Origin of the sequence: Nocardiopsis sp. MG754419 (genome assembly GCF_018207095.1) — a bacterium.
Classification (GTDB): domain Bacteria; phylum Actinomycetota; class Actinomycetes; order Streptosporangiales; family Streptosporangiaceae; genus Nocardiopsis.
In genome coordinates this window covers 1-51,594 of the sequence record NZ_QOCZ01000021.1, presented here as the reverse complement: position 1 = coordinate 51,594, position 51,594 = coordinate 1, and the positions used below count along the sequence as shown (strand labels likewise).

Sequence of the window (51,594 nt, the reverse complement as noted above, 5' to 3'; positions counted from 1 at the left end):
GGCGCGGACTGAGCGGGAGGGGCGTCCCACCCCGCGGGCTCGGCCGGGCGCGGCGCGGGCTGGGGGCGGCGCGCCTGCGCGAGACCGCCCGTACCTGCGGGGGCCACCCGCATCTCGGCGCCCAGCACCTGCTGGATCGCCCCCGCGACGACCTGATCGCTGCCGCTGTTGCTGAAACCCTTGGCCTCGTTGGGCTTGCTGAAGCCGAGCAGGACGGTGTTGCCCTCGACCCCGACCGGCTGCACGTCACTGCCGTGGAGCATCATCCAGGTGAACCGGCGACGGCCCTTGACCGCCTCCATGACCTGGTGCCAGGCACCCTGGAGCCGGCCGAGGTCCACCGGCCCACCGCCCCCACCGGAAGGCGCGCCCTGTTGGGGGGCCGTCCGGGATCGGGCGGGCGCCGGGGCGTCCCAGCCGGAGGGTTCGTTGCGGGAGGCCTGGCGCGGGGCCGGCTCGGCGGGCCGCGACGGCGCGGGCTGCGGCGCCTGTGCCTGACGCTCGGGCTCGGGTTCGGGCCGGGCAGGGGTCTGCGGAGCGGACGCCGGGGGCGCGGCGGGGGCCTGCGCCACCGGAGCCGCGGGCGCCGGGGCGGCCGGCGCCTGACGCCCGAGGTCGGCCGAGGCCACCGCACCGGAGGCCAGTCGGCGCTCCATCTGCTCCAGCCGGGCCAGCAGCGCGGTCTGGTCACCGTCGGTGGCGGGCAGGAGGATCCGCGAACACAGCAACTCCAGGAGCAGGCGCGGCGCGGTGGCGCCCCGCATCTCCGTGAGGCCGTGATTGAGGATCTCCGCCGCCCGGGACAGTTCCGCCGGACCCAGCCGGGAGGCCTGCTCCTTCATCTGGTCCACCGACTCCGGGGAGACGTTGACCAGACCCTTGTCGATGGCGTCCGGAACCGCGGCGAGCACCACCAGGTCACGGAAGCGCTCCAGGAGGTCGGTGGTGAAGCGGCGAGGATCGTGGCCGCCCTCCACCACTCGGTCGACCAGACCGAACACGGCGGCCCCGTCACGGGAGCCCAGGGCGTCGACCATGGCACCGAGCAGGCTGGAGTCGGTGTAGCCGAGCAGGGAGACGGCGCCCTCACGGGTGATGCCGCCCTCGTCCGAACCGGCGATGAGCTGGTCCAGGACGGACAGCGTGTCGCGCGCCGAACCCGCGCCCGCGCGCACCACCAACGGCAGCGCGGCCGGATCGTAGCTCACTTCCTCCTCCTTGAGGAGGTCCTCCATGAGCTCCTTGAGGGTGCTCGGCGGGATCAGCCGGAAGGGGTAGTGGTGGGTCCGCGAACGGATCGTGCCGATGACCTTCTCGGGTTCGGTGGTCGCGAACACGAACTTCAGGTGCGGCGGAGGTTCCTCGACGAGTTTGAGCAGCGCGTTGAAACCCTCGCGGGTCACCATGTGCGCCTCGTCGATGATGTAGATCTTGTAGCGCGAGCTGACCGGCGAGAAGAAGGCACGTTCGCGCAGGTCACGGGCGTCGTCCACGCCACCGTGCGAGGCGGCGTCGATCTCGATCACGTCGATGCTGCCGCCGCCGTCGGGGGCGAGCGACACACAGGAATCGCAGGTGCCGCAGGGGTCCGGGGTGGGTCCCTCGGCGCAGTTGAGGGAGCGCGCGAGGATGCGCGCGCTGGTGGTCTTGCCGCAGCCGCGCGGCCCACTGAAGAGGTAGGCGTGGTTGATGCGTCCGCTCCGCAGCGCCTGGCGCAGCGGGTCGGTCACGTGTTCCTGTCCGCGCACCTCACCGAACGTCGCGGGACGGTACTTGCGGTACAGCGCGATGCTCACGGCGTGATCACTCCCCTGGTCCCTGCCACGGTCCCATTCAACCCGCTGGGGGTGACAACTCGTGCCGGGTCCGGGAAACCGGGAGGGGCGGATCCGGGGCAAGTGCCCCCGAGAACAAGAAAGGACCCCCCGCGCACCCGCCAGAGCCTATTTATCCTTGCTGCCTTCCGGCCCTGGGGAGGTTCATAGGGTGACGCCGCACGAGGGGTCTGCCCCAGAGTGTATCCGACACCGGCACCGCCGCAACCTGGGAGCGACCCCGCCCATCGATCGCGCGGGACCCGTTCGAAGCACTCCCGAATGCCTGTAGAGTTGTTCGCGGAGGATTCGCCTAGTGGCCTAGGGCGCACGCTTGGAAAGCGTGTTGGGTGCAAGCCCTCAGGGGTTCGAATCCCCTATCCTCCGCCAGAGGAACGAAGGCCCCGATCGCACAGCGATCGGGGCCTTCGTCGTTGGTGGGGCCCTTCCGTCCGGGGTACCCCGTTCCCTCCGGGCCCGGGGACCGCCCCGGCTCCGCCGAACTTTTGGACGAGCGCACACGTCTACACGGACGTCCCCATCCGCTGACAGAAGAGCACCCGTGACCTCAGAGAAATCCCCCAGCCCCCCGGTCACCCCCCTGTGGAAGCCGATCCGTTACCGGTGGATCCTGGCCATCGGCCTCGTCACCGTCCTCGTCCTGGGGTGGGCGGTGCTCGGCGGCGACGAGGAGGAGTTGGATCCCCACAGTGCGACCCTGCTGAGGGAACTTCGGGAACACTGGCCCGACCCACAGCACCCCGAGGGCATGGACGACTTCCTCGACGACGCGCGGAGCGAGGTCTGCCCCGACGTGAGAAGCCTCTGCCACGTGCTGTGGGCGGACAGCGTGGAGTTCCGTTCGGGTGAGTACCCCCACCAGGAGATGTCAGCCGTCCTCATCAGCCTGGACGACGAGGGACAGACCCAGCAGACCTGGGTCGAGTGGAGCTACGAGGCCGAGGAGGGAGAGGAGGACGAGGAGAAGACCGATGTCCGTGGTCCGTTCCCCTTCGACCAGAATGTCGCGGCGGTGCGGGTGCGGCCGGTCAAGGAGGGTCACTTCGACAACGTCTGGCTCTTCCCGGAGGGCGCGGCGGACATCGAGGAGATCAGGTACGCCGACGGCGGGGTGGTCACCGAGGAGCTGGAACAGCCCGAGGGAGACCACTTCGAGCACGTGCGCTCCGTCCCCCGGAAATGGTGGGCGAGAAGGGAGTCGCCCGGGACCAGGCCGTTGATCCGCTACCGGGACGGCGCCAGAAACGTCTATTCGGTCGACGAAATCGCTCGCGTGTGCGTGGGCGAGTGGGACAGGGACTGCCACACGACTCTCCCCACGGAGGAGACGCTGGTCTCCTTGCGGCCGATGTGGGACAGCCAGTACAGGTCCGGCTGGCGGAGTTCGGATGAATTCCTCCTGGACGACTCCCTGGAGATCGCCCCGGATCTCGCGGGCGCCCTGGACGAACCGCTCAGCGGGGGCACCGGCCACGTCGCCCGGATCAGCTGGACCGGTCCGGAGACCGAGGACGGGGACGGGGACGGCGTGCCCGAGCAGCTGATCACCTACGCCGTGTACTTCGACGACGGTTCCCCGGCGCTCCTCAGCGCCTACCGGGGCCCGGAGAAGAACCCCGTCACCAGGTCGGCGCAGGCCGGGCCACCGGAGGGGGTCGACGGGATCACCCTCTTCCCGTACACCTCCGACGAGGACTCACCGCTCCTGGTGCCCGTCTTCTTCCACCCCTCAGGCCAGCGGATCCTGCTCGCCCCGGACGTCGAGGAGGCGGGCGGCGGTTCCGGTTACACCGTCTACGAACCGCTGGACGCGGAGGTGCCCCCGTCGGTGGCGTACGTGTTGACGGAGGGGGACGGCCAGCCCCTGGCGACGGGTTGGCTGGACAACGGCGACCTACGGCCGTGACCCGGTGACCGGGGGCCGGGGACCGGCCCCCCGGGGCCGCCCTACGGCCTCGGGATGTTCCGGAGGTTGGAGCGGGCGAGGTCGATCATCGACCCCACCCCGCCCCGGAGCACCGTGCGGCCCGCGGACAGGGCGAACCCGGTGACCTGGTCGGCGGTGATCCGGGAGGGAATCGACAGCGCGTTCGGGTCGGTGACCACGTCCACCAGCACCGGCGCGTCGGCCGCCAGGGCCTCCTCCAGCGCCGACCGCACCTCGCGGGGGTCCGTCACCCGGATCGCTCGCATGCCCACGGCCTCGGCCACCGCGGCGTAGTCCACCGGCGGGTGGTCGGTCTGGGTGGCCGGCATGCCGTCCACCATCATCTCCAGCCGCACCATGCCGAGCGAGGAGTTGTTGAACACCACCGTCGTGATCGGCAGGTGGTGCTGGCGGACGGTGATGAGTTCACCGAGCAGCATACTCAGCCCACCGTCCCCGGACAGGGAGACGATCTTGCGGTCCGGGGCGGCGTAGGCGGCCCCGATGGCGTGCGGCAGGGCGTTGGCCATGGTGCCGTGGGTGAAGGAGCCGATGACGCGGCGGCGGCCGTTGGGTGTGAGGTACCGGGCCGCCCACACGTTGTTCATGCCGGTGTCGACGGTGAAGACGGTGTCGTCGGGGGCCGCTTCGTCCAGGTGCCGGGCGACGTACTCGGGATGGATCGGGGTGTGGTGCTCGATGTCCTTGGTGTAGGCGTCCACCACCCGGGTCAGGGCCCGCTCGTGGCGCCGCAGCATCGCGTCGAGGAAGCGCACGTCGTTCTTGACCTGGACGGCCGGTCGCATGGCGCGCAGGGTGGCGGCGACGTCGCCCTGCACCCCGAGCTTCAGGGGAACGCGGCGGCCCAGACGCCGCGGATCACGGTCCACCTGGACGACGTTCTTCTTGGGCAGGAAGTCGTCGTAGGGGAAGTCGCAGCCCAGCAGGATCGTGAGGTCGGCCTCCTGGAGGGCGTCGTCACACGCCCCGTATCCGAGCAGACCGATCATGCCCACGTCATAGGGGTTCTCGTACTGGATCCACTCCTTGCCGCGCAGGGTGTGCCCGACCGGGGACTTGAGCTTCTCTGCGAGCGCGATGACCTCCTCGTGCGCGCCACGTACCCCCGCACCGCAGAACAGGGCGACCTTGTCGGCCTCGTTGATGCGCCGGGCGAGCTCGCGCACGTCGTCCGCGCCGGGCCAGACGGTGGCGTGCCCGGCGGTCACGGGGGTGGCGTCGGCGGGCCCGGTCGCCCTCTGACCCGCCACGTCGCCCGGCAGGACGAGGACGGCCACGCCGGGAGTGCCGAGGGCGTGTTGGACGGCCACCCGCGCCAGCCGCGGCATCTGGTCCGGGTGCGCGACCATCTCGCGGAACTCGGTGACGTCGCCGAAGAGCCGCTCGGGGTGCGTCTCCTGGAAGAAGCCGGTGCCGATCTGGTGCGAGGGGATGTGTGAGGCCAGGGCCAGCACGGGCACCCCACTGCGCTGTGCGTCGTAGAGCCCCTGGACCAGGTGGGTGTTGCCGGGGCCGCAGGAACCCGCGCACACCGCGAGACCACCGTCGATCTGGGCCTGTGCGGCGGCGGCGAAGGCGGCGGTCTCCTCGTTGCGGACGTGGATCCACTCGATGCCCTCGGTCTCGCGCACCGCGTCCACCACCGGGTTGAGGCTGTCCCCCACCACCCCGTAGATGCGGGTGACCCCGGCACCGATGAGGGTGCGGACGAGCTGTTCGGCGACGGTGTTCCTGCTCAAGTCGGATCCTCCCGGGGACACGGTGCGACCGGGGGCCGCGCGCCCCCGATCCACGCTAGGAGCGGTGCGCGCGGATGCACGGGAACGCCACACGGTCCGGTGGCCGATTCGCCCCGACACCCCCTGGGTAGCGTCCACCGGACGACGCTCTTGAGGGGACCACTGTGATCGGGACGTACACGCTGCTGGACGGGACCACGATGCCCGCCCTCGGATTCGGCACCTACAAGCTCAACGGTGCCCGGGGGGTGGACTCGATGGTCGGCGCGATCGAGCGGGGCTACCGCCTGCTGGACTCGGCGTTCAACTACGAGAACGAGGGCGCGGTGGGCGAGGCCGTGCGGCGCTCGCCGGTCCCGCGGGAGGAACTCCGGGTGGTCTCCAAGCTTCCGGGGCGCCACCACGCCTACGACCAGGCCGTCGCCACGGTCGAGGAGTCGCTGTACCGGGCCGGGCTGGAGTACTTCGACCTTTACCTGATCCACTGGCCCAACCCCCGGCAGGAAAGGTACGTGGAGGCCTGGCGGGCGCTGGTCGACCTGCGCGCTCGCGGCCTGATCCGTTCGGTGGGGGTGTGCAACTTCCTCCCCGAGCACCTGGAACGGGTCGCCGAGGAGACCGGGGTGATGCCGGCGGTCAACCAGGTGGAGCTGCACCCGTACTTCACCCAGTGGCGGCTGCGCGCGTTCCACGAACGCCATGGCGTGCGCACACAGTCGTGGAGTCCGCTGGGCCGGGCCAACGCGGTGCTCTCCGAGCCGGTGATCGCGCGCGTGGCCCAGGACCACGGTCGGAGCACCGCGCAGGTCATTCTGCGCTGGCACCACCAACTGGGGTCGGTTCCGCTGCCCAAGGCGACGGGTCCGGAGCACCAACGGGAGAACCAGGAGATCTTCGACTTCGAGCTCTCCCAGGACGAGATGGCCGCGATCAGCGCCCTGGGCAGGGAGGACGGTCGGACCAAGGGTCAGGACCCGGCGGTCTACGAGGAGTTCTGAGCTCCCACGTCCCGACGGAGGCCGTCCCCTCGGGGGCGGCCCGACGTGTGCCGGGGTGGTCGCACCGTGGCCTTTCCCCAGGGTCGGGAGCGCGGCGGACCGGTGGGGACGCTCGGGGACCGGAAGGGACGGGAATCCGCGCCGGGTCGTGCTCGGCGACGGCCGGACCACGGAGACCGGCGACGGCCGGGGCACCGCACGCCCCGCCCTTCTTCCCGTGGCCCCTCCGGCCACGCTCCCCTCCCCTGCGAGCCCGTGCGCACCTTCTCGGGTGGACTCTCGACTCCTTTTGCAACTTGTTGCATAATGAGGGCGGGTCGGCCGGACACCGACCCCGAGGCACCGCGCGAGGAGAAGCGATGAGCGACTACCCCCACCTTCTGGAACCCCTGGACCTGGGCTTCACCACCCTCAGGAACCGCGTGATCATGGGCTCCATGCACGTCGGTCTGGAGGAGGCCCCCCACGGTTTCGAGAGGATGGCCGCCTTCTACGCCGAGCGCGCCCGTGGCGGTGTCGGTCTGATCGTCACCGGCGGCATCGCCCCCAACCCGGAGGGCGCCACCTTCACCGGCAGCGCCAAACTCACCACGGAGGAGGAGGTGGAGGAGCACCGCGTCATCACGGAGGCCGTGCACCGCGACGGCGGCAGGATCGCCATGCAGATCCTGCACACCGGCCGCTACGCCTTCAGTGAGGAGTCCGTCTCCGCCAGCGCCCTCCAGGCCCCGATCAGCCCCTTCGTGCCGCACGCCCTCACCAATGAGGAGATCGAGCGCACCATCGAGGACTTCGCCCACTGCGCCGAACTCGCCCGACGCGCGGGGTACGACGGCGTCGAGATCATGGGCTCCGAGGGCTACCTCATCAACCAGTTCATCGCCCCCGCCACCAACAAGCGCGAGGACCGCTGGGGCGGCTCCTTCGACGGCCGGGTCCGCCTGCCCCTGGAGATCCTGCGGCGGGTGCGCGAGCGTGTGGGCACCGACTTCATCGTCATCTACCGGCTGTCGATGCTGGACCTGGTCCCCGACGGCTCCACCTTCGACGAGGTCGTCGAGCTCGGCCGCCGCGTGGAGGCCGCCGGCGCCGACATCGTCAACACCGGCATCGGTTGGCACGAGGCCAGGGTGCCCACCATCGCCACGTCCGTCCCCCGCGGCGCCTACACCTGGATCACCGAACGCCTCAAGAAGGAGCTGACCGTCCCGGTGGTGGCGGTCAACCGCATCAACACCCCCGAGGTCGCCGAGAGCATCATCGCCGAGGGCCGGGCCGACATGGTCTCCCTCGCCCGCCCGATGCTGGCCGACGCCGACTTCGTCGCCAAGGCCGCCGCCGGGAAGCCCGAGGAGATCAACACCTGCATCGGCTGCAACCAGGCCTGCCTCGACCACACCTTCAACCTCAAGATCACCTCCTGCCTGGTGAACCCGCGCGCCTGCCACGAGACCGAACTGGTGCTCTCCCCCACCAAGGTCCGCAAGAACGTCGCCGTGGTCGGCGCCGGCCCCGCCGGACTCGCCTTCTCGGTGTCCGCGGCGAGCATCGGCCACACCGTCACCCTGTTCGACGCCGCAGCCGAAATCGGCGGACAGCTCAACATGGCCCGCCGGGTGCCCGGCAAGCAGGAGTTCGACGAGACCCTCCGCTACTACCGCGTCCAGCTCGACCGCCACGGTGTCGACGTGCGTCTGGACACACACGTCACCGCCGCCGACCTCGACGGGTACGACGAGGTCGTGCTCGCCACCGGTGTCAGCCCCCGCACCCCCGCGATCCCCGGCGTCGACCACCCCAGCGTGGTCGGCTACGTCGACGTGCTGCGCGGCGGCGCCGAGGTCGGCGCGAAGGTCGCGATCATCGGCGCGGGCGGTATCGGCTTCGACGTCGCCGAGTTCCTGACCGACACCGGGGAGGAGGCGAGCAGTGAACCGGAGGTCTTCTTCCGGCAGTGGGGCGTGGACCTCGACTACCGGGAGCGTGGCGGCCTGCGCGCCCCCGAACGCGTCACACCGCCGCGCAGGGTCCACCTCCTCCAGCGCAAGACCAGCAAGGTCGGCAAGGACCTGGGCAAGACCACCGGATGGATCCACCGCCTGGAACTGCGCCACCGGGGCGTGGAGATGGTCGCCGGCGCCGACTACCGCCGGATCGACGACGAGGGCCTGCACGTCACCGTGGACGGCGAGGACCGGGTCCTGGACGTGGACACCGTCGTCCTGTGCGCCGGGCAGGACCCGCGCCGCGACCTCGCCGACGCGCTCACCGCGGCCGGGCGCACCGTGCACGTCATCGGCGGGGCCGACGTGGCCGCCGAACTCGACGCCAAGCGCGCCATCAAACAGGGGACCGAACTGGCCGCCTCACTGTGACCGCTCGCGGGTGCGGGCCGGACCACTCCGGCCCGGCCCGCACCCTTCCTAGAATGCGCTCATGTCCCTGCCCCACGCGATCCTCACCGCCCTGCTGGAGAAGCCCTCCTCGGGCCTGGAGCTGACCCGGCGCTTCGACCGTTCCATCGGGTACTTCTGGTCCGCCACCCACCAGCAGATCTATCGCGAGCTGGGCAAGCTGGAGAAGAACGCGTTCATCCGCGCCCTGCCGACCGACTCCCCCACCCGGGGGCGGCGCAAGGAGTACGAGGTGCTGCCCGCGGGCCGGGCCGAGCTGGAACGGTGGGTCGGCGAGAACGAACAGCCTCGCGCCCTGCGCGACACCCTCATGCTGCGGCTGCGCGCCACCGGGGTCGTGGGCGTGGACGCCGACTTCCTGGCCGAACTGCGCCGCCATCGCGCGTTGCACGGCGCCCGGCTCGCCGAGTACCGCGAGTTCCAGCGTCGGGACACGGCCCGCGGCCGGGGCACCGAACGCGACCGGGTCCAGGCACTGGTGCTGCAGGGCGGCGTCGACATGGAGCTCTTCTGGGTGAACTGGCTGGACCAGGCCATCGCCGAACTCGCGGACACCCCCGAGGACGCACCCGGCCCGGAGGACGACCGCGACCGGGCCTGAGGTCCGCGGGCACGAAAAAACCGCCCCCGGCGTACCGGGGGCGGCTGGTGGCGGTGGAGGAGGGATTTGAACCCTCGAAGGGTTGCCCCTTACCCGCTTTCGAGGCGGGCGCCATCGGCCACTAGGCGACTCCACCGAGAGGAACTCTACCGGATACGGCGGCGTGCGAAAAACCGACTGAGCAGGGACGAGCATCTTTCAGCGACGTTCTCGCTGATCAGGTCGGGTGGAATCACTTCCGGACGGTGGTTCTGCCGGGGGTCGCGGACCAGGTCCCACATCGATCCGACCGCGCCTGCCTTGGCGTCGCGCGCCCCGTAGACCAGGCGATCCACCCGGGCCAGCACGGTGGCGCCCGCGCACATCACACACGGCTCCAGGGTCACGACGAGCGTGCAGCCGCTCAGGCGCCACTCACCGCGCTCCTGGGCCGCCGCGCGCAGCGCCAGCACCTCCGCGTGCCCGGTCGGGTCGCCCGTGGCCTCACGTTCGTTGTGGCCGCGTCCCAGCACCGTTCCGTCCGGCCCCAGCACGACCGCGCCGACGGGGACGTCGTCCGTCTCCAGGGCGAGCCCGGCCTCGTCCAGGGCCAGGAGCATCGCCGCGTCGACCGCGGCGCGGTCGAGGGCGCCGGTCACAGGCGCATCGCGTCGAGAAGGTCGGCGAAACCGGAGCGTTCGGCCACCACCGCGAGCACGTCGCCGGGCAGTACGCCGCCACCGGCGGACAGAGACCTCAACTCGTCGGCCGGGACCCCGAAGTCGGCGAGCAGGTCGTCATCGCCGTCGGGACGCGGGTCCGGTCGACCGCTCGTGCTCTCGGAGGGCCGGGGACTGCCCAGGCCACCGGCCACGGACAGGATCTCGGCCATCGGATGGTCGTGGACGACCCGCCCGTCGGACAGGTAGACACGCGGGTCGGAACCCGTCTCGTCCACGCGCACGACGGCGAACCACTCGTCGTCCGCCTCGACGAAGAGCAGGGCCATGTCGCTGCCCCACTCCGTCTCGTAGTCCAGCATGAGGTCGGTGATGTCATCGATGACCTCGACGTCATCGAGATCGACCTCGGCTCCGCGCCAGGCTCTGCCGTTGGGTGCGAAGACAGCTGCGAAGGTCGACACGGACCACCCTCCCGTCTCTCCAGGTCGCTTCCGTGGCGTCCTTACCCCATACCGTCGAGGACACGCTGAAAGGCCTGGGCGAATCCGAGCCGCTCGGACACGCTGGCGAGCACCTCGTCGGGGTACAGGTCCAGATCACCCGCCAGGGCGCCCAGCTCCATCTCGTCCAGCCCCAGATCCGCGACCACCGACAGGTCGCCCGCGGGCAGGACCTGGTCGAGATCGTCGTCGTCGGGCAGGTCGATGTCCAGGTGGTCGAGGACGTCCCTGGCCACCTGCCAGTCCACCGAGGCGGTCACGTCGGACAGGAAGAGGGAGACGTCCTCCCCGTACACCCGGACGATGATGAAGAAGTCGTCACCGACGGACACCAGGCCGAGGGACCCACTGATGCTCGGCTGCTGCCGCAGGGCGTGGATCAGGCCCTTGAGGTCGTGGACCAACGCGATGGGGAGGAGATCGACATCCCAGTACTCCTCTTCCCTGTACGCGACGGCCGCAAAGTCACCCGAGTCGTCGTCACCATGATCGAGCACTGTCATCGTCACCCCAACCCGGACGGTGTATCGGTGCGGACGAGGGGAGCAGACCCGCCCGTGCGAGTGTCATGGTAGCGATCACTCACACCTCGCAGCCTCGTTCGTCCGCCGTGGATCGGACCACGTTCTCATGACAGGCGCCTCCCGCGCGCCCCCGCGTGCGATCCCACCCCTCTTCCCCCCGATCCGGACACTCCGTACGAGGGAGGGAGCCGATGGCGGCACGTCGCGGTTGCCCCGGTCCGGGGGATACGCGCGGTTAGACTCGTGCCGGTCCCTCCACCCATGCATCGTCCTGTTGTCCCAGCTCACCCGGAGAACGTTTTGGAAACCCTGGTCGTCGACCACCCCTTGGTCTCGCACAAACTGACCACCCTGCGCGACGTGCGGACCGACTCACCGACCTTCCGACGGCTGACCGACGAGCTGGTGACCCTGCTCGCCTACGAGGCGACGCGGGATGTCCGAGTGACAGAGGTCACCCTCGACACCCCGCTCGTGCAGACCACCGGAATCCAACTGTCGCGTCCGACCCCGCTCGTCGTGCCGATCCTGCGCGCGGGTCTCGGCATGCTCGACGGCATGACCCGTCTGCTGCCCACGGCCGAGGTCGGCTTCCTCGGCATGGCCCGCGACGAGGAGACCCTCCAGCCCGCGACCTACGCGGACCGGCTGCCCCAGGACCTGTCCGGGCGCCAGTGCTACGTGCTGGACCCCATGCTGGCCACCGGCGGCACCCTGGCCGCGGCCCTGAAGCTGCTGGTCGAGCGCGGCGCCGACCACATCACCGCGATCTGCCTGCTGGCGGCGCCCGAGGGTCTGGTCGCGGTGGAGCGCAAGCTGGAGGAGTCCCTGCCCGAGGACCACGGGGCCACGCTCCGCGTGGTGACCGCCGCCGTGGACGAGCGCCTGGACGAGAACGGGTTCATCCTCCCGGGGCTCGGCGACGCGGGCGACCGTCTCTACGGCTGCTCCTGACCCCAGGCCCCGCGGCGTCGCCGCACCCGCCCTGCGAGCGCCCGATCAGTGAACCGATCGGGCGCTTTTTCGGTTCCTTTGTGCGAGAGTGAATGAACGGCCGAAAATCGGGCATTAAGGCCTCAGGCCGTGCCCCCGACCCACGTCGCCCCAGGTCGACCCTGCTCGACCGACGCCCCAGAGACACGGTGCTGTATTAGCCGAATTCATTTCGAGATTGGAACGTAACAGATTAGGGTGATCATGGTTCCTGACCACCCGTAACCGGGTGGATGCACCAGACCGAAACCACCCCACAACGGGTGCCGGCCACCGATACCCGAGCGCACCGCCCCTTTTCGCGGCGGCGTTCGAGCGAACCCTCGGCGGCTACGCATAGCCCCCATGCGCACACGCCCCGTGCCGTTCACCCCGCAATCCAAAAGGAGTGAGATGCCCGAGAACCCCTCCCCCTCGAACACCCAGGCCGGCAGCGACCCCCACTTCAGTCCTGTCGTCAGTCGCCTCGCCTCGGAGTTCTCGGACGTGCACCACTCCGGCACCGTCTCCCGTTGCGTCGACGCCGCCCGACACGGCGCCCAGGACGTGACCGGCCGCGCCACCCCGGACCTCGTGGAACGGATCGCGCGCCAGCACCTCCAGGTCCTGGCCCTGGCCTTCGCCGAACAACGCTGACCGGGTTCGGCCCTTTTCGGCCACGCGGAATGCGCCACTCGGGAAGACCGGGAAGCGCCGCGAAGGCGGCTCCCCCGGACCGCTCTGCGGGCCCCGAAGGCGCACCGCGTCGCCCATCCGCCCATCAGGGGACACTCGACGGCCGTCCGCACCACGCCTGACCTGCTCGGGCGCGGAAGCACTTTCCGGACCGTCTTTCTCACGGATAACAACACCACCGGAACCGGACACAGACCGCAAGTGGCGAACGTCCGACATAACGCCACGCCGAGGGTGCGCCTCAGGCTTTACGGGCATGATGGTCAATGCAACAATCACTGCTGGGTCGGTGGGTCAGGTGGATTCCAAGGGGAGTCAGTCGTGGCGAAGTTGAAGAAATGGGGCGGCTACGCGCTCATCTTTTTCGTAGCGTTTTATCTGCTCACGCAGCCGGAAAGTGCGGCCGGGGTGATCCAGAGCGCCCTGGGCGGCCTGATGGGCGGCGCGGAGTCGATGTCCCGCTTCGTCAACGCACTGCTGCCGTAGGCGCGAGAGAGCGGGTGCCATGAAGCTCGTAGCCTCCAGCAACGCGGCACCGGCGTCGGTCAACCGCTACCTCCTGCCGCACGAGCAGGACGTGGTGACCATCCGTCGTCATCCCGCGGTCCTCATCGGTCCGGTGGCGATCGTGCTGGCAGCGTTGATCCTCGCGGGGATCCTCAGCCAGACGATCGGAAGCGGCCCGAGCGGGGGCGCGGTCCTCGCCGTCATCTGGTGGCTCTGGCTGCTGGTCCTGGTGTGGTTCGTCTGGCGGGTCGCGGAGTGGTCGGTGGACTACTTCGTCATCACGTCCGCACGGCTGCTGCTGACCACGGGCCTCATCACCCGCCAGGTGAACATGATGCCGCTGGGCAAGGTGACGGACATGCGGTTCGAGCGCACCCTGCTCGGACGGTTCCTCGGTTACGGAACCTTCGTCATGGAGTCCGCCGGTCAGGATCAGGCACTCAGCAGGATCGACTTCATTCCCTACCCCGAGCAGCTCTACCTCGAGGTCGTGGGACTGATCTTCAAGGAGTGACCGGCCCCGCGCCCGACGCTCAGAGCACCCGCCTCGGAGGCGGGTGCTTTTTCGTGTCCGGGTTCGGTCGACCCGCCTCCGGGTAGGGGGCGGTTACCCGTTCGTTCACCTTCTGTTCACTTTGGGCGCGAGGGTGACGGTGAAAGCGCCGCACAGCAGGGTGCGACACCGCGTACCGAATTGACTCCAAGGTGAACAAAGGGTTAACCTGGGTCATCCGCACAGGAAACGAGGAGGCTTCATGGCACGCAGGACCGACCCCGCGCCGCACCTCTCTCGCACGTTGAACTCCCGTCGGCGCAGTCGATCCGCGGCCGAGAGCCACCGTCTTTCCGGCCTGGCCCCCCAGCCCACGCAGGTCCCTCGACCGCGTGAGGACGCCGACGCGACCACATCGGAGCACCCGATCATGCACTGGGTTCTGATCACCGACGAGAACGGACGCACGCGACCCGAGGCGCGCTGGCTCTAGCCGCCGCCCGACACACGCGAAGAGGAGCCACCCGCACCACGCGGGTGGCTCCTCTTCGTCTGGGGCCGATCTCTTTGTCGACAAATCGGCAAGGCAATAAAGCAAGATACAGACGTCCGAATCCAGGGGCTCCGGGCGCGACCGAGAGTGACTCCGGTCTCACGAAAAAGCCCTTGCCCCCCAGTGAGACGAGACGTACCGTCTCATTCATGTTGCCGTAGATCCTTCCCGCACCGGACTCCCACGTTCCGAGCCCCGCGCGCCCACCGTCACCAAGGGGGGTCGCGGCTCCGTCGGCGTCCGTTCCTCGCGACCAGGGAAGGTCATCGCACCGGCGCTCATCGTCTTCCGGACAGCAACACCTCGCCATGCTGTTGTCCGAAACCGGGCCCGCTCCCGTCGCGCACCACGTTCTCGACCCCACCGACGCGACAGGAGGTCCCCATGTTCGGACCACGCCACCGCCGACAATCCCGGCTCACCCTCGAAGCGATCACCCTGCGATACGGGGACCACACCGTTCTGGACCGTGTCGACCTCACCATCGCGCCCGGCGAACGCGTCGGCGTCATCGGCGACAACGGCTCCGGCAAGAGCACCCTCCTCCGGTTGATCGCCGGAGAGGAGCGCCCCGACAACGGCGAACTCACCGTCCGAGCACCCGGAGGCATCGGCCACCTCGCCCAGTCCCTGGACGCGGTCCCCGGCGGTGTGCCCACCGGGACCGTCGACGACGTGATCGACACCGCGCTCCGGGACCTGCGGGACCTGGAGCGACGCATCCACTCCGCCGAGGTCGCACTCGCGGACGCCGACGAGCGGGAGATGGACGCCTACGCCGCGCTGGTCGCCCGGTTCGAGGCCCGGGGCGGCTACGACGCCGATACCCGGGTCGACACCGGCCTCCACGGGCTCGGACTCCCCGGCCTCGACCGGGACCGCCCGCTGGTCACCCTGTCCGGCGGGGAACGCTCGCGGCTGGCGTTGGCGGCGACGTTGGCCTCCGATCCGGAACTGCTCCTCCTGGACGAGCCCACCAACGACCTGGACGACCGCGCGGTCGTCTGGTTGGAGGAACGTCTGCGCCGGCATCGTGGGACCGTCGTCGCCGTCACCCACGACCGGACCTTCCTGGCCCGCGTGACCGACACTGTGCTGGAGGTGGACGCCGACACCCGTCGGATCCGGCGCCACGGCAACGGGTACCACGGGTACCTCGCCGCGCGGGCGGCGGCCCGCGCACGGTGGATCCGCGAGTACGAGGAATGGCGACAGGAGCTGTCCCGGCAGCGCCGCCTCGTGTCCGGCAACGCCCGTCGTCTGGACGCCATCCCGCGCCGGATGGCGAAGGCGGCGTTCGGACACGGCGCCTTCCGGCTGCGCGGCGCGGCCCACGGGACCATGGGGCGCATCCGCAACGCCAAGGAGAGGGAGCAGAGGTTGCTCCAGCACCCGGTGGCGCCCCCACCGGTGCCGCTGAGGATGACCGCGGAGTTCGCCGGCGGCGACGGGGACGCGGAGGGGACGGCCGCCGTCCTCGACGACGTCCGTGTGGCCGACCGACTGCACGTGCCCGGGCTCCGGATCGTTCGGGGCGAGCGCGTGCTGGTCACCGGACCGAACGGAGCGGGCAAGTCCACGCTGCTCGGGATCCTGGCCGGAGAGCTCGCACCCGACACGGGGACGGCCACCGTGTCCGGCCGCGTGGGGCTGTTGCGTCAGGAGGATCCACCCCCGGTGGCCGGGCACACGGTTCTGGGGGCCTACGCCGCGGGGAGGCCCGGGCACGCGGAGGAGTACCGGGACGAGTTGGCCGCGCTGGGACTGTTCCGGCACGGCGCGCTCGACCGACCGGTGGCGGCGCTCTCCGTGGGGCAGCGTCGACGGATCGAGGTGGCCCGTCTGACGTCGGGCGCCCATGACCTGCTGCTCTTGGACGAGCCCACCAACCACCTCTCCCCCGGCCTGGTGGAGGAGCTGGAGGAGGCGCTCGCCCACTACGCCGGGACTCTGGTGATCGTGAGCCACGATCGCCGAACGCGTGAGCGCTTCACCGGCCGCCGTCTTCGACTGGAGCAGGGGCGCCTGGTCGGCGACATGTCGACGAATCTCTTTGTCGACATTCCGGCCAGCACATAAGTCGACTTATGGATTGACCGTTACTACGGGGCGTGACCGAAGTGGTCACGCCCCGTAGAGGAACCGGCGACGACGACCGGTCCGCGGTCGGAAAGCGCCGGCCGTCGTGCGCGGTGCGCCGGTGGCCCCGGCACGCGGCCGGACCGAGGGCCCTCTAGCCGGGTGCCATGTCGACGAAGCGGCTGTAGTGGCCCTGGAAGGCCACGGTCACGTCGGCGGTCGGACCGTTACGGTGCTTGGCCACGATGATGTCCGCCTCACCGGCGCGCGGCGACTCCTTGTCGTGCACGTCCTCGCGGTAGAGCAGGATGACCATGTCCGCGTCCTGCTCGATCGATCCCGACTCACGCAGGTCGGAGACCTGGGGACGCTTGTCCGTACGCTGCTCGGGGCCACGGTTCAGCTGGGAGAGCGCGATCACCGGGACCTCCAGCTCCTTGGCCAGGAGCTTGAGCGAACGCGACATCTCCGAGACCTCCTGCTGGCGGCTCTCCACCCGGCCGGGTGAACTCATCAGCTGGAGGTAGTCGACGATCACGAGCTTGAGGTCGTGCTGCTGCTTGAGCCGGCGGCACTTGGCCCGGATCTCCATCATCGACATGTTCGGCGAGTCGTCGATGAACAGCGGGGCGCCGGCCACCTCGCCCATCCGTCGCGCCAGGCGGGCCCAGTCGTCGTCGGTCATCAGACCCGAGCGCATGGTGTGCAGGGGCACCCGCGCCTCGGCCGACAAAAGACGCATGACGATCTCGTTGCGCCCCATCTCCAGGCTGAAGAACACGGACGCCATCTCGTTCTTGATGGACGCCGCCCGTGCGAAGTCCAAGGCCAGGGTGCTCTTACCCACGGCCGGACGGGCGGCGATGATGACCATCTGGCCGGGGTGGAGCCCGTTGGTGAGCGCGTCGAAGTCGGCGAAGCCGGTGGGGACACCGGTCATGCTGCCGTCGTTGGCGCCGATGGCCTCGATCTCGTCCAGGGCGCCCGGCATGATGTCGCCGAGGACGACGTAGTCCTCGCCGGTGCGTTTCTCCGCGACCTTGTAGATCTCGGCCTGGGCGTGGTCGACCAGGTCGTCGACCTCACCGTCACCGGAGTAACCGATCTGCGCGATGCGCGTGCCCACCTCGACCAGGCGGCGCAGGACGGCACGGTCCGAGACGATCTTGGCGTAGTAGCCCGCGTTGGCCGCGGTGGGGATCGCCTCGGTGAGCGTGTGCAGGTACGGGGCGCCGCCCACACGGGTGGCCTCGCCGCGTTTGGTCAGTTCGGCGTTGACCGAGATGGCGTCGACCGGCTCACCACGGGAGAAGAGGTCGACGACGCTCTCGTAGATGATCTGGTGCGCGGGTCGGTAGAAGTCGGCCGAGCGGATGATCTCGACGACCTGGCTGATGGCGTCCTTGGACAGGAGCATGCCCCCCAGGACGCTCTGCTCCGCCTGAATGTCGTGCGGAGGGGTGCGCTCGTATCCGCCTTCTTCAGGTCGTTGCTCGGCGACACTCACGAACTACTCCCCCACACCCGACGCGTGCGTCGGCCCGGGCTCGGACCGACCCTCCCAGCATGCCGTATCCGGGTGACGGTGGATGCCGGGATCCACCCTTGGGGACACACCTTTACCATCACATCCCCAACCCTGCGGGGCATTGTGCACACAGGTTATGCACATCACCTGTGGATAACTATGCCACCAGTCCCCTATAGCCCATTTGAACTGCGAAAACAGGACTTGCTACAGGGACGTGCAAGATGCCTCACAGGGAGGCTTTCCACAGGTTATCCACAGGCTTCCGACGGCCTGTGGACAACCTCACCACGCCGCTCGAACGTCTGTCCGGTAATGTGGCTCCGCCATGGCCAGACTCCTCTCGGCGGCCCCCTTCCGACACCGCCACGACCGCGAGATCTTCGCGCTCGCCGTTCCCACGTTCTTCGCGCTCATCGCCGAGCCGCTCTTCCTGCTCACCGACGCCGCCATCGTCGGCCGTCTCGGCACCCAGGCGCTGGGCGGACTCGGTGTCGCCGGACAGGTGCTGTTGACCCTGGCCGCGGTGTGCATCTTCCTCGCCTACGGGACCACCGCCGCCGTGGCCCGCAAATTCGGCGCGGGGGACATCCCCGGCGGTGTGCGCGACGGCGTCGACGGTCTCTGGCTCGCCGTCCTGTTGGGCGTGGCCGCGATCGGCATCGGCTGGCCGCTCGGCCCCTGGATGATCGACGCCCTCGGCGCCTCCCCCGAGGTCGCCCCCTACGCCCTCACCTATCTGCGCATCAGCCTGCTGAGCACACCGTTCCTGTTGATCATCATGGCGGGCACCGGGGTGCTGCGCGGGCTCCAGGACGCCCGCACCCCGTTGGTGGTGGCGGTGGCCTCCTACATCGCCAACGCTGTCCTGTGCGCGACCTTCGTCCTGGTCCTGGACTGGGGCATCGCCGGCTCCGCCTGGTCGACCGTGCTCGCGCAGGGCGCGGGAGCGTTCTGGTACGTGGCCACCATCGCCCGCGCGGCACGGCGCGCGGGTGTCTCACCGCTGCCGAGCGTGGCCGGATTGCGTTCCTCGGCCTCGGCGGGTTTCGCGCTGTTCCTGCGCAGTGTGTCCATGCGGGTGGTGGCCCTGGTGACCACGGCGGTGGCGGCCCGTCTGGGAGACGAGTCGATCGCCGCACACCAGGTGAGCTACAACGTCTGGGCCCTGCTGGTGTTCGCGATGGACGCCATCGCCATCGCGGGGCAGTCGATCGTGGGCCGCTACCTGGGGGCGGGGGACGTCCGCGGCACCAAGGAGGCCACCCGCCGCATGGTCGAGTGGGGGGTGCTGGCCGGCCTCGTGTTCACCGTCCTGGTCTTCCTCATCCTGCCCTGGGCGCACCTGCCGTTCACCGCGGATCCCCGCGTGGCCGCGTTGATCACGGCGTCGCTGGTGGTCGTGGCACTGATGCAGCCGCTCAGCGGTGTGACCATGGTGCTCGACGGGGTGCTGATGGGCGCCGGGGACCAGCGTTACCTCGCGTGGGCCTCCCTGTGGACGATGCTGGCGTTCCTGCCGTTCGCCCTGGTCCTCCCGCACCTGGCGACCTCCCAGATGTGGGGGCTGGTGGGGCTGTGGGTGGCCTTCTCGGTGTGGATCCTGGCCCGCGCCATCACACTCGGCCTGCGAGCGCGGGGAACCGCCTGGCTCGTCACCGGCGCGACACGTCCCTAGCTCCCGGGTCCGCGACCAGCGGGCGGTTCGGTGGGCACCCGGCCCCCATGCCCCGGGGCGTGCGTTCGGAAGCCGTCGGACCGTGCTCTCCGCGCCACGGGGAGGAGCCGGAGGCGGGATCGCGAGGCACGCTCCTTCCCAGGCACCGAGGGATCCCGACCACTCGCTTCCCGAGCACCGACCGAAGCGCGGCGGAGTGGCCCCGGCGAACACGGCGACCGCCCCTGCGGCGGGGGCCGGGGGCGGTCGTGGTGCGTTCTCGAGCGGACTCCGGCCGGGGCGGGTGGGACCCGGAGGTGGGCACGCCCCCGGCCACCCCGACCTGCGATGTCCGAACGGCGGGCGGAGGCCGGATCGGCCAGGGGTCAGAAGGACGTGTCGAGGTCTCCGAGAGCGGGGCCGTGGAAGAAGGTGGCGACGCGCTCGGCCTCGGGCGCGTCCGGGTAACTCGGTAGCTGTTCCACGGTCAGTTCCTCTCCCGCGAAGTGGCTCAGGTGGCTGAGCTGTTCGCGCATGCGGCTCCCGACGTCGTCGCGGAGCTTCGGGAGCATGGAGTAGAGCTTGTCCCCGGGGCAGTTGGTGGCGTTGTAGTCGCGGTGACCCACGATCGCCTCCTGGGGGTCCAGGCGGTACACCAGGCACAGCCAGGTGCAGGTGTCCACCAGGGCGGACATCAGCGCCTTCGGTGGGGTCGCGGAGGTGTAGGTGCCCTCGCTCTCGATGCCGATGGTGTGCGAGTTGTGGTCAGCCGTGTGCGCGCCCAGGACGTGGCGCCCCTCGCGAATGGCCTGGAGGGACTTGTCCCGCCCCTCCATGATGTGCCCGCCGCGGCTGATGGTGAGCTGCTGGCCGGTGTCGATCCAGCCGTTGCTGTCCATGTGGTAGCCCTGGATGGACCGTGACAGACCGGCGGCGTGGCCGGTGGACGTGTCGGACACGTTCCCGGTCGCGGTGTGGTGGACGACGATGTGCGTGGGTCCCTTGGCCAGGACCTCGACCGCCCCCTTGGGTGAGCGGGCCTTCCAGTTCGATCGGGTGTACAGCTTGGGGGTCGCGGCGGCGGAGGCCTGGCCCACGGCGGAAACCCCCAGCGCACCACCGAGGAGCACTCCCCCGGCGGCCAGGACCGTCCCCCGCAGCATCAGCCTGCGGTCCACCGCCTTCGGGTGGTCGATCTCGGGTCGTTTCTCAGCGGCCATCGGTATGCTGTCCTCTCCGTGCGGAGCGTCGCGGGACACGACGCGACACAGAGATCACGATAGGTTACATAGCGTGTTCAAAGGGTGGTATTCCCAGGCCGGGCGTGTTCATCGGACGGCAAAGAACCCCGCCCCTCGGAGGAGGGGCGGGGTTCCGAGACCGGAAAGGTCGGCGACTAGACGCCGGCGATGTCCAGCTTGATCGGCGCGGTGACCTCGGGGTGCAGGCGGACCTGGACCTTGTGGGCACCGACCGACTTGATCGGGTTCTTGATCTCGATCCGGCGCTTGTCCAGCTCCGGGCCACCGGCGACCTTGACGGCCTCGACGATGTCCGCGGGCGTGACCGAGCCGAACAGACGACCACCCTGACCGGCGCGCTGCTTGAGACGCACGTTCAGAGCGCTGACCCGACCGGCGACCTGCTGGGCCTCGTCCAGGGTGCGGATGTCGCGCGCCTTGCGGGCACGCTGGATCAGGTCGATCTGCTTCTGACCGCCACGGGTCCACCGGATGGCGAACCCACGGGGCAGCAGGTAGTTGCGGCCGTAACCGTTCTTCACCTCGACGACATCGCCGGGGGCTCCGAGACCGTTGACCTCGTGGGTCAAAATCAGCTTCACGTCAAAAACCTCCCTCGGATATCGCCGCTAGCGAGCGGTGCTGGTGTAGGGCAGCAGGGCCACCTCGCGCGCGTTCTTGATCGCGGTCGCGACGTCGCGCTGGTGCTGGGTGCAGTTGCCGGTCACCCGACGAGCACGGATCTTGCCGCGCTCGGAGATGAACTTACGGAGAAGCGTGGTGTCCTTGTAGTCGATGTAGGACTGCTTCTCCTGGCAGAAGAGGCAAACCTTCTTCTTGGGCTTGCGCGCTGCCGGCTTAGCCATCGTGGTGCTCCTTCGCAAGAGCCCCGGGGTCCTCCCGGGGATGGGCTGGGACATGGAAAGGGTGACGCGGCGCCGTCCACGGCGCCGTGTCGGGTGTTACGCGGGGTGTGGGGTCGCCCTAGAACGGGGGCTCGTCGGAGAAACCTCCGCCGCCGCCACCGCCACCGAAGCCACCGCCACCGCCGCCTCCGTTGGTCGCCCACGGGTCGTCGGCGGGAGGACCACTGCGGCCGCCCTGGCCGCCCTGCGATCCGCCGAAGCCGCCGCCCTGGTTCCCGTAGCCGCCGCCCTGCTGGGGCTGACCGCCACCGAAACCGCCGCCACCGCCACCACCGAAGCCGCCGCCGCCCTGACGCTGCGTCTTGGTCACCTTCGCGGTGGCACTACGCAGAGCCGGGCCGACCTCCTCGACGTCGATCTCGAAGACGGTGCGCTTCTCGCCCTCACGGGTCTCGTAGGAGCGCTGCTTCAGACGGCCCTGCACGATGACGCGCATGCCCCGCTGAAGGCTCTCCGCCACGTTCTCCGCGTACTGCCGCCAGACGCTGCAGGTGAGGAACATGGACTCGCCGTCCTTCCACTCCCCCGACTGACGGTCGAAGGTGCGGGGCGTCGAGGCCACACGGAAGCTGGCGACCGCGGCTCCACTGTTCGTGAAGCGCAGTTCAGGGTCGTCGACGAGGTTTCCGACGAGCGTGATCTGGGTTTCGCCTGCCATGGATCGGCTCCGGTTCGAGATAGTTCGGATCAGGCGGTTACGCCTGGTCCCCGCATCATCCACGTCACCAAGGACAAAACGAACGGGCGGGGAACAGGGGGACGGGCACGGAGGTGCCTAGTGAACCTCGGGACGCAGAACCTTGGTGCGGAGCACGGCCTCGGCGATGCCGAGCTGACGGTCGAGCTCCTTGACCGTCTCGGGCTTGGCGGTCAGGTCGATGACCGCGTAGATGCCCTCGGAGTTCTTGTCGATGTCGTAGGCGAGCCGACGCTTGCCCCAGATCTCCGTCTTCTCGACCGAGCCGCCTTCGTTGCGGATGACACCGAGGAAGTTCTCCAGCGACGGAGCGACGGTGCGCTCGTCGAGGTTCGGGTCGAGGATGACCATGATTTCGTAACGACGCATAGGCGTACGTTCCTCCTCTGGACTGTTGCGGCCATGGAATCTCCATGGCAGGAGGGCAGGAGCCCGGGGTCTCGTCGTCTCGGTCGGGCCGGGACGCACCACTCGGGCTCTGAGCCATACAGCCTCCGAGCTTACCAGCAGCGCACCACCACCGGTGCGGAAGCGGGGAGGTTCCGGACACGCTCACACCCTCGGGACCGCCCCCGCACACGAACGGGGCCGGTGCCCGAGAGATCCTCGGACACCGGCCCCGTGAACCGGCGGTGGGCCGCCCGTTCAGTCCGGGATCACTCCCTGGGCCTGATCAGACTGTTGTTGTTGCCCTGGTTCTGATCGTTCCCGTCACCCGGCTGTCCCGGGATACCGGGCGGGTCCTCGTCCTCACAGTCCGGCTGGAACCAGTTGTCACCGCAGTCCTCCGGGTCCTCAGGACCCTCGCTCTGATCGCATCCGGGCTGCCCGGGCTCGCAGTCCTCGGGGCTCTCCTCGGTCTCGCAGTCCGGCTCGCGCGGGTCGCACTCCGTCTCGGACTCCTCCTCGGTGGGCTCCTCGGTGGGCTCCTCTTCCTCTTCCGGCGTCTCGCTCGGGGTGGGTGTCGGCAGGTAGCTCAGCTCCTCACCGACCCACTGGGGTTCGGGGAACTGCTGGTGCTCCCGCCCCTCCATGGCGGTCTCCATGAAGTCCTTCCAGACCATCGCGGAGGTCGTACCACCGAAGACGTCACCGACCTGGGCGCCGAAGTCCAGCGGTTCACCGCTGAAGCGGCTCAGACCCACCGCGGTCGAGAGTTGCGGCGTGTAGCCCACGAACCAGGCCGAGACCGCGTCCGAGGAGGTACCCGTCTTACCGGCCACCGGGCGACCGTCGTCCAGGGCCGCGTTGCTGGCGCCGCCCTCCAGGACCGCCTGCTGCATGGCGTAGGTGGAGTCGGCGGCGACCCCCTGGTTGATGATCTCCTCGCCCGACTCGATCTCGTCGGCGTCATCGGGGGTGATGACCTCGCCGCCGGCCGTCTGGAGCTCGGTGACCATGTGGGCCGGGAAGTGGCGCCCCTCGGCGGCGAAGGTGGAGTACCCGCTCGCCATGTCGAGGGTGTTCACCTGGTGGGTGCCCAGAGCGATGAGCGGCCCCACGGTGGAGGTGGTCTGTCGGTCCGGGTGCACGCCCATCTCGACGGCGAGTTCGTCGACCCGGGTCTCGCCGACCTCGATGGCCAACTCGACGAAGCTGGTGTTGACCGAGTCGGCGGTGGACTGGATGAGGTCCACCTCGCCGTAGTCCCGCTCCCCCGAGTTGATGACCGGGCTGGCCAGCCCAAGGAACTCGCGTCCGCTGTCACCGTCGAAGCGGCTGTTGAGGCTGATGCCGTCCGCCAGCGCACGGGCCAGTACGTACGGCTTGTACGCCGAACCCGCCTGCGTCTGGTGCACCAGGGAGTTGTTGATCACCTCGGCCACGTTCGGGCCACCGTTGAAGGCGACGATCTGCCCGGTGGTGGGGTCCACCGCGGTGAGACCGCGCATGGTGTCGTCGTCCTCCTCCGTGGAGGCCGGCAGGACGTCGAACGCCTCCTCCGCGGCGGTCATCAGCTCCGGGTCGAGCGAGGTCTTGATGACCAGACCCTTGGTGGCGATGTCGGCGCCGGTGACGTTGGAGCCCGCGTAGCGCTCCTCGACCTCGTTGATCACGGCCTGACGGACGTACCCCAGCTTCGGGTCGTCCGTGGACGCCTCGGGGTTGTAGTCGATGGTCTCGGGAATCTCGAGGGACTCGGCCTCGGCGCGGGGCAGCCCACGCTCACCGTTGGTCTCCTCGTGCATCGTGGCCAGCTGGTTCTGGACGTAGGGCCAACGCTCGTCGTTGAGGTAGGTCTCGGTCCAGGAACCCTCTTCGGGGTTCTCGAAGTTGCTGGGCATCTGGATGATGAGGCCCAGGTACGCGCCCTCGGCCTCGTCCAGGTCGCTCACACTCTTGCCGAAGTACTCCTGCGCGGCCATCTCGATGCCGGAGGCGCCACGACCGAAGTAGATCGTGTTGAGGTAGATCGTGAGGATCTCGTCGTGCTCGACCTGCTGGCTGAGCTTGATGGAGATGAAGATCTCGCGGATCTTCCGGGTCAGCGGCTCCTCGCCCTGGAGGTCGCTGTAGTAGTTCCTGGCCATCTGCTGGGTGATGGTCGAACCACCGCCGGCCTCACCACCGGAGAGCAGGGCGCGGCCGATACCCATGATGTTGATGCCCGGGTCCTCGTAGAAGGTGCGCTGCTCGGCGGCGAGCACACCGTTGACGACGGACTCCGGGATCGCGTCGCGTTCGATCACGACACGCTTGACCTCACCGGTGGTGAGGGCGAGTTCCTCATCGCCCTCCTCCCCGGCCCAGTAGATCTGGGTGGCGGAGGAGTCGTTCTCCGCGTTCGCGTCCAGGTCGTCCGCGTCGGGCGCCATGGCGTAAAGAACGGCGAAGGCGGCCACGCCACCGATGAACATCAGGCCGCAGAAGGCCAGTGCGGGCTTCCACGCCTTGGACATGAAGCGCTTGAACCAGTGACGGTCGTCCGGCTCCTCTTCACGGGAGCGACGACGGCCACCGCCGCCACCACCGCCGGCGCCCCGGCCACCGCGGCCCGGAGGGCGACGGCCCTCGGAGCGGGAGCCGTGCTCACGGTCGCGTTCACGGGGGTCGCGAGGTCCGGCGGCCCGGCGGCGCCCACCGGCGCGCGGGTCGTCGGGACGACGGCGCGGACGCTCCCCGTCCTCCGGCCCACGGCGGGGGCGGTCTCCGTCCTCCGGGCGGCGTCGCGGGCGCTCCCCGTCCTCGGGACGGCGTCGCGGACGGTCTCCGTCCTCGGGACGGCGGCGCCTGCTCTCGTCCGGGCGGCGGGGGCGGTCGCCCTCGGCGCGGCGTCGTCCGCCCTCGGGGCGCGGGCGTCCTTCGGATCGCGCTTCGGCCTCGGGGGGACGCTGCCTGCGACGCGGGGGCGTCTCCTCACCCCCCCAGAAACCGCCGTCGTCCGCGGGCTCGGGGCGGCGGCGTCCGCCGTCACGCTGTTCCCGGGGCGGGCCGTCGGCCCTGCGCCGTCCGCCGTCGCCGCGCGGACCGTCGTCCGGGCCGCCGGCCCGGCGACGGCCGCCTTCGGCACTCCGTCGTCGTTCGGTACTCACGTGGTCCTCGATTGCCTCTCACGGCCGATCGGCCTGACGATTCCTTGGTGGAAACGGGGGACTGTCCCCCTGGGGGATCGGTGATTCGCGACCTGTTCGCGGTGTGCCGGCGAGGGTCTGGGCCGGCGTGGCCCGGTTTCCACCGCTGTTGCCTGTCGTTCAAGGCTTGATAAAGAGACGCCCATCCACGGGCGGAGGTTTTCAACAGGTCGCGAAGACGTTGGCCGCTACTTCCTCCTGATCGTTGGCCTGCGGATGCGCTTCCCCGTGTTCATCGGCGTTTCGATCCGATGTGAACGCCGCCGCGGCGGTGGCTTCGTCCGGGGGTTCGACCGGCCGCACACGCAAATCCAGAGTCACGGTAGAGCGATCGAACGGTATAGCACAACCCACGCGCGAGGGTATCGCGCGCTTGACCCGCACCATCACCGTGTGTCGGATTACCGGCGTCGCGGCAGGTCAGGGGAGCGAGGCCGTTCGGCTCTCGTCCTGTGACAGCGATCACGACCATGATCGACCCGAGGGCATCGGCCCAGTTGGGAGCGGGGGTGTGACATTGCCCGTGGGTGATTCCCGGGCCGCGAGGGGCGTTCCACCGTCACTGTGGGCCACGAGACTCCCGGAAGGCCCCGGTGACATGCGTTCCCACGGGGAAAGCGAAGATAGAGTCACAGCAGAACAAACCAGCCAGACATGCACAGTTCTCCCCCGTAGCCGACGGCCCTGAGGGGGGAACAGAACCGCCGTGCGCGCTGCTGACCACATACGGAATACGAACGCAGGATGACGAGCCCCGAACCGCCGTCGGAGCGGGCCCGTCGCCATGCGCTGTGGAAGCCATGTTCGCGGAGAAGAAGGAGCAAGGACCAATGGGTTCGGTACGTGTAGCCGTCGTGGGCGTCGGCAACTGTGCGGCGTCGCTCGTCCAGGGCGTGCAGTACTACAAGGACGCCGACCCGGAGTCCCGGGTCCCCGGTCTGATGCATGTCCGGTTCGGCCCGTACCACGTGCGCGACATCGAGTTCGTCGCCGCCTTCGACGTGGACGCCAAGAAGGTCGGTCACGACCTCGCCGACGCGATCGTGGCGAGCGAGAACAACACCGTCAAGATCTGCGACGTCCCGCCGACCGGCGTGACCGTCATGCGCGGCCCGACCTACGACGGTCTGGGCAAGTACTACCGCGAGATGGTGCAGGAGTCCGCCGAGGACGCCGTGGACGTGGTCGCCGCCCTCAAGGCGAGCAAGGCCGACGTTCTCGTCTCCTACCTGCCCGTGGGTTCGGAGGAGGCCGACAAGTTCTACGCCCAGTGCGCCATCGACGCGGGTGTGGCCTTCGTCAACGCCCTCCCGGTGTTCATCGCCTCCGACCCCGAGTGGGCGGAGAAGTTCACCAAGGCCGGTGTGCCGATCATCGGCGACGACATCAAGTCGCAGATCGGCGCCACCATCACCCACCGGGTGCTGTCCAAGCTGTTCGAGGACCGGGGCGTGGTCGTGGACCGCACCTACCAGCTGAACTTCGGCGGCAACATGGACTTCAAGAACATGTTGGAGCGGGAGCGTCTGGAGTCCAAGAAGATCTCCAAGACCCAGTCGGTCACCTCGCAGATCCCGCACGAGCTCAACGCCGGCGCCGTGCACATCGGCCCGTCGGACCACGTGCCGTGGCTGGACGACCGCAAGTGGGCGTACATCCGCTTGGAGGGGCGCGCCTTCGGTGACGTCCCGCTGAACCTGGAGTACAAGCTGGAGGTCTGGGACTCCCCCAACTCCGCCGGCATCATCATCGACGCGGTGCGCGCCGCGAAGATCGCCAAGGACCGCGGCATCGGTGGTCCGATCCTGGCGCCCTCCTCCTACTTCATGAAGTCGCCGCCCGAGCAGTACAGCGACGCCGAGGCGCACGACGCCGTCGAGCGCTTCATCGCGGGCGAATAGTCCATCCGGCGTCCCGACGACGAGGGACGCCCCCGCCCGGGGCCGTCGAGGCCCCGGGCGTACTCCTGCCCTGACCTGCCCACGGACACGATCCACTCTGAACACGTGTCCTTCCTCGGCGACCTGGGCGCGGTCCTCGGAGGATCCCGGTTCCGCCGGCTGTTCGGCACCCGGTTGGTCTCACCGTTCTCCGACGGCCTCTTCCAGGCCGGCCTGGCCGGTTTCGTCTTCTTCGACTCCGCCCAGCCAGAAGAATCGGTGCGAGCGCCCGGATCGCCTGCCTCTTAGTGGTGGGGGCCGTGCCGCCGGTGGCGGTCCCGCCCTTCTCCCCCGCACTGTTCCCGGTGGCCGCGTTCGTGCCGGGTTTCGTGTCCCAGGGGATGAAGGTCAGCGTCGACACGTTGGTTCGGCGACATGTCGACGATGTCTTCCGAGGCCGGGTGTTTTCCCTCGACGACGTGCTGTTCAACGCCACGTTCGTGCTGGGAGCGGTGTCGGCCGCGGTACTGGTGCCCCCGTCCGGGGTGAGCGTGCCGATGGTCGCGGCGATGGCGTTCGTCTTCCTGTCGATGAGCCTCGTGTGGGCCGCACGGGCCCGCCGCCCGGACTGCGGTGGAGCGAGGCGGCGACCGGCCGTCGACATGTCGACCTGACGACTGATCGACCGGCCCCAGAGGACCGCGGGCACCCATGCCCGCCCCCTCCGGGTCCGAAGTGGAGGCCCCGGAGGCGGAGCACCCGGCTCTTCGTCTCCTTGTAGACCCGCAGACCGCGCGCACGGTGGTGCGCCGGCGCGTGCTCACCGTAGAGGGAACAGGTGTGCGGCCACACCCGCCGGGTCCCCGCCCGCTCCGGCCACCGCTCCCCCAGGTCCCAGGTCCGCAGGGTGGCCTCGGTGAACATGCGTCCCCCGAGCCCTCGGCCGAGGAACCCGGGCGGCAGGTCGAAGTAGGCGATCTCGACGTCGCCGCCGGCCGGGCCCTCCGATTCGGCGCAGACCGCGGGCGTCCCCTCCAGGTACAGGACCCAGCTCTCCAGGGGGCGCCACCCGCGCGCGCCACTGTTCGCGATCCCGGTCGGCCGGGGCGGCGGTACGGACCGGGTCGACATGTCGATCCATCGATGTGTGATCAAAGAGTCACTTATTGTAGTCTCCGCGGCAAGAATCGATCGACAGGGAGATGGTGACCATGAGCGGCGGATACGGACTCGGCAACCCGTCCAGCGCCTTCGGGGCCCGGGGGGTCGCCAAGCGGATCGGGGCGGTGGCCCGCCAACTCCCCACCTGCGGGGACCGACTGCTCGACGTCGGCTGCGGCGACGGCACCTACACCGTCGCGCTCGCCGAGGGCTACGCGCGGGTGGACGCCGTCGACGTCGAGCCCGGCCGACTCGACGCCTTCGCCGCACGCGTCGCGGGCACCGACCTGGAGGACCGGGTCGAGGTGCACAAGATGTCCGCGGACACACTCGCCTTCGAGGACGGCGCCTTCGACCGGGTCACCGCCTTCGAGGTGCTCGAACACCTCGACCACCTGGAGGAGAGCGTCGCCGAGATCCACCGCGTGCTGGCCCCCGGCGGCGCGTTCTCGCTCACGACCCCCAACCGGTGGTTCCCGTTCGAGACGCACGGGGTGTTGTGGGGCGACCGCCGCCGTTCCGCGCTGACCGCCCCGTTCCTGCCGTGGGTGCGCCCCCTGCACGAACGGATGTCGGACGCGCGGGCGTTCACCACGCAGGAGATGGGCCGTCTACTGCGCGACGCCGGCCTGCGCGTACGCGCCATCGACTACCTCATGCCGCCGTTCGACCGTCGGCCTCGGGCGTTCCAGACCGTCGCGGACGGCCTGGAGTCCACCCCGGCACGGGTGTTCGGCATGGCGATGGTGGTCACCGCCGTCAAACCGGGACTCTGACTACTCCAGGTGCTCGGCCGCCCAGGAGCGCAGCTCCGCGGCGGCCGCCTCCTTGTCCATGGGTCCGTTCTCCAGGCGCAGCTCCAGCAGGAAACGGTAGGCCTTGCCGATCTGGGGCCCGGGTTCGACGCCGAGGATCTCCTGGATCTCGTTGCCGTCCAGGTCCGGGCGGATCCGGTCCAGCTGCTCCTGTTCGGCGAGCTCGGTGATCCGACGCTCGATGTCGTCGTAGGAACGGGAGAGCGCCGCGGCCTTGCGCCGGTTGCGGGTGGTGCAGTCGGCACGGGTGAGGATGTGCAGCTGTTCGATCAGCTCACCGGCGTCGCGGGCGTACCGACGGACCGCGGAGTCGGTCCACTCGCCCTTGCCGTAGCCGTGGAAGCGCAGGTGCAGCGCCACCAGGTGGCCGACCTGGGTGACGACGTCCTTGGGGAAGCGCAGCGCGGTGAGGCGCTTGCGGCTCATGGAGGCCCCCACCACCTCGTGGTGGTGGAAGGTCACCCGGTTGCCGCCCTCGAAGGCACGGGTCTTGGGCTTGCCGATGTCGTGCAGCAGCGCGGCCAGGCGCAACACCAGGTCGGGCTCGTGACCGCGGGCCCGCTCCAGGTCCATGGCCTGGTCCAGGACGGTGAGCGAGTGCTCGTAGACGTCCTTGTGCCGGTGGTGCTCGTCGATCTCCAGGCGCATGCGGGGAATCTCCGGCAGCACGTGGTCGGCGATGCCCAGGTCCACCATGAGCTCGATCCCACGCCGGGGGTCCCGGCTGAGCATGAGCTTGGTGAGTTCGTCCCGGATGCGCTCGGCGGAGACGATGGTGAGTCGGTCGGCCATGTCCCGGGCGGCCTCGGCCACCTCGGGCGCCAGGGTGAAACCCAGTTGGGCGGCGAACCGCACCGCGCGCATGATGCGCAGCGGGTCGTCGCTGAAGGAGTCCTCCGGACGTCCGGGTGTGCGCAGCACCTGGTCCCGCAGGTCGGCCAGTCCGCCGAAGGGGTCCACGAACTCACCGCTCGGCAGGCGCACCGCCATCGCGTTCACCGTGAAGTCACGGCGCAGAAGGTCGTCCTGGATGTCGGTCCCGTAGGACACCTCGGGCTTGCGGGACTTGGGAGAGTAGGCCTCGCTCCGGTAGGTGGTGATCTCCACCTGCAGACCCTTCTTGCGCAGGCCCACCGTGCCGAACTCGATCCCGACGGTCCACACCGAGTCCGCCCAGCCGTCGACCAACTCCAGGATGCTCTGGGGCACGGCGTCCGTGGTGAGGTCCACGTCGTTGGACTCACGCCCGAGCAGAGCGTCGCGCACGGGCCCGCCGACGACGGCGAGCTGTCGGTCCTGCGCTGCGAAGCGGTCACCGAGGTCCTCGGACACCGGTCGTATCGAGTCGATCAGCGCGGTGATCGCCGCCCGCTGCTCACCGGTCGGTTCGCTCATGACCGCGGGACGGGCACCGGCGGTGTCGTTCTCACTCGAAAACTCTGTGTTCGGCACACCACGCAGATTAGGCGGACGCGCGGGGTGACCGCGAATCGCCGTCGTGACCACGCCGTGCCTGGCGCGCACCCCGCGCAGGATGAAAGGCTGTCCCCGCCACGCGCCGGGCAGGGGCGCACCAGAACCCGGGTTCGGGGAACGCGGTATCTTCTGGTGGAGTGGTGGCCCATCACGTTCAGCCCATGGCCACCGGCCCCGCCTCACGCCGAGCGCGCCGCGCGGGCACCCCATCCGTCCTCGCCCCGTCATTCCACGTCTTCGGCGGGACGGACACCTGGCCCCGAATCAGGAAACCGGTCAAGCGTTGCGTCGAACTGCTTCCACGGCCGCGGTCATGGCCATGACCGCCGCGCTGCTCCCGATCCCGGCCACACTCTCGCCCGCCTCGGCGGATCCCGAGAACGAGGAGTCGGTGTCTCCGGTCGTCGTGGACCGGATCACTCCGGACGCCATCGACGAGGACAGCACTCTTCGCGTCGCCGGTGAGGTGACCAACACCACCGACGCCTCCGTCGAGGACGTCACCGTCAGGATCCGTTACTCACGCCATTCCTTCAGCTCCCGCGAGGAGCTGGACGAGTTCGCCTCGGGCGAGGGTTGGCAACCCGACGCCGAGGGTCCGGAGGAGGAGTTCGAGGGCGCGCTGGAGCCCGACGCCGGCCTCGAGTACACGCTCAGCACGCCGGTGGAGGACCTCGGCCTGGGGTCCTACGGCGTGTACCCCATGGTCGTGGAGGCGGTGGACGGCGACGGTGATCGGCTGGGCGCGCAGTACACCTTCCTCCCCTACACCGGGGACGACGACGTCGACGCACTGGACCTGGCATGGGTCTGGCCGTTGATGGACGACCCCCAGCGCGCCGACGACGACACCTTCCTGAGCGAGGACCTGCACACGGCCGTGACCGAGGACGGGCGTCTCGGTCGGCTGCTGGCCACCGGGGCCCAGGTCCCGCTGTCCTTCGAGCCCGGCGAGGAGGACCTGATCGAGGAGCTCGGTCTGGAGGAGGACGAGGGCGAGGGGGAGCCCTCCCCCGAGGCCTCCCCCTCGCCCACCGAGGAGTCGCCCGAGGCGGAGGCGACGGAGGGCGGTTCCCCGTCCCCCGAGGCCTCCCCCTCGCCGGAGGACGAGGCCACCGAGGACGAGCCCACGGAGGCCCCCGAGGAGGACGACGAGGCCCCGGAGGAGATCCCCGAACGGACCGACGGTGTTCCCATCACGTGGGCGGTCGACCCGGGGACCATGGACGACATCCTCCGCGGCGCCACCGAGGAGCACGACGTCCTGGAGGACCTGTTGGAGGTCCCCGCCGGATCCGAACCCGAGCGCCACCGGCTCCCGGCCGACGTGGCATCCCAGGTGTGGCTGCGCGAGGCCCGCCGGGTCCTGCCCGCGGACACCGTGGTGGCCACCCCCTACGCCAACACCGACCTGGTGTCGCTGCTGCGCAACGACATGGGCGCCGACGCCGAAGCCTCCCTCTCCCTGGCGCAGGAGGCCATGCTCCGCGCCCTCGCGATGGAGGCCGACGGCAGGTTCGCGTTCCCGGCCCGCGGGCTGATGGACGAGAACGTCCAGGAGCTGTACTCCGAGCACGACGCCCACCGCTTCCTCCTGCGCGAGTCGGCCCTGCCGCCCCTGTCGCGGCTGTCCACCACCCCGACCACGGAGACCCCGCTGCCGGCCGGGGAGAACGACGAGGAAGAGCCGTTCGCCCTGGTCTCCGACTCCGGGTTGACCCAGGTCCTGTCCATGCCCTCGCACGGGCCCGGCGAGGCCACGCTGGCCCTGCAACGCTTCGCCGCGGAGACCGCGATGATCGCGGGCGAGAACGTGGGCGTCGACCGTGTCGTGGTCGCCTCTCCGGTCGCCGGCTGGGACCCCAGCCCGGAGCTGGCCTCCGGTGTGCTGGAGGCCACGGAGGACCTGCCCTGGCTGTCGCCCGAGCGCCTGGACCGGGTGGAGCCCGCCGAGCCGGGCGAGCGGGAGGAGACCCGGGAGGACCTCACCTATCCGGACCACGCCTACGACGACGAGCTCAGCTCCACCTACCTCGGTCAGGTCGAGGACGTGGGCCGGGACGTGCGTCTGTTCAACAGCATCCTGGTCGGTGACAGCGACCCCTTCCGGCCCGCCATCGTGCGGCTGGAGTCGGTGTACTGGCGCGAACGCGAGGCACTGGCCGGCGCGACCCGTTCGGTGATCGGTCAGTCCGTGCAGAACCGGATGCAGGACGTGCGGGTCATCCCGGGCGAACCGGTGACCCTGGCCAGCAGCACGGGGATCACGGGGGTGCTCGTCGCCAACGACCTGGAGGACGAGACCGTCTACGTCCACCTGTCGGTGTACTCGGAGAACTCCGAACGGCTCAACATCGGCGGCTACACGTCCGACTTCGAGATCGAACCCGGGGCCAAGACGACTGTCTACATCCCGCTCTCCGCACGGATCAACGGCACCACCACCGTGCACGTGAGCCTCCAGAACTCCAACGGCGAACCGATCAGCCCCCAGGAGACCCTGATCCAGGTGAACGCCACGGGTCTGGGCACCCAGGCCCTGCTCATCAGCGGGATCGGTCTGCTGATCCTCATCGCGGCCCTGGCGCCGCGGGCCCTGCGCAAGTGGGCCCGTCGGCAGGCGGCCAAGGCCGCGGCCGCCGAGGGCGTGGCCCCGAACGGCGAGGCGAACGACGCGGAGGACACCGCGGGCACCGGGGTCACGGGTGGTGAGAACGGCGCCGACGACGAGGACGCCGCGGACCGCGCGGAGACGACCCCGTCGGACGAGCCGGACGTGTCTTCCCGGGACGGGTCCGCGAAGGACGACACCACCCCCACGCCCGACGGCGCCGGTCGCGGCGGCGAGGGCGCGGGATCTACCGGGGAACCCACGAACCCACAGGACACAGAGGACGACGCGGACACCGAGAACGGCGACCCCGACGAGGGCCGGTCGAACGACGGGGACCCCCGCACGTGACCCCGGGCACCGACGCGACGAGATGACGGGGCGACCTGTCGACATGTCGCTCCGTCGATCTCTCCCCTTGTCCACACGTCGCCCGGCTCCACTCCCCCGCCCGGACTCCCCCACCGGGAGCCGCGGCCCGCAACCTCCGATGAAAGGAACCCTGATCCACGGTGGCCACCGAATCCCCTAACGGCGACGAGCAGGACCCCCGCTACTCGCCCAGGCACAGCAAGCAGCCCGAGGCCCCCCTCCCCGGCGACAGCACGATCCGCCCCTACGCGGGACCGACCTCCTCCTACGAGGAGGGCGAGCTCCCCGAGCCCGCCGCCGACCCGCACGGACCCGTCCTGGGCGGCGATCACGGCCGGAACGGGGTGGACCGGCCGCACGCGCCGGAGACGGCGCGGGGCGAGGTGCCCCCGCCCGACGGCGCGGCGGCGGGGACCGAGGACCAGGGCGGCTCCGGTGGCATGATGCGCTCCAGCGCGATCATGGCCGTGGGCACCATGGCCTCCCGGCTCACCGGTTTCGCGCGCACGATCGTGCTGGCCGCCGCCATCGGCACCCACCTGCTCGGGGACGCCTACCACACGGCGCACACGATCCCGTTCATCCTGAACGACCTGCTCATCGGCGGTCTGATGGCCTCCGTGGTCATCCCGTTCCTGGTCAAGCGCCGCAAGAACGACCTGGACGGCGGCAAGGCCACCGAGGACCGCCTGTTCACCTCGATGGTGCTGGCGCTGCTGGCGGTGACCGCGGTCGCGATCGCGGCCGCCGAGGGCCTCATCTGGCTGTACGGTTCACGCTTCACCCCGCTGCAGTTCGACGCGTCGGTCTACCTGGCCCGCTTCCTGCTGTCCCAGATCTTCTTCGTGGGTCTGAGCGGCCTGCTGAGCGCCATGCTCAACACCCGGGGCAGGTTCGGCGCCGCCGTGTGGGCACCGGTCCTGAACAACGTGGTCATCATGGGTGTGGCCGCGATGTTCCTGGTCGTGGCGGGCCCCGACAAGACCCCGGAGACGGTCACCGACGCCGAGCTCACCCTGCTGGGCGCCGGCACCGCGGGCGGCATGGCGCTCCAGGCCCTGGTCCTGTTCGTGGCCCTGACCCGGACCGGCTACCGCTGGCGCCCGCGCCTGGACCTGCGCGGCTCGGGGTTGGGCGAGGCACTGCGCACCGCCGGGTGGATGATGCTCTACACCCTGCTCACCCAGGCCGGGCTGTGGATCACCACCAACATCGCCAACGCCGCCAACGTGGCGAGCATCGAACAGGGTCTGGACGTGGGTGCGGGTATCAGCGCCTACAACCTGGCGTACCAGCTCTTCCAGCTTCCCTACGCGATCATCGCCGTCTCCCTGATCACCGTGCTCCTGCCCCGGATGAGCGCACACGCCGACGACCGCAACTGGGACGCCGTCCGCTCGGACTTCTCCCGGACGCTGCGGATCTCCTCGTTCGTCCTGGTGCCGACCGCGTTCGCGGTGGCGCTGTTCGCCGAACCGCTGTCCATCCTGGCGTTCGCGCGCGGCTCGGTCTCGGTGGACGACGCGATCGCCATCGGTCAGATCCTCGCGGTGATGTCGCTCGGACTGGTGCCGTTCACCGTCTTCCAGCTGATGCTGCGTGTGTTCTTCGCCTTGGGGGACACCAAGACCCCGGCCCTCATCGGTGTCGCCAACCTCGCCGTCCACAGCGGTCTGGCCCTGGTGGCCTACCTGCTGCTGCCGCCCGACATGGTCGTCGTCGGCGTCGCGTCGGGCTTCATGTTCTCGTTCCTCTCCGGACTCACCATCGCCGGTCAGGTCCTCAGCCGCCGGATCGGTGGACTTGACGGAAAGCACGCGATGGGCACATTGTTGCGCCTGCACCTGGCCGTCGTTCCCAGCGTCGCGGCGGGCTACGGTGTCCTCCGGTTCTTCGACGCCTACGTCGGCCCCGGCCTGATCACGAACATCGGTGCCCCCCTCGTCGGTTGCGCGGTCGGCGTCCTGCTCTTCCTCGTGGCCGCCCGTCTGCTGCGCGTCCCGGAACTGAGCGCCGCGGTGGAACTCATCCGCGGCCGCCTGCGTCGATGAGTACCTGAGCACCTTCCGGCCTCGCACCCGCCGGTCCACGAACCTGTAGCCGCATCAGCCAGAAAAGGACCACCCGACGGTGTCCAGCGACCACCCCCGTCAGCACGCCGACGGTTCCCAGAGCGGACCCGAGGACCCACCCGAGCACAGATCCGGCCGCCATCTCGTGATGCCGGAGGACGTGCTCGACGCCTACGAGCGCTCCGAGCCGCGGACCGAACCCGAGACCGGGCTGACGACCCTGCGCGATCCGAGCGAGATCGGCGACGTGGGCACCGCGGACCGCGCGGGTCTGGAGGACGGCGACGAGATCGGTGGTTCGTCGCACACCGGTCCGGGCAACATCGCCAAGTCGACGGCGATCATGGCGATCGGCACGATCGCCTCCCGCGTCACCGGTTTCGTGCGGACCATCGTCCTGGCGGCCGCGATCGGCACCCAGCTCATGGGCGACGCCTATCAGACCGCCGGCATGGTCCCCTACATGATCTACGACCTGCTCATCGGCGGGTTGTTGGCCAGCGTGTTCGTCCCCTTCTTGGTCAAGCGACGCAAGCTGGACACCGACGGCGGTGACCGCACCGAGCAGCGTCTGGTCACTCTGATGCTGCTCGCGTTGTTCGTGCTCACCCTGGTGTCCGTACTGGTCGCGGAGTGGTTCATCCGGATCTACGCGGGCGGGTTCAGCGGGGCCCAGTACGACGTCTCGGTGATCCTCGCCCGGTATCTGGTGCTGCAGATCTTCTTCATCGGCGCCAGCGGTCTGGCCAGCGCGATGCTGAACGCGCGCAATAAGTTCGGCGCCCCCATGTGGGCACCGGTACTGAACAACGTCGTGATCATCGGCATCTGCGTGTGGTTCCTGACCATCGCCGGTCCGGGCCGGACCCCGGAGACGGTGACGCAGGGCGAACTGGCCCTGCTCGGCCTGGGCACCGCCCTGGGCCAGGTCGTGCAGGCCGCGGTGCTCGTGTGGTCCCTGGCCGCGGCGGGCTTCCGTTGGCGTCCCCGCCTGGACCTGCGCGGGTCGGGGCTGGGCGAGGCGGCCGGTGCCGCCTCCTGGATGATGCTCTACATCGTGGTCGCGCAGGTGGGCGCGCTCGTCTCCACCAACGTCGCCACCCGCGCCGGTTCGATGTCGGCGGAGCTGGGCTTCGACACCGGGTCGGGGATCGCGGCCTACAAGTTCGCCTCGATGCTGTTCCAGCTCCCGTACGCGATCATCGCGGTCTCGGTGATCACGGCGCTGCTGCCTCGGATGAGCGAACACGTCGCCGCCGGACGCAAGGACCAGGTCCGCAGCGACTTCTCCCGGGGGTTCCGTCTCTCCTCGGTGCTGATCGTGCCGATCTCGGTGGCGATGATCGTCTTCGCGGTTCCCTTCTGCGTGATGATCTACGCGCAGGGCAGCACGAGCGCCGAGGACGCGGCGGCGATCGGCCGGATCCTCATGGTCTTCTGCGTGATGTTGATTCCGTTCACGTTGTTCCAGCTCCAGATGCGCGTCTTCTACGCACTGGGCGACACCCGCACACCGGCCCTGGTGGCGATCCCCTCCGAGACCGCGCACGCGATCACCGCGATCGCGCTGCTGTTCGTCCTGGCGGACTCACCGCAGCACATCGTGATGTGGCTGCCGGTCCCCTACGGCCTCTACTACATCGTGGGCTCGGTGATCATGTGGTACCTCCTCCACAAGAGGCTGAACGGCCTCGACGGACGCCGGACCGCGGTCACCCTGTTCAAGCTGCACGTGGCCACCGTGCCCGCGGCCCTGTTCGGTCTTTTGATGATCGTCGTCTTCAGTGACCTTCCCGGTGATCTCTGGCCGGGTCTTGCGTCGATGGTGGCCGCGGGACTGGTCGGTGCCGTACTGTTCGTGGTCGCGGCCAAGTTCCTCAATGTGACCGAAGTCACAGCGTTCCTCGATTTGCTCAAGACACGACTGCGACGCCGCTGATCACCTGGAATGGATGACGTTGGGTAGTCGAACACGGATACGTCCCGGAAGGTGCATGGGTAGTCAATGTCCTCCAAAGAGGCTGTTCACGCGTCCTAGCATGAGCAGACACCGCTTTACCGCCAGAGCATCGTTCATCCGAGCTGCCCGAAGGGAGGCTGGGGACAGCAGACAGGGCCGACCCCCTCGCGCGTGCCCGCATCGGCACCGCGCGACCCACCGGCACTGGCACCCGTCACTCCCATCATGAGCACCTTCCTGATCGAACCCGGGGCGAAGCTGGCCAACCGCTACCGACTCGACCACGTGGTGAGCGAGACCGGTGGCGCGACACGATGGAAGGCCACCGACGAGACGCTGGCGCGTCCGGTCGCGGTCTGGACCTTCGCCGACGGCTTCCCCCGCACGTCCGAGGTCGTGCGCGCCGCCCGCGCCACCAGCCGTGTGCCCGACGCCCGCGTCACCCAGGTCTTCGACGCCGACGACTCCTCACCCATCCCCTACGTGGTCGAGGAGTGGGTCATCGGCTCCTCCCTGGCCGAACTCCTCCAGCAGGGCCCCATGGAGCCCGAGCGCGCCGCCGGCCTGGTCGCGGAGGCCGCCGAGGCGATCACCGCCGCCCACGCCAACGGTCTCCACCACCTGTGCCTGACCCCCGGCAAGCTCATGTGGAGCAGCGGCGGCGCGGTCAAGGTCACCGGTATCGGTGTGGACGCCGCACTGCTGGGCAACAACGTCCCGCAGCCCGGCGCGGTCGACGCCCAAGGGCTCGGCAACCTGTTGTACGCGGCCCTGACCGGCTACTGGCCCGGCGGACCGCAGAGCGGCCTGCCCGGAGCACCCCAGGGCCCCATGGGCCCCTACCCGCCCGGTCAACTGCGCCAGGGCATCAGCGAACAACTGGCCACCATCACCACCCGCGCGGCCCTGCCGCAGCTGGTCGGTCAGATGGTGCCGGGACCGCCCATCACCGGTCCCGCCGAGTTCTGCGCCGCCCTGGCCGAGGTCCCCCGCCTCATCCCCCTGCCGGTGGCGCCCACCGAGGCGACCCCGCCGCCGGAACAGGGCACCTCCCGGCGCACGGGTGAGTTCGACGCCACCACCGGCCCTCGTCGCAGCGCGCGCGCCGGCTCCGCCGCCCGCGCGGGCGCGGCCCGTCCGCAGGCGAGCTCGCGGATGGAGCAGCGCGCCTCCCGCGACCGGGGCGTATCGGCCAAACAGCTGATCGTCGGGGCCGTCGCGTTCCTGTTGTTCGCCGGTGTGGTCGCCGGCGCCTGGACGCTCGGCACCAGTCTGCGCTCGGGCTCCGAGGAGGAGGCCGACCCCAGCGCGAGCGCGACGGAGGACCCCGTCGACAGCGCCGAGCTGGAGGTCCTCTCCATCGCCGGCTCCGACGGGTTCGACCCGCTCGGTGACCACAGCGAGCACGGTGACCGGTCCGGGCGTGCCCACGACGGTGACCTCGCGACCGAGTGGAACACCGAGGGGTACCGGGACCCGATGGGCACCGAGAAGAGCGGTGTCGGTCTCATCCTCGACCTGGGGTCCGCCCAGGAGGTCCACGAGGTGGACCTGGCCCTGCCCGAACGGGACTACGGCGTCCAGGTCCGGGTCGGCGACAGCGACTCCGTCACCGACGACTCGTCCCTGGACGGCAACCTCCCGGTGGCCTGGGAGGGTTCGGTCAACGGCGCCGAGACGGTCGAACTGGACGAGGCGGTGACCGGCCAGTACGTGCTGATCTGGTTCACCGACCTGCCGAACATCGACGGAACCTTCCGTGGGACCATCAATGAGGTCGAGGTACGCGGAGTTTAGATCCCCCTAGTCGTGGAGTATGTGATCAGCGCTGATGGACGGGGCCCAGGAGCTTCCTGACAAGGAGCTGTTGTCGAGGCACGCTCAGGGTGACGAGCAGGCGTTCGCGGTACTGGTACGCCGCCACCGTGAGCGCCTGTGGGCTGTCGCCATCCGGATGATGGGCGAGCAGGAGGAGGCGTCCGACGCACTGCAGGACGCCTTCCTCTCGGCCTTCCGCGCCGCCGACCGGTTCCGCGGCGATTCCCAGGTGACGACCTGGCTGCACCGGATCGTGGTGAACGCCTGCCACGACCGTCTCAGACGCCGCAAGGTGCGCCCGGCCACCCCCACCGAGGACGAGACCCTCGACATCATCTCCAACGAGCGACTCGGACGGACCGGCGGCGCACAGGACCACGCCGCCCAGACCGAGTCCCGACTGGACGTGCACGCCGCCCTCGATCAACTGCCGTTGGACCAGCGCATGGCGCTGACCTTGGTGGACATGCTCGGCTACCGGGTCGACGAGGCCGCCGAGATCCTCGACGTCGCCACCGGCACGGTCAAGAGCAGGTGTGCGCGAGGTCGCGCGAAACTTCTTCCTTCCCTGGCCCATCTAAGGAACCCGGGAACTCCCCGAGACGTCACATCTGGGAGAGGAGGTGCCAACCCATCGTGACGTCCCATCCAGACGTGGAGGCACTCGCCTTCTTCGCCGAGGCTCTTCTGGAGCCCGACGAGGAACGCTCGGTCGCCGACCACATCGAGACCTGCGCGCTCTGCGCGACCACCATCGACGAACTCGCCGGGGTCACCCGCGCGCTCGCCGATGCCCCGGCGCCCGCGCTGCCGCAGGACGTGGCCGCCCTCCTCGACGACCGGGTCTCCGAGGCCGTCGCGGCACGCGCCGCCGAGGCCCCGTCCACGGAGACCACCGAGGAGACGACGCCGGCGGACGCACCCGCCACCGTCACTCCGATCCACACCCGACGGCGCCGTTTCGGTCTGCCCCGGCTCATGATGGTCGCCGCCGCCTCGGTGTTCGTCATCGGTGGCGGCGCCGCCGTCGTCGGGAGTCTGATGTCCGACGGGCCCGAGACGGGTTCCGCCGCTCCCCTGTCGGACGAGAACGCGCCGGCGAGCGCCCCGGACACCGCGCAGTCCTACTCCACCGAGGGTGTCGCCAGCGGCACCGTCTACACGGAGGACGGGCTCACCGAGCAGGCCTCGGACGTCCTGAACACCGCGGAGGGCGACGGCGGACTGAGCGTCAAGTCCGAGGAGACGTCGGCACGGCTACCCGAGGGGGCGCAGGAATGCGTCGGCCATGTCGAGGCGGCCACCGGCGCCCACGTCACCCTGGTCGACGACGCCCGGTGGGAGGGCCCCGAAGGCCCCGACCGGGCCTGGGTGCTGTTCACCCGGGACGGTGAGGGCGTCGACGTGCTCGTCGTCGACCCCTCCTGCGCCCACGGTGATGACCTCGACTCGTCCGTGCTCGCGGAGGGCGACCTCTAGGCGGTGCCCTCGCAGGGCCTCCACCACGCTTCGGCCCCTGTCAGGACGTGGAAGGGGCGAAGACCCTTCGACACCTCCCTTGGTTTCGGGAAGTCCGCTCCACCGACACCCGAACGACCGAACACCCCCGTGACGCGACACACCTGAGCGGGTCCGCACCCTCGGGAAGGTCCCACGATCCGATCGAGGGGCCCGAGGGGCGGTCCCCGGTCAGCGTCCCCCGGCGGATCCGGTGTCCTTGATCGGGAGCCCCACCGCGCCCGGACGCAGCGCGACGAACGCGTCGACGTCCTCGCCGAAGGTGGTGAGCACCACGACCCGGGTGTCGACATGTCGGTGCCTCGACGTATCGGCACGTCGACGTGCCGACTCTCTCAACACGCCGAGCCCGTCCACGGCCGGCATCCGCTGATCCGGCGGCAGCACGTCGGGACGGAAACGGTCGAGTTCGGAGAGCGCTTCCCGACCGTGGGTCGCCTCCGACACCACCGCGATGTCGCCGTCGTCCTCCAGCGACGCGCCGATGTCGAGGGTGTGGCGGGTGGTCTACTCCGGCATGCGAAGTCCACGGAGCGGTCGTGGCACGGCCCCACGTCCGCGGACCCGGGTCGCCACGCGTTCCGACGTACGGGGCCGGGGCCGCGACGCGGACACCCACGCGGGGTCCGGTCGATGACCGGGGAAAGGGCGAGTGCCATACCCCGCCCCCGTAACCTGGGGGGATGTCCCGATGGGAATGCCATGCACCTACCATCGGTTGTGCTAACCATCTTTCCCTCCGGTCACGCCACCGTGGCCCGGACAGCGACTGTTTGAAGGGCCTACGAGCGTGAGTGACGTCCGCAATGTCATCATCATCGGTTCCGGTCCGGCGGGCTACACCGCCGCCGTCTACGCCGCCCGTGCCGAGCTGCGCCCGCTGGTCTTCGAGGGTTCGATCACGGCCGGTGGCGCGCTGATGAACACCACCGACGTGGAGAACTTCCCCGGTTTCCCCGACGGCATCATGGGCCCCGACCTCATGGACAACCTGCGCAAGCAGGCCGAACGCTTCGGCGCCGACCTGGTGCCCGAGGACGTCACCTCGGTGGACCTGACCAAGCCGGTCAAGGAGGTCACCGCGGGCGGCGAGACCTTCCTCGCGCACACCGTCATCCTGGCCACCGGCTCGGGCTACCGCGAGCTGGGCGTGCCCGGCGAGAAGGAGCTCTCCGGTCGGGGCACCTCCTGGTGCGCCACCTGTGACGGCTTCTTCTTCCGCGACCAGGACATCGCGGTGGTCGGCGGTGGCGACACCGCGATGGAGGAGGCGCTCTTCCTCACCCGTTTCGCCAAGTCCGTGACGGTCGTCCACCGCCGGGACGAGCTGCGCGCCAGCAAGATCATGGCCGAGCGTGCGTTCGCCAACGAGAAGATCTCGTTCGTCTGGGACACCGAGGTCGTCGAGGTCCTCGGCGAGGACCGTGTCCACGGCCTCCGTGTCCGCGACCGCAACAACGGCGAGGAGCGCACCCTGGACGTGACGGGCCTGTTCGTCGCCATCGGTCACGACCCGCGCGTGGAGCTCTTCGACGGGCAGATCGAGCTCGACGACGAGGGCTACGTCAAGGCGGACTTCCCGTCCACCCGGACCAACCTCGAGGGCGTCTTCGCCGCGGGCGACGTGGTCGACCACCAGTACCGCCAGGCGATCACCGCCGCGGGCACCGGCTGCTCGGCCGCCCTGGACGCCGAGCGCTACCTCGCCGAGCACGGCAACTGACCCTCCACCGTCCCACCCGGTTTCGCCGAACCAAGGAGAACCAAGCAGTGTCGACCGTCAAGAACGTCACCGACGCCACCTTCAACGACGAGGTCCTCGCCAGCGACAAGCCCGTCCTGGTGGACTTCTGGGCCGACTGGTGCGGCCCCTGCAAGCAGATGGCGCCGGTCCTGGACAAGCTGGCCGAGGAGTACGGCGACAAGATCGAGGTCGTCAAGATCAACACCGACCAGAACCCGGACACGCCCCGCGCCTACAACGTCATGTCGCTGCCGACCATGAACGTCTACAAGGGCGGCGAGGTCGTCAAGCAGCTCATCGGCGCCAAGCCGAAGCGCGTGCTGGAGAAGGAACTGGCCGAGTTCCTGTAACCGACCCCCCGAAAGGCCCTCAGGCACTCCCTGGGGGCCTTTCGTCGCTCCCGGGGCCCCGAGTGCGAATCGGGGGTCGAACGGCCCCATGCGGCCATCGTGGCGGCTCGGCGACATGGGGGGCCGCCCTTGCCTCGGCACGAAGGACATCCGTGCGCCACGGGGAGGGCCCGCGAGAGTGGGACACGGTCCGCGAGTGACGGGGCCTCCCCTGCCTACCGCCGCCCCGGGGTGACCGCTGCGCGGTGCCACCCCGGCCGCCCCCACCGGAACGCCAGCGGATCACCGCCGCTTCGGCGCGCACGCTCACGGTCCGCTCGACCTCGGCACGTGGCATCGGCGTCGCGCCCGCGTGAGAGTGACACCGCGTGCGCAGGCCTCTCCGCCCCCGCCGCCCGGACGTCGAGGGCGAGGGTCGTACCCGGGCGGATACGGTGACACGGCCCCCGCCCCACGGGAGCACGCGGCGCCCGCACAAGCCTGCGGGATGGGGGTCGACCGACCGGGGAACGCGAGGCCCTCGCGCGAACGACCGGCACACCGACTTCTCCCCCGGCGGCGAGACGCGACCGCGTGGGAGCGAGCGCCCGCACCACCCGTCCACGACGGCGTCGGTGTTTCACGTGAAACGCGCTCTGCGCGAAGACGCCGCCCCCACGCCCCACACCCACCCCGAACACGACCGAGGGCGGTGTTTCACGTGAAACACCGCCCTCGACGCTCGCACCCCGGATCGCGTCCGGGGTGCCGCGTTCACCGCTCGATCTGCTTGATGATCCGCTCCAGGTCCTCCATCGTCGCGAACTCCACGACGATCTTGCCCTTCCTCCGACCGATGTCCACCTTCACCGTGGTGTCGAGCCGGTCGCCGAAGCTGGACGCCCACTCCTCGATCTGGGGTGGGTTGGACAGACGACCGGAGGATCGACGCGACTTCTCCGCCTCGTCGACGTCGTGCCCCTGACGGCGCAGGGAGACGATCTCCTCCAGGGCCCGGACCGACAGACCCTCCTTGTTGACCCGCTCGGCCAGACGCTCCTGCGCCTCGCCGTCGTCCACCGACAGGAGAGCGCGGGCGTGGCCCGCGCTCAGCACACCGGCCGCCACCCGGGTCTGCACCTTGCCCGGAAGGTGGAGCAGACGCAGGGTGTTGGAGATGTGCGAACGGGACTTGCCGACGCTCTGCGCCAGCTCCTCCTGGGTGGTGCCGAAGTCGTCCAGCATCTGCTGGTACGCCGCCGCCTCCTCCAGGGGGTTGAGCTGCTGGCGGTGAAGGTTCTCCAGCAACGCCTCCCGCAGGAGTTCGTCGTCCTCGGTCCTGCGCACGATCGCCGGCACACGGTCGAGCCCGGCGGACTTGCTGGCCCGGAACCGCCGCTCCCCCATGATCAGCTCATAGAGGGGCTCCTCCTCCCCCTGGACCTTGCGGACCACGATGGGCTGGAGCAGACCCACCTCGACGATGGAGTCCCGCAACTCCTCCAGGGCCTCCTCGTCGAAGTGGGTGCGGGGCTGCCGAGGGTTCGGCGTGATCGAGGTGAGCGCGATCTCCTCGATGTAGGTGCCGTCGGGCAGTTCGTTGGGGGCTGGGACCACCGCGGGTTCGGGGGTGGGTTCCGTGGGCGCGGGTGCTTCCTGGGCACTCTCCACCGGCGCGGGGGCCGCCGGCCCCTGCGGGATGAGCGCCCCCAGTCCCTTGCCCAGTCCGCGCCGCTGCTGGCTCACCGGCAATTCCCTTCACATTCCTCGGTACTGATCCGCCCGACCCACGGGCGGGGTGTTTCACGTGAAACGGTCGCCGTCAGTCGGCGCCGACCCCCTCCGCGCGGTGGGCGATCTCCCGAGCCGCCTCCAGGTAGGCCACGGCTCCGGTGGACGCGGGGTCGTAGGTCATGACCGACTGCGCGTAACTCGGCGCCTCGGAGACACGCACGCTCCGCGGCACCAGTGTCTTGAGGACCAGCTCCCCGAAGTGCGAGCGCACCTCGTCGGCCACCTGCTGGGACAGCCGGGTGCGACCGTCGTACATCGTCAGCAGGATGGTGCTGATCGACAGGCCGGTGTTGAGGTGCGACTTGACCAGCTCCACGTTGCGCAGAAGCTGACCCAGCCCCTCCAGGGCGTAGTACTCGCACTGGATCGGGATCATGACCTCGTCACAGGCCACCATCGCGTTGACCGTCAAGAGGCCGAGCGAGGGCGGGCAGTCGATGAGGATGTAGTCCAGATCAGAGGTGTCGTAGGCGGCGAAGGCCCGCTTGAGCCGCGCCTCCCGGGCGACGAGCGAGACGAGCTCGATCTCGGCGCCGGCCAGGTCGATGGTGGCCGGGGCGCACCACAGGTTCGGGATGTCCGGGACCGGCTGGGCGAGTTTGCGGATCTCCTCGTCCTCGACCAGACAGTGGTAGATGGAGCGGGTCTGTGCGTCCCGCTCCATACCGAGCGCGGTGGACGCGTTCCCCTGCGGGTCGAGATCGACCACGAGGACACGCTGTCCGTGCATCGCCAGGGCGGCGGCGATGTTCACCGTCGTGGTGGTCTTGCCGACGCCGCCCTTCTGATTGGCGACGCTGATGACCCGACAGGCCTTGGGGCGCGGCCAGGGCTCCTCGTGCCCTCGGCCGGCCATGGCCGCCTGGGCCACCTTCGATATGGGCGTCTCGGGTGCGACGGCGTGGGCCTCTCCCCATGTTTCACGTGGAACATGGGTGTGGCCCGCCGCTGGATCGGCCGATGTTTCACGTGAAACATCGAGCAGGTCTCCATAGGCACCCGCCGGTGTTTCACGTGAAACGCCGGCGTTGTCGGCTGGATTCTGGGGCACGAATGAGTTCACCTCTTCCGTCCGCGCTTCTTCTTGCCGTCCCGCCTCTTCTTCTGGGAACCACCGGACGGGGACGGACCACCGTCGGATGTCACCGTGACGCGAACGACCGTGGTAGCGGGATCGACTTTACCCCGCCCCACCCGGATCACATCGCAGACGCCAGGCCGCAGTTTCGAAACGTCTTCCTGAGCCTCGGCGAGTTCGGCCTCCGCCTGCTCCCCCTTCAGGGCCAACAGGCTTCCGTTCTTGCGCAGCAGCGGCAGGGACCACCCGGCCAGACGCGAGAGCGGAGCGACCGCGCGAGCGGTGACGAAGTCGGTCCAGAGTTCGCCATGAGCCTCCTCCGCCCTCCCCCGGCGCACCGTCACGTTGTCCAGGCCGAGCAGTTCCACGGCCTCGTCCAGGAAGACCGTCCGCCGCAACAGCGGCTCCAGGAGGGTCATCCGGATGTCGGGGCGCAGCAGACCGAGCACCAGCCCGGGCAGGCCCGCCCCCGAGCCGACGTCCACCACCTCCGCGCCCTCGGGGATCAACTCTTCCACGACAGCGCAGTTGATGAGATGCCGCTCCCAGAGGCGGGGCACCTCGCGCGGGCCGATCAGCCCTCGGCGCACACCATCGTCGGCGAGCAGTTCGGCAAAGCGGATCGCCACGGGCAGGGTGTCGCCGAACACCGTCGCCGCCTCCGGGGGCGGCGCGGGGAGAGTGGCGCCGGACTCCTCAGCACCCGGGGTCATGGGTCACCACCTGTCGGAACTCGTCCATCGTCACTTCCATGAACCGTTGGGTCGCCATGTCGACCTGTCCACAGGTCGACGGCGAGCGGAACGCGTGCGGATCTCGGCGGTCCGCACGCACGGGACCCTCCCACCCCCGGTTCACGCGGCGCGCGGACCGAGATCGTCCCCGTACCGCCGAGGACAGAACGACTCGCAGGAGAGGGCCCCGCGTTGATCTTATGCGTGAGGCGCCCAAGTGTTTCACGTGAAACAGGCAGAGAAGCGCCTCGAGGAGAACACGGACCCCACTTCGTCGCCCCGGCCGGGAGGACCCTCGGGGTCCGAGACGGGCGACGTGGGAGGCGTGCGTCCCCGTGGGCACACGAAAGGGGCGGTGTTTCACGTGAAACACCGCCCCCGACGATCGTGCCTCCGGTCAGTCGGCCGGGTGCACCACCACGTAGCGATGGGGCTCCTCGCCCTCCGACTCACTGCGCAGTCCGGCGGCGGCGACGGCGTCGTGCACGACCTTGCGCTCGAAGGGGGTCATCGGCTCCAGCGAGCGGGACTCTCCGCTCTCCTTCACCTTGTCGGCGGCCTCGGTCCCGGTCTGGAAGAGCACCTTGCGGCGCCCATCGCGGTACCCGCCGACGTCCAGCATGAGCCGGCTGCGCTCACCGGTCGCCCGGTGGACGGCCAGCCGGGTCAGCTCCTGGAGGGCCTCCAGGACCTCGCCGTCCTCACCGATCAGCTCGTCCAGAGTCCCACCGACGACGGAGACCATCGCCCGGTCGCCCTCGACGTCCATGTCGATGTCGCCGTCGAGGTCCGCGATGTCGAGGAGACCCTCGATGTAGTCCGCGGCGATGTCACCCTCGTTCTCCAGGGCCTCGATGTCGATTCCGGCCTCAGGTGCCTCGGCCACCGCTACTCCACCGTTCTCTTCCTCGCTACGTCCCACAGCGATCCCGTCTCCTCATATCCGTCGGTCCCTGGCCGTCGTACGCCTCAGGGGCATTGTCGCCTGCGCACTCGAAAGTCGTCGCCGCCGACACGAAACAGCGGAGGTTCCTACTTGGACTCGCCCCGCTTGGAGCGCGACTGCTTCTTCGGCTGCTTGCGTTCGATCTTAGGCTGTTCCTGCGGCTCGGGAGCGGTTTCGGGGGCCTTCTTGCGCCCCAGCATGCCCTTGGCCGAACCCTTGGACTCGGTCCCCTGGCCGGAGGCGCCGGCCTCGCCCGGGAGCGGCTGGTTCCGGTAGAGGAAGTGCTGCTGCACCATGGTCCAGACGTTCGAGGTCACCCAGTAGACCAGCACACCGATCGGCATCATGAGACCGAAGAGCCCGAAGAGGGGCGCCATGTACATCATGATCTTCTGGGTCTGCATCATCGGGTTGTCGGGCTGCTGCGCGATGCTCCGCTTGATGCTCTGACGCATGGTCAGGAACGTGGTCGTGCCCATGAGGACACAGGCGATGGCGATGACGATCTTCGCCATGATGGGGTCGGTCGCGCCCAGCGCCCGCAGGTCCTCGGCCGAGGTGTTGAACTGCGCGGCGATCGGGGCGTGGAAGATCAGCGCCTCACGCGCGCTGTTGACCAGCTCCTCCGTGAAGCCGTACTGCACCTTGCCCTCGGCCACACTGCGCAGCACGCTGAACAGGGCGAAGAAGACCGGCATCTGGAGCAGCAGCGGGAGACAACCCATGATGGGGTTGGTGCCGCTCTCCTGGTAGAGCTTCATCGACTCCCGCTGGAGCCGCTCCTTGTCGTGCTTGTAGCGCTCCCGAAGCTTCATGATCTTCGGCTGCACTTCCTGCATCTTGCGCTGCGTGTTCATCTGCTTGACGAACAGCGGCACCATCAGGAGGCGCATGACGCAGGTGAGCAGCACGATGGACAGGCCCCACGCCCACCCACTGTCGGGGTTCAGGCCGATGAAGGACAGACCCGAGTGGATCCACACCAACACGTGCCCGATGATGTTGTAAAGCCAGTCCAGCACCGGCCAACTCCTCGGTGATTCGGTTCAGCTACTGGTCCCCGGAAGCGGTGCCGGTCGGCCCGGTTCCGCCCGTAGACTCCTCGGACTCCTCGTTCCGGCGCCCTCGGGGCGGCGGAACCGGATCAAGACCCCCCGGGTTGAAGGGGTGACAACGGGCGATACGCCTCACGGCGAGCCACCACCCGTACAACGCTCCGTGTACGCGCAGCGCCTCGACGGCGTACGCACTGCACGAAGGATAGAAGCGACAGACCGGTGGAAAGAGCGGGCTGATGAAGCGCTGGTAGCCGCGGATCGGCAGGATCCACAACCGCGCGAACGCCGTCGGTCTGTGCTCGGTCATCGGCTCGTCCACCGTTCTGCGCCCTCGTCGGGGCGGCGGTTCCCGTCTGTTCCACTCTCGGCCGGTCGGCCCGTGGAGGTTCCCTGCCCACCACGTCCGGTCCGGCGTCGCGAGGCTCCGCGAGGCCGTTGGGCCGCGGCGATCGCGCTGTCGAGTTGTACCGCCAGGTCCCCCTGGCGCAACTGGGCGGCGAGAGGTTTGGCACGTACTACCAGCAGGCTACCGTTTGGCAGAACACCCAACCGTGCCCGCATCACGTGGCGCAGCCGGCGCTGGACGCGCTTGCGCACCACCGCTCCCCCGACGGCCTTGCTCACGACGAAACCGACACGCGGCGGTTCCGCGGTGTCGGTGGTCGCGGCCGGTTTCGGTGCGAGGTAGACGACGCCCAGGGCGTCACGCGAGGCGCGTCGCCCCGAACGCATGACCGATCCGAACTCGGAGCTGTGACGCATCCGGTTCCGCGGCGACAACATCGGCGTTCCTCCGGGAGCGGAGTGCGACCGCACCGGACCTCACGCTCGGGAGGTCCGGTGCGCCGCACGACAAAGGGACCGGCCGGCGAGAAGGCCGGACGGTCCCAGTGAAGACTTGAGGCTTCGCGTGGCTAGTGGCTCACGGTCAGCGCGGCGCGTCCCTTACGACGACGCGAGGCGATGATGGCGCGACCGGCGCGCGTACGCATGCGCAGCCGGAAACCGTGGACCTTCGCGCGACGCCGGTTGTTCGGCTGAAACGTACGCTTGCTCACTACTGGCTCCAGGGGCGTGTCAGGAAAGTGCTACGACAGACCCCCAGGATATGCGGGGCCTTACAGTGCGTATGCCGTGGCCGCGACGTCGTGCGGAAACACACAGCACGAGCGCAGGCAGAATCATCGGCATAAGCATAAAGAAGATACGACCTGGTCCGGTCGGGGTCAAATCAGACCTGCTCGGCCGGTGCCGCACCCCGCGCGTGGACCGCCGTGCCCGGTGGCGGAGACCACTGGCGCAGTCTAGCCCCCGGACCTGTGGACAAGTGATCATCCACAGCGTGTGAGACTTCCCCAGACGGTGGGGTCTGTGGATAACCTCAGCCTGTGGATAACTCGCCCTCGCCTCCGTCCACACCACTCCTCCACTTGTGGACAACCGCCGTACACATCCTGTGACCTGGCCTCTGTGGATAACTTCCGCTTACCCACAAGGAGCCGGCATCCTGTGGATAAACCTGTGCACAACGTGTGGACAACCGGGGGAACCTGTGGATACCCCTCGATGGTCGCCACCCGGGGCGTCCGAGGCCGACCACGTTGTCCACAGGGTGGTTTCTGGGGAGAAGTCCGCTTCTCCTCTCCCGGTATCGCCCCGGCACCTCCCCCAGGGGAGGACAATGGAAGCCGTGGTCCCCGGACCCGCGCACGAAGACAGGCAACGCCCCTCTCCCCCGTCCCCTCAACGCCTCCGATAGCCCACCCGAACAGATCCGCACCGAAGGGACAGCAACCGTGGCAGGTCACCTTGGCTGACGCACAGGTCAACCTCGCAATGGTCTGGTCGAGCGTGTTGGACGGGATCGACAACGACGTCCTCCCCGCGCACCAGCGTGCCTGGCTGCCTCAGACCCGTCCGTTGGGACTGATCGAGGACACCGCTCTGATCGCGGCCCCGAACGAGTTCACCAAGAAGGTTCTGGAGAGCCGCCTCTACCCGGCGATCAGCAAGGCCCTCTCCGCCCACCTGGGACGCGAGATCCGGGTTGCGGTGACCGTCGACCCCACCGCGGTGCCCACCCCAC

The 51,594-nt window shown here is 69.5% G+C and carries 46 protein-coding genes, 2 tRNA genes, 1 other RNA gene and 1 pseudogene; 25 read left to right on the top strand and 25 right to left on the bottom strand.

The window, feature by feature from the left end:
* A partial coding sequence (locus tag DSY14_RS06730; protein WP_211715584.1) for a DNA polymerase III subunit gamma and tau occupies positions 1 to 1,796 on the bottom strand: 1,796 nt, incomplete at its 3' end.
* Positions 1,797 to 1,913: 117 nt separating this feature from the next.
* Positions 1,914 to 2,009: signal recognition particle sRNA small type (gene ffs / locus DSY14_RS06725), an RNA gene on the bottom strand.
* A gap of 107 nt (positions 2,010 to 2,116) precedes the next feature.
* On the opposite strand from ffs, the gene DSY14_RS06720 reads away from it, so the two are divergent.
* Both DSY14_RS06720 and DSY14_RS06715 read left to right on the top strand, forming a co-directional pair.
* Positions 2,117 to 2,204 (top strand) — tRNA-Ser (locus DSY14_RS06720).
* A 172-nt stretch (positions 2,205 to 2,376) separates the two neighbouring features.
* Positions 2,377 to 3,741, top strand: coding sequence for a hypothetical protein (locus DSY14_RS06715; protein ID WP_211715583.1), 1,365 nt, complete (start codon positions 2,377 to 2,379; stop codon positions 3,739 to 3,741).
* A 41-nt stretch (positions 3,742 to 3,782) separates the two neighbouring features.
* On the opposite strand, the gene DSY14_RS06710 is transcribed toward DSY14_RS06715, so the two are convergent.
* Positions 3,783 to 5,522 carry a pyruvate dehydrogenase gene (locus DSY14_RS06710; protein ID WP_211715582.1) on the bottom strand — a complete coding sequence of 580 codons (1,740 nt, stop codon included), beginning with the start codon at positions 5,520 to 5,522 and terminating at the stop codon, positions 3,783 to 3,785.
* 164 nt (positions 5,523 to 5,686) lie between these two features.
* On the opposite strand from DSY14_RS06710, the gene DSY14_RS06705 reads away from it, so the two are divergent.
* The 3 genes from DSY14_RS06705 (at position 5,687) to DSY14_RS06695 (ending at position 9,535) form a co-directional block, all read left to right on the top strand.
* Positions 5,687 to 6,520: an aldo/keto reductase gene (locus tag DSY14_RS06705; RefSeq protein ID WP_307851142.1), complete on the top strand. Its 834-nt coding sequence runs from the start codon at positions 5,687 to 5,689 to the stop codon at positions 6,518 to 6,520.
* A gap of 359 nt (positions 6,521 to 6,879) precedes the next feature.
* Positions 6,880 to 8,895: an FAD-dependent oxidoreductase gene (locus DSY14_RS06700; RefSeq protein WP_211715581.1), complete on the top strand. Its 2,016-nt coding sequence runs from the start codon at positions 6,880 to 6,882 to the stop codon at positions 8,893 to 8,895.
* A 61-nt stretch (positions 8,896 to 8,956) separates the two neighbouring features.
* On the top strand, positions 8,957 to 9,535 hold the full coding sequence (locus DSY14_RS06695) for a PadR family transcriptional regulator (protein WP_211715580.1): 579 nt from the start codon (positions 8,957 to 8,959) through the stop codon (positions 9,533 to 9,535).
* A 48-nt stretch (positions 9,536 to 9,583) separates the two neighbouring features.
* Here DSY14_RS06695 and DSY14_RS06690 read toward each other — a convergent pair.
* From DSY14_RS06690 to DSY14_RS06675, 4 genes are all read right to left on the bottom strand, one after another.
* Positions 9,584 to 9,671: transfer RNA gene (locus DSY14_RS06690), tRNA-Ser, on the bottom strand.
* Positions 9,672 to 9,681: 10 nt separating this feature from the next.
* Entirely contained in the window at positions 9,682 to 10,134 is a 453-nt protein-coding gene (locus tag DSY14_RS06685; protein ID WP_211715589.1) for a nucleoside deaminase, read from the bottom strand.
* 35 nt (positions 10,135 to 10,169) lie between these two features.
* Positions 10,170 to 10,658, bottom strand: coding sequence for a tRNA adenosine deaminase-associated protein (locus tag DSY14_RS06680; protein ID WP_211715579.1), 489 nt, complete (start codon positions 10,656 to 10,658; stop codon positions 10,170 to 10,172).
* A gap of 41 nt (positions 10,659 to 10,699) precedes the next feature.
* On the bottom strand, positions 10,700 to 11,200 hold the full coding sequence (locus DSY14_RS06675; protein ID WP_211715578.1) for a tRNA adenosine deaminase-associated protein: 501 nt from the start codon (positions 11,198 to 11,200) through the stop codon (positions 10,700 to 10,702).
* A 321-nt stretch (positions 11,201 to 11,521) separates the two neighbouring features.
* Here DSY14_RS06675 and upp point away from each other — a divergent pair, with 321 nt between their 5' ends.
* From upp to abc-f, 6 genes are all read left to right on the top strand, one after another.
* Positions 11,522 to 12,175 carry a uracil phosphoribosyltransferase gene (gene upp, locus DSY14_RS06670; RefSeq protein WP_211715577.1) on the top strand — a complete coding sequence of 218 codons (654 nt, stop codon included), beginning with the start codon at positions 11,522 to 11,524 and terminating at the stop codon, positions 12,173 to 12,175.
* A gap of 432 nt (positions 12,176 to 12,607) precedes the next feature.
* On the top strand, positions 12,608 to 12,850 hold the full coding sequence (locus DSY14_RS06665) for a hypothetical protein (protein WP_211715576.1): 243 nt from the start codon (positions 12,608 to 12,610) through the stop codon (positions 12,848 to 12,850).
* A gap of 360 nt (positions 12,851 to 13,210) precedes the next feature.
* Entirely contained in the window at positions 13,211 to 13,375 is a 165-nt protein-coding gene (locus DSY14_RS06660; protein WP_211715575.1) for a hypothetical protein, read from the top strand.
* 19 nt (positions 13,376 to 13,394) lie between these two features.
* Positions 13,395 to 13,910: a PH domain-containing protein gene (locus DSY14_RS06655; RefSeq protein ID WP_211715574.1), complete on the top strand. Its 516-nt coding sequence runs from the start codon at positions 13,395 to 13,397 to the stop codon at positions 13,908 to 13,910.
* Positions 13,911 to 14,151: 241 nt separating this feature from the next.
* On the top strand, positions 14,152 to 14,382 hold the full coding sequence (locus tag DSY14_RS06650; RefSeq protein ID WP_211715573.1) for a hypothetical protein: 231 nt from the start codon (positions 14,152 to 14,154) through the stop codon (positions 14,380 to 14,382).
* Between the two features lie 444 nt (positions 14,383 to 14,826).
* Complete coding sequence (gene abc-f / locus DSY14_RS06645) at positions 14,827 to 16,521, top strand: ribosomal protection-like ABC-F family protein (RefSeq protein ID WP_211715572.1); 1,695 nt, start codon at positions 14,827 to 14,829, stop codon at positions 16,519 to 16,521.
* 154 nt (positions 16,522 to 16,675) lie between these two features.
* On the opposite strand, the gene dnaB is transcribed toward abc-f, so the two are convergent.
* On the bottom strand, positions 16,676 to 18,028 hold the full coding sequence (gene dnaB / locus DSY14_RS06640; RefSeq protein ID WP_211715571.1) for a replicative DNA helicase: 1,353 nt from the start codon (positions 18,026 to 18,028) through the stop codon (positions 16,676 to 16,678).
* Positions 18,029 to 18,377: 349 nt separating this feature from the next.
* Here dnaB and DSY14_RS06635 point away from each other — a divergent pair, with 349 nt between their 5' ends.
* Positions 18,378 to 19,727, top strand: a complete 1,350-nt coding sequence (locus tag DSY14_RS06635; RefSeq protein ID WP_211715570.1) for an MATE family efflux transporter — start codon at positions 18,378 to 18,380, stop codon at positions 19,725 to 19,727.
* Positions 19,728 to 20,092: 365 nt separating this feature from the next.
* On the opposite strand, the gene DSY14_RS06630 is transcribed toward DSY14_RS06635, so the two are convergent.
* The 7 genes from DSY14_RS06630 to DSY14_RS06600 form a co-directional block, all read right to left on the bottom strand.
* On the bottom strand, positions 20,093 to 20,926 hold the full coding sequence (locus tag DSY14_RS06630; RefSeq protein ID WP_211715569.1) for a peptidoglycan recognition family protein: 834 nt from the start codon (positions 20,924 to 20,926) through the stop codon (positions 20,093 to 20,095).
* A gap of 176 nt (positions 20,927 to 21,102) precedes the next feature.
* Positions 21,103 to 21,549 (bottom strand): 50S ribosomal protein L9, encoded by a 447-nt coding sequence (rplI, locus tag DSY14_RS06625; protein ID WP_211715568.1) that lies wholly within the window; start codon positions 21,547 to 21,549, stop codon positions 21,103 to 21,105.
* Between the two features lie 27 nt (positions 21,550 to 21,576).
* The gene (gene rpsR / locus DSY14_RS06620; RefSeq protein ID WP_013155832.1) at positions 21,577 to 21,813 is read right to left on the bottom strand and encodes a 30S ribosomal protein S18; all 237 of its coding nucleotides are present in this window, start codon (positions 21,811 to 21,813) and stop codon (positions 21,577 to 21,579) included.
* A 118-nt stretch (positions 21,814 to 21,931) separates the two neighbouring features.
* A complete protein-coding gene (locus DSY14_RS06615) occupies positions 21,932 to 22,531 on the bottom strand; it encodes a single-stranded DNA-binding protein (protein WP_211715567.1) in 600 nt (199 codons plus the stop codon).
* A gap of 117 nt (positions 22,532 to 22,648) precedes the next feature.
* Positions 22,649 to 22,939, bottom strand: a complete 291-nt coding sequence (gene rpsF, locus DSY14_RS06610; protein WP_211715566.1) for a 30S ribosomal protein S6 — start codon at positions 22,937 to 22,939, stop codon at positions 22,649 to 22,651.
* Between the two features lie 287 nt (positions 22,940 to 23,226).
* A complete protein-coding gene (locus DSY14_RS06605) occupies positions 23,227 to 26,103 on the bottom strand; it encodes a transglycosylase domain-containing protein (protein ID WP_211715565.1) in 2,877 nt (958 codons plus the stop codon).
* A gap of 201 nt (positions 26,104 to 26,304) precedes the next feature.
* Positions 26,305 to 26,463, bottom strand: coding sequence for a hypothetical protein (locus tag DSY14_RS06600; protein ID WP_211715564.1), 159 nt, complete (start codon positions 26,461 to 26,463; stop codon positions 26,305 to 26,307).
* A 509-nt stretch (positions 26,464 to 26,972) separates the two neighbouring features.
* On the opposite strand from DSY14_RS06600, the gene DSY14_RS06595 reads away from it, so the two are divergent.
* From DSY14_RS06595 to DSY14_RS06580, 4 genes and pseudogenes are all read left to right on the top strand, one after another.
* Positions 26,973 to 28,043: an inositol-3-phosphate synthase gene (locus DSY14_RS06595; RefSeq protein WP_211715563.1), complete on the top strand. Its 1,071-nt coding sequence runs from the start codon at positions 26,973 to 26,975 to the stop codon at positions 28,041 to 28,043.
* A 105-nt stretch (positions 28,044 to 28,148) separates the two neighbouring features.
* On the top strand, positions 28,149 to 28,331 hold the full coding sequence (locus tag DSY14_RS06590) for a hypothetical protein (protein WP_211715562.1): 183 nt from the start codon (positions 28,149 to 28,151) through the stop codon (positions 28,329 to 28,331).
* A pseudogene (locus tag DSY14_RS06585) lies at positions 28,295 to 28,696 on the top strand (MFS transporter); the annotation flags it as partial. The gene DSY14_RS06590 and the pseudogene DSY14_RS06585, both read left to right, overlap by 37 nt.
* A gap of 537 nt (positions 28,697 to 29,233) precedes the next feature.
* On the top strand, positions 29,234 to 29,959 hold the full coding sequence (locus tag DSY14_RS06580) for a bifunctional 2-polyprenyl-6-hydroxyphenol methylase/3-demethylubiquinol 3-O-methyltransferase UbiG (RefSeq protein ID WP_211715561.1): 726 nt from the start codon (positions 29,234 to 29,236) through the stop codon (positions 29,957 to 29,959).
* Here DSY14_RS06580 and DSY14_RS06575 read toward each other — a convergent pair whose 3' ends face one another.
* The gene (locus tag DSY14_RS06575) at positions 29,960 to 31,450 is read right to left on the bottom strand and encodes a CCA tRNA nucleotidyltransferase (protein WP_374223986.1); all 1,491 of its coding nucleotides are present in this window, start codon (positions 31,448 to 31,450) and stop codon (positions 29,960 to 29,962) included.
* A gap of 337 nt (positions 31,451 to 31,787) precedes the next feature.
* Here DSY14_RS06575 and DSY14_RS06570 point away from each other — a divergent pair, with 337 nt between their 5' ends.
* The 6 genes from DSY14_RS06570 (at position 31,788) to DSY14_RS06545 (ending at position 41,786) form a co-directional block, all read left to right on the top strand.
* The gene (locus tag DSY14_RS06570) at positions 31,788 to 34,436 is read left to right on the top strand and encodes a DUF6049 family protein (RefSeq protein WP_249187427.1); all 2,649 of its coding nucleotides are present in this window, start codon (positions 31,788 to 31,790) and stop codon (positions 34,434 to 34,436) included.
* Between the two features lie 161 nt (positions 34,437 to 34,597).
* Complete coding sequence (murJ, locus tag DSY14_RS06565) at positions 34,598 to 36,508, top strand: murein biosynthesis integral membrane protein MurJ (protein ID WP_211715560.1); 1,911 nt, start codon at positions 34,598 to 34,600, stop codon at positions 36,506 to 36,508.
* Positions 36,509 to 36,677: 169 nt separating this feature from the next.
* Entirely contained in the window at positions 36,678 to 38,468 is a 1,791-nt protein-coding gene (gene murJ, locus DSY14_RS06560; protein ID WP_249187425.1) for a murein biosynthesis integral membrane protein MurJ, read from the top strand.
* Between the two features lie 246 nt (positions 38,469 to 38,714).
* Positions 38,715 to 40,286, top strand: coding sequence for a protein kinase family protein (locus DSY14_RS06555; protein WP_211715558.1), 1,572 nt, complete (start codon positions 38,715 to 38,717; stop codon positions 40,284 to 40,286).
* Between the two features lie 34 nt (positions 40,287 to 40,320).
* Positions 40,321 to 40,947 (top strand): RNA polymerase sigma factor SigM, encoded by a 627-nt coding sequence (gene sigM, locus DSY14_RS06550; protein WP_211715557.1) that lies wholly within the window; start codon positions 40,321 to 40,323, stop codon positions 40,945 to 40,947.
* Positions 40,944 to 41,786 (top strand): hypothetical protein, encoded by an 843-nt coding sequence (locus DSY14_RS06545; protein WP_307851141.1) that lies wholly within the window; start codon positions 40,944 to 40,946, stop codon positions 41,784 to 41,786. The genes sigM and DSY14_RS06545 overlap by 4 nt, the downstream gene beginning before the upstream one ends.
* A gap of 210 nt (positions 41,787 to 41,996) precedes the next feature.
* Here the strand turns inward: DSY14_RS06545 and DSY14_RS06540 are convergent, their stop codons facing one another.
* Positions 41,997 to 42,299 carry a response regulator gene (locus tag DSY14_RS06540; RefSeq protein WP_249187423.1) on the bottom strand — a complete coding sequence of 101 codons (303 nt, stop codon included), beginning with the start codon at positions 42,297 to 42,299 and terminating at the stop codon, positions 41,997 to 41,999.
* A 316-nt stretch (positions 42,300 to 42,615) separates the two neighbouring features.
* Here DSY14_RS06540 and trxB point away from each other — a divergent pair, with 316 nt between their 5' ends.
* Together trxB and trxA are read left to right on the top strand one after the other, a co-directional pair.
* Positions 42,616 to 43,548, top strand: a complete 933-nt coding sequence (gene trxB, locus DSY14_RS06535; protein ID WP_211715556.1) for a thioredoxin-disulfide reductase — start codon at positions 42,616 to 42,618, stop codon at positions 43,546 to 43,548.
* A 47-nt stretch (positions 43,549 to 43,595) separates the two neighbouring features.
* The gene (trxA, locus tag DSY14_RS06530) at positions 43,596 to 43,919 is read left to right on the top strand and encodes a thioredoxin (RefSeq protein WP_211715555.1); all 324 of its coding nucleotides are present in this window, start codon (positions 43,596 to 43,598) and stop codon (positions 43,917 to 43,919) included.
* A 753-nt stretch (positions 43,920 to 44,672) separates the two neighbouring features.
* Here trxA and DSY14_RS06525 read toward each other — a convergent pair.
* The 8 genes from DSY14_RS06525 to rpmH form a co-directional block, all read right to left on the bottom strand.
* Positions 44,673 to 45,644, bottom strand: a complete 972-nt coding sequence (locus DSY14_RS06525; RefSeq protein WP_211715554.1) for a ParB/RepB/Spo0J family partition protein — start codon at positions 45,642 to 45,644, stop codon at positions 44,673 to 44,675.
* A 76-nt stretch (positions 45,645 to 45,720) separates the two neighbouring features.
* Positions 45,721 to 46,755 (bottom strand): ParA family protein, encoded by a 1,035-nt coding sequence (locus tag DSY14_RS06520; protein WP_374223985.1) that lies wholly within the window; start codon positions 46,753 to 46,755, stop codon positions 45,721 to 45,723.
* Positions 46,752 to 47,483: a 16S rRNA (guanine(527)-N(7))-methyltransferase RsmG gene (gene rsmG / locus DSY14_RS06515; protein WP_211715553.1), complete on the bottom strand. Its 732-nt coding sequence runs from the start codon at positions 47,481 to 47,483 to the stop codon at positions 46,752 to 46,754. The genes DSY14_RS06520 and rsmG overlap by 4 nt, the downstream gene beginning before the upstream one ends.
* Positions 47,484 to 47,901: 418 nt before the next feature.
* Positions 47,902 to 48,390 (bottom strand): R3H domain-containing nucleic acid-binding protein, encoded by a 489-nt coding sequence (locus DSY14_RS06510; RefSeq protein WP_211715552.1) that lies wholly within the window; start codon positions 48,388 to 48,390, stop codon positions 47,902 to 47,904.
* Between the two features lie 146 nt (positions 48,391 to 48,536).
* Positions 48,537 to 49,472, bottom strand: coding sequence for a membrane protein insertase YidC (yidC, locus tag DSY14_RS06505; protein ID WP_211715551.1), 936 nt, complete (start codon positions 49,470 to 49,472; stop codon positions 48,537 to 48,539).
* Positions 49,473 to 49,500: 28 nt separating this feature from the next.
* Positions 49,501 to 49,815 carry a membrane protein insertion efficiency factor YidD gene (yidD, locus tag DSY14_RS06500; RefSeq protein WP_211715550.1) on the bottom strand — a complete coding sequence of 105 codons (315 nt, stop codon included), beginning with the start codon at positions 49,813 to 49,815 and terminating at the stop codon, positions 49,501 to 49,503.
* A complete protein-coding gene (gene rnpA, locus DSY14_RS06495) occupies positions 49,812 to 50,291 on the bottom strand; it encodes a ribonuclease P protein component (protein WP_211715549.1) in 480 nt (159 codons plus the stop codon). The genes yidD and rnpA overlap by 4 nt, the downstream gene beginning before the upstream one ends.
* Before the next feature lie 131 nt (positions 50,292 to 50,422).
* Entirely contained in the window at positions 50,423 to 50,566 is a 144-nt protein-coding gene (gene rpmH / locus DSY14_RS06490; protein WP_014909187.1) for a 50S ribosomal protein L34, read from the bottom strand.
* Between the two features lie 778 nt (positions 50,567 to 51,344).
* On the opposite strand from rpmH, the gene DSY14_RS06485 reads away from it, so the two are divergent.
* On the top strand, positions 51,345 to 51,594 hold a 250-nt coding region (locus DSY14_RS06485), incomplete at its 3' end, for a DnaA N-terminal domain-containing protein (RefSeq protein ID WP_283091587.1).

What these genes read in the sequence shown, in the direction of transcription:
- abc-f (WP_211715572.1), top strand. Translation starts at nt 14,827, where the DNA reads ATGTTCGGACCACGCCACCGCCGACAATCCCGGCTCACCCTCGAAGCG.
- DSY14_RS06580 (WP_211715561.1), top strand. Translation starts at nt 29,234, where the DNA reads ATGAGCGGCGGATACGGACTCGGCAACCCGTCCAGCGCCTTCGGGGCC.
- DSY14_RS06630 (WP_211715569.1), bottom strand. Translation starts at nt 20,926, where the DNA reads ATGGCCGCTGAGAAACGACCCGAGATCGACCACCCGAAGGCGGTGGAC.
- DSY14_RS06695 (WP_211715580.1), top strand. Translation starts at nt 8,957, where the DNA reads ATGTCCCTGCCCCACGCGATCCTCACCGCCCTGCTGGAGAAGCCCTCC.
- DSY14_RS06650 (WP_211715573.1), top strand. Translation starts at nt 14,152, where the DNA reads ATGGCACGCAGGACCGACCCCGCGCCGCACCTCTCTCGCACGTTGAAC.
- rsmG (WP_211715553.1), bottom strand. Translation starts at nt 47,483, where the DNA reads ATGACCCCGGGTGCTGAGGAGTCCGGCGCCACTCTCCCCGCGCCGCCC.
- yidD (WP_211715550.1), bottom strand. Translation starts at nt 49,815, where the DNA reads ATGACCGAGCACAGACCGACGGCGTTCGCGCGGTTGTGGATCCTGCCG.
- DSY14_RS06655 (WP_211715574.1), top strand. Translation starts at nt 13,395, where the DNA reads ATGAAGCTCGTAGCCTCCAGCAACGCGGCACCGGCGTCGGTCAACCGC.
- DSY14_RS06685 (WP_211715589.1), bottom strand. Translation starts at nt 10,134, where the DNA reads ATGCTCCTGGCCCTGGACGAGGCCGGGCTCGCCCTGGAGACGGACGAC.
- rnpA (WP_211715549.1), bottom strand. Translation starts at nt 50,291, where the DNA reads ATGTTGTCGCCGCGGAACCGGATGCGTCACAGCTCCGAGTTCGGATCG.
- rpsF (WP_211715566.1), bottom strand. Translation starts at nt 22,939, where the DNA reads ATGCGTCGTTACGAAATCATGGTCATCCTCGACCCGAACCTCGACGAG.
- murJ (WP_249187425.1), top strand. Translation starts at nt 36,678, where the DNA reads ATGCCGGAGGACGTGCTCGACGCCTACGAGCGCTCCGAGCCGCGGACC.
- DSY14_RS06635 (WP_211715570.1), top strand. Translation starts at nt 18,378, where the DNA reads ATGGCCAGACTCCTCTCGGCGGCCCCCTTCCGACACCGCCACGACCGC.
- DSY14_RS06570 (WP_249187427.1), top strand. Translation starts at nt 31,788, where the DNA reads ATGGCCATGACCGCCGCGCTGCTCCCGATCCCGGCCACACTCTCGCCC.
- sigM (WP_211715557.1), top strand. Translation starts at nt 40,321, where the DNA reads ATGGACGGGGCCCAGGAGCTTCCTGACAAGGAGCTGTTGTCGAGGCAC.
- DSY14_RS06665 (WP_211715576.1), top strand. Translation starts at nt 12,608, where the DNA reads ATGCCCGAGAACCCCTCCCCCTCGAACACCCAGGCCGGCAGCGACCCC.
- DSY14_RS06700 (WP_211715581.1), top strand. Translation starts at nt 6,880, where the DNA reads ATGAGCGACTACCCCCACCTTCTGGAACCCCTGGACCTGGGCTTCACC.
- DSY14_RS06675 (WP_211715578.1), bottom strand. Translation starts at nt 11,200, where the DNA reads ATGACAGTGCTCGATCATGGTGACGACGACTCGGGTGACTTTGCGGCC.
- DSY14_RS06555 (WP_211715558.1), top strand. Translation starts at nt 38,715, where the DNA reads ATGAGCACCTTCCTGATCGAACCCGGGGCGAAGCTGGCCAACCGCTAC.
- DSY14_RS06595 (WP_211715563.1), top strand. Translation starts at nt 26,973, where the DNA reads ATGGGTTCGGTACGTGTAGCCGTCGTGGGCGTCGGCAACTGTGCGGCG.
- DSY14_RS06615 (WP_211715567.1), bottom strand. Translation starts at nt 22,531, where the DNA reads ATGGCAGGCGAAACCCAGATCACGCTCGTCGGAAACCTCGTCGACGAC.
- rpsR (WP_013155832.1), bottom strand. Translation starts at nt 21,813, where the DNA reads ATGGCTAAGCCGGCAGCGCGCAAGCCCAAGAAGAAGGTTTGCCTCTTC.